The 54,998-nt window shown below is 46.1% G+C and carries 49 protein-coding genes, 1 rRNA gene, 1 pseudogene and 1 other annotated feature (1 of these 52 only partly in view); of the genes and pseudogenes, 10 read left to right on the top strand and 41 right to left on the bottom strand.

What is annotated here, in order from left to right; translation table 11 throughout:
* A 16S ribosomal RNA gene (locus BM101_RS07315) occupies positions 1–160 on the bottom strand; the annotation flags it as partial.
* 561 nt (positions 161–721) lie between these two features.
* Here BM101_RS07315 and BM101_RS07310 point away from each other — a divergent pair.
* Complete coding sequence (locus BM101_RS07310) at positions 722–1,462, top strand: prepilin peptidase (RefSeq protein ID WP_087034095.1); 741 nt, start codon at positions 722–724, stop codon at positions 1,460–1,462.
* Between the two features lie 115 nt (positions 1,463–1,577).
* On the opposite strand, the gene rpoC is transcribed toward BM101_RS07310, so the two are convergent.
* The 19 genes from rpoC to BM101_RS07215 all read right to left on the bottom strand — a co-directional run bounded on the left by rpoC (position 1,578) and on the right by BM101_RS07215 (position 21,870).
* Positions 1,578–5,222, bottom strand: a complete 3,645-nt coding sequence (rpoC, locus tag BM101_RS07305) for a DNA-directed RNA polymerase subunit beta' (protein ID WP_087034094.1) — start codon at positions 5,220–5,222, stop codon at positions 1,578–1,580.
* Between the two features lie 116 nt (positions 5,223–5,338).
* Positions 5,339–8,866, bottom strand: coding sequence for a DNA-directed RNA polymerase subunit beta (gene rpoB, locus BM101_RS07300; RefSeq protein WP_177194431.1), 3,528 nt, complete (start codon positions 8,864–8,866; stop codon positions 5,339–5,341).
* 330 nt (positions 8,867–9,196) lie between these two features.
* Positions 9,197–9,805, bottom strand: coding sequence for a class I SAM-dependent methyltransferase (locus tag BM101_RS07295; RefSeq protein WP_087034092.1), 609 nt, complete (start codon positions 9,803–9,805; stop codon positions 9,197–9,199).
* Between the two features lie 154 nt (positions 9,806–9,959).
* Positions 9,960–10,325, bottom strand: coding sequence for a 50S ribosomal protein L7/L12 (gene rplL / locus BM101_RS07290; protein ID WP_087034091.1), 366 nt, complete (start codon positions 10,323–10,325; stop codon positions 9,960–9,962).
* An 87-nt stretch (positions 10,326–10,412) separates the two neighbouring features.
* Entirely contained in the window at positions 10,413–10,913 is a 501-nt protein-coding gene (gene rplJ / locus BM101_RS07285) for a 50S ribosomal protein L10 (RefSeq protein WP_087034104.1), read from the bottom strand.
* A 40-nt stretch (positions 10,914–10,953) separates the two neighbouring features.
* Positions 10,954–11,081 (bottom strand) — a sequence feature (ribosomal protein L10 leader region).
* Between the two features lie 41 nt (positions 11,082–11,122).
* Positions 11,123–11,812: a 50S ribosomal protein L1 gene (gene rplA, locus BM101_RS07280; RefSeq protein ID WP_087034090.1), complete on the bottom strand. Its 690-nt coding sequence runs from the start codon at positions 11,810–11,812 to the stop codon at positions 11,123–11,125.
* Between the two features lie 164 nt (positions 11,813–11,976).
* A complete protein-coding gene (rplK, locus tag BM101_RS07275) occupies positions 11,977–12,402 on the bottom strand; it encodes a 50S ribosomal protein L11 (protein ID WP_143084440.1) in 426 nt (141 codons plus the stop codon).
* Between the two features lie 172 nt (positions 12,403–12,574).
* A complete protein-coding gene (gene nusG / locus BM101_RS07270; protein WP_087034088.1) occupies positions 12,575–13,123 on the bottom strand; it encodes a transcription termination/antitermination protein NusG in 549 nt (182 codons plus the stop codon).
* Between the two features lie 138 nt (positions 13,124–13,261).
* The gene (gene secE, locus BM101_RS07265; protein WP_087034087.1) at positions 13,262–13,432 is read right to left on the bottom strand and encodes a preprotein translocase subunit SecE; all 171 of its coding nucleotides are present in this window, start codon (positions 13,430–13,432) and stop codon (positions 13,262–13,264) included.
* Positions 13,433–13,464: 32 nt separating this feature from the next.
* Entirely contained in the window at positions 13,465–13,617 is a 153-nt protein-coding gene (gene rpmG, locus BM101_RS07260) for a 50S ribosomal protein L33 (RefSeq protein WP_087034086.1), read from the bottom strand.
* 177 nt (positions 13,618–13,794) lie between these two features.
* Positions 13,795–13,935, bottom strand: coding sequence for a hypothetical protein (locus BM101_RS14245; protein ID WP_218149899.1), 141 nt, complete (start codon positions 13,933–13,935; stop codon positions 13,795–13,797).
* A gap of 47 nt (positions 13,936–13,982) precedes the next feature.
* Positions 13,983–14,924 (bottom strand): 1,4-dihydroxy-2-naphthoate polyprenyltransferase, encoded by a 942-nt coding sequence (gene menA, locus BM101_RS07250; RefSeq protein WP_087034084.1) that lies wholly within the window; start codon positions 14,922–14,924, stop codon positions 13,983–13,985.
* Positions 14,925–14,929: 5 nt separating this feature from the next.
* Positions 14,930–16,018, bottom strand: coding sequence for an FAD:protein FMN transferase (locus tag BM101_RS07245; RefSeq protein WP_409373496.1), 1,089 nt, complete (start codon positions 16,016–16,018; stop codon positions 14,930–14,932).
* Positions 16,019–16,144: 126 nt separating this feature from the next.
* A complete protein-coding gene (locus tag BM101_RS07240; protein ID WP_245825827.1) occupies positions 16,145–16,693 on the bottom strand; it encodes an FMN-binding protein in 549 nt (182 codons plus the stop codon).
* A 205-nt stretch (positions 16,694–16,898) separates the two neighbouring features.
* Positions 16,899–17,879, bottom strand: a complete 981-nt coding sequence (locus BM101_RS07235; protein ID WP_087034082.1) for a polyprenyl synthetase family protein — start codon at positions 17,877–17,879, stop codon at positions 16,899–16,901.
* Between the two features lie 38 nt (positions 17,880–17,917).
* Complete coding sequence (locus BM101_RS07230; RefSeq protein WP_087034081.1) at positions 17,918–18,337, bottom strand: NusG domain II-containing protein; 420 nt, start codon at positions 18,335–18,337, stop codon at positions 17,918–17,920.
* A gap of 74 nt (positions 18,338–18,411) precedes the next feature.
* Positions 18,412–20,289, bottom strand: coding sequence for an NAD(P)/FAD-dependent oxidoreductase (locus BM101_RS07225; RefSeq protein WP_087034080.1), 1,878 nt, complete (start codon positions 20,287–20,289; stop codon positions 18,412–18,414).
* 251 nt (positions 20,290–20,540) lie between these two features.
* Positions 20,541–21,134, bottom strand: coding sequence for a Gx transporter family protein (locus BM101_RS07220; protein WP_087034079.1), 594 nt, complete (start codon positions 21,132–21,134; stop codon positions 20,541–20,543).
* A gap of 130 nt (positions 21,135–21,264) precedes the next feature.
* Positions 21,265–21,870: a sigma-70 family RNA polymerase sigma factor gene (locus BM101_RS07215; protein ID WP_087034078.1), complete on the bottom strand. Its 606-nt coding sequence runs from the start codon at positions 21,868–21,870 to the stop codon at positions 21,265–21,267.
* 757 nt (positions 21,871–22,627) lie between these two features.
* On the opposite strand from BM101_RS07215, the gene BM101_RS07210 reads away from it, so the two are divergent.
* Together BM101_RS07210 and BM101_RS07205 are read left to right on the top strand one after the other, a co-directional pair.
* Positions 22,628–24,013, top strand: a complete 1,386-nt coding sequence (locus BM101_RS07210; RefSeq protein ID WP_087034077.1) for a Y-family DNA polymerase — start codon at positions 22,628–22,630, stop codon at positions 24,011–24,013.
* Positions 23,982–24,521 carry a hypothetical protein gene (locus tag BM101_RS07205; RefSeq protein WP_087034076.1) on the top strand — a complete coding sequence of 180 codons (540 nt, stop codon included), beginning with the start codon at positions 23,982–23,984 and terminating at the stop codon, positions 24,519–24,521. Before BM101_RS07210 ends, BM101_RS07205 begins: the two co-directional genes overlap by 32 nt.
* 117 nt (positions 24,522–24,638) lie before the next feature.
* On the opposite strand, the gene BM101_RS07200 is transcribed toward BM101_RS07205, so the two are convergent.
* The 9 genes from BM101_RS07200 to BM101_RS07160 form a co-directional block, all read right to left on the bottom strand.
* Entirely contained in the window at positions 24,639–25,154 is a 516-nt protein-coding gene (locus BM101_RS07200) for an NYN domain-containing protein (protein ID WP_087034075.1), read from the bottom strand.
* A 55-nt stretch (positions 25,155–25,209) separates the two neighbouring features.
* Positions 25,210–26,067, bottom strand: coding sequence for a 23S rRNA (guanosine(2251)-2'-O)-methyltransferase RlmB (gene rlmB / locus BM101_RS07195; RefSeq protein WP_087034074.1), 858 nt, complete (start codon positions 26,065–26,067; stop codon positions 25,210–25,212).
* Positions 26,051–26,476: a Mini-ribonuclease 3 gene (locus tag BM101_RS07190; protein ID WP_087034073.1), complete on the bottom strand. Its 426-nt coding sequence runs from the start codon at positions 26,474–26,476 to the stop codon at positions 26,051–26,053. The genes rlmB and BM101_RS07190 overlap by 17 nt, the downstream gene beginning before the upstream one ends.
* Positions 26,461–27,873: a cysteine--tRNA ligase gene (cysS, locus tag BM101_RS07185; RefSeq protein ID WP_087034072.1), complete on the bottom strand. Its 1,413-nt coding sequence runs from the start codon at positions 27,871–27,873 to the stop codon at positions 26,461–26,463. The genes BM101_RS07190 and cysS overlap by 16 nt, the downstream gene beginning before the upstream one ends.
* Before the next feature lie 51 nt (positions 27,874–27,924).
* Positions 27,925–28,476: a serine O-acetyltransferase EpsC gene (epsC, locus tag BM101_RS07180; protein WP_218149898.1), complete on the bottom strand. Its 552-nt coding sequence runs from the start codon at positions 28,474–28,476 to the stop codon at positions 27,925–27,927.
* 79 nt (positions 28,477–28,555) lie between these two features.
* Positions 28,556–30,025, bottom strand: a complete 1,470-nt coding sequence (gltX, locus tag BM101_RS07175; protein WP_087034070.1) for a glutamate--tRNA ligase — start codon at positions 30,023–30,025, stop codon at positions 28,556–28,558.
* Positions 30,026–30,067: 42 nt separating this feature from the next.
* Positions 30,068–31,165 carry a PIN/TRAM domain-containing protein gene (locus BM101_RS07170; protein ID WP_087034069.1) on the bottom strand — a complete coding sequence of 366 codons (1,098 nt, stop codon included), beginning with the start codon at positions 31,163–31,165 and terminating at the stop codon, positions 30,068–30,070.
* Between the two features lie 26 nt (positions 31,166–31,191).
* Positions 31,192–32,574 carry a DNA repair protein RadA gene (radA, locus tag BM101_RS07165; RefSeq protein ID WP_087034068.1) on the bottom strand — a complete coding sequence of 461 codons (1,383 nt, stop codon included), beginning with the start codon at positions 32,572–32,574 and terminating at the stop codon, positions 31,192–31,194.
* Positions 32,575–32,690: 116 nt separating this feature from the next.
* Positions 32,691–33,236 (bottom strand): dCTP deaminase/dUTPase family protein, encoded by a 546-nt coding sequence (locus BM101_RS07160; protein ID WP_087034067.1) that lies wholly within the window; start codon positions 33,234–33,236, stop codon positions 32,691–32,693.
* A 359-nt stretch (positions 33,237–33,595) separates the two neighbouring features.
* Here BM101_RS07160 and BM101_RS07155 point away from each other — a divergent pair, with 359 nt between their 5' ends.
* Positions 33,596–34,705 carry an ABC transporter ATP-binding protein gene (locus tag BM101_RS07155; protein WP_087034066.1) on the top strand — a complete coding sequence of 370 codons (1,110 nt, stop codon included), beginning with the start codon at positions 33,596–33,598 and terminating at the stop codon, positions 34,703–34,705.
* A 227-nt stretch (positions 34,706–34,932) separates the two neighbouring features.
* On the opposite strand, the gene BM101_RS07150 is transcribed toward BM101_RS07155, so the two are convergent.
* Positions 34,933–36,441, bottom strand: coding sequence for an alpha-amylase (locus BM101_RS07150; protein WP_087034065.1), 1,509 nt, complete (start codon positions 36,439–36,441; stop codon positions 34,933–34,935).
* Between the two features lie 349 nt (positions 36,442–36,790).
* Here BM101_RS07150 and BM101_RS07145 point away from each other — a divergent pair, with 349 nt between their 5' ends.
* Both BM101_RS07145 and BM101_RS07140 read left to right on the top strand, forming a co-directional pair.
* The gene (locus BM101_RS07145; protein WP_218149901.1) at positions 36,791–37,783 is read left to right on the top strand and encodes a VOC family protein; all 993 of its coding nucleotides are present in this window, start codon (positions 36,791–36,793) and stop codon (positions 37,781–37,783) included.
* A 446-nt stretch (positions 37,784–38,229) separates the two neighbouring features.
* Positions 38,230–38,997, top strand: coding sequence for a DUF6612 family protein (locus BM101_RS07140; RefSeq protein WP_087034063.1), 768 nt, complete (start codon positions 38,230–38,232; stop codon positions 38,995–38,997).
* Between the two features lie 39 nt (positions 38,998–39,036).
* On the opposite strand, the gene BM101_RS07135 is transcribed toward BM101_RS07140, so the two are convergent.
* From BM101_RS07135 to BM101_RS14370, 4 genes and pseudogenes are all read right to left on the bottom strand, one after another.
* Positions 39,037–39,960, bottom strand: a complete 924-nt coding sequence (locus BM101_RS07135; RefSeq protein ID WP_087034062.1) for an aldo/keto reductase — start codon at positions 39,958–39,960, stop codon at positions 39,037–39,039.
* A gap of 307 nt (positions 39,961–40,267) precedes the next feature.
* A complete protein-coding gene (gene nrdG / locus BM101_RS07130) occupies positions 40,268–40,837 on the bottom strand; it encodes an anaerobic ribonucleoside-triphosphate reductase activating protein (protein ID WP_087034061.1) in 570 nt (189 codons plus the stop codon).
* 11 nt (positions 40,838–40,848) lie between these two features.
* Positions 40,849–43,065, bottom strand: coding sequence for an anaerobic ribonucleoside-triphosphate reductase (gene nrdD, locus BM101_RS07125; protein ID WP_087034060.1), 2,217 nt, complete (start codon positions 43,063–43,065; stop codon positions 40,849–40,851).
* A gap of 301 nt (positions 43,066–43,366) precedes the next feature.
* Positions 43,367–43,600 (bottom strand): annotated as a pseudogene (locus tag BM101_RS14370) (helix-turn-helix domain-containing protein); the annotation flags it as partial.
* A 338-nt stretch (positions 43,601–43,938) separates the two neighbouring features.
* Here BM101_RS14370 and BM101_RS07110 point away from each other — a divergent pair.
* The 4 genes from BM101_RS07110 to BM101_RS14095 all read left to right on the top strand — a co-directional run bounded on the left by BM101_RS07110 (position 43,939) and on the right by BM101_RS14095 (position 47,230).
* Positions 43,939–44,301, top strand: coding sequence for a hypothetical protein (locus BM101_RS07110; protein WP_143084439.1), 363 nt, complete (start codon positions 43,939–43,941; stop codon positions 44,299–44,301).
* 417 nt (positions 44,302–44,718) lie between these two features.
* Positions 44,719–46,395: an ammonium transporter gene (locus BM101_RS07105; protein ID WP_087034057.1), complete on the top strand. Its 1,677-nt coding sequence runs from the start codon at positions 44,719–44,721 to the stop codon at positions 46,393–46,395.
* A gap of 186 nt (positions 46,396–46,581) precedes the next feature.
* Entirely contained in the window at positions 46,582–47,022 is a 441-nt protein-coding gene (locus BM101_RS07100) for a GNAT family N-acetyltransferase (protein ID WP_087034056.1), read from the top strand.
* 31 nt (positions 47,023–47,053) lie between these two features.
* Entirely contained in the window at positions 47,054–47,230 is a 177-nt protein-coding gene (locus BM101_RS14095; protein WP_177194429.1) for a hypothetical protein, read from the top strand.
* A gap of 79 nt (positions 47,231–47,309) precedes the next feature.
* Here BM101_RS14095 and BM101_RS07095 read toward each other — a convergent pair whose 3' ends face one another.
* The 7 genes from BM101_RS07095 to BM101_RS07065 all read right to left on the bottom strand — a co-directional run.
* Complete coding sequence (locus BM101_RS07095; protein ID WP_177194428.1) at positions 47,310–48,131, bottom strand: ABC transporter permease subunit; 822 nt, start codon at positions 48,129–48,131, stop codon at positions 47,310–47,312.
* Entirely contained in the window at positions 48,124–49,014 is an 891-nt protein-coding gene (locus BM101_RS07090) for an ABC transporter ATP-binding protein (RefSeq protein WP_087034054.1), read from the bottom strand. The genes BM101_RS07095 and BM101_RS07090 overlap by 8 nt, the downstream gene beginning before the upstream one ends.
* 587 nt (positions 49,015–49,601) lie before the next feature.
* Positions 49,602–50,813, bottom strand: coding sequence for an LL-diaminopimelate aminotransferase (locus tag BM101_RS07085; RefSeq protein WP_087034053.1), 1,212 nt, complete (start codon positions 50,811–50,813; stop codon positions 49,602–49,604).
* Complete coding sequence (gene dapF / locus BM101_RS07080; protein WP_087034052.1) at positions 50,814–51,662, bottom strand: diaminopimelate epimerase; 849 nt, start codon at positions 51,660–51,662, stop codon at positions 50,814–50,816.
* A 261-nt stretch (positions 51,663–51,923) separates the two neighbouring features.
* Entirely contained in the window at positions 51,924–53,258 is a 1,335-nt protein-coding gene (gene glnA / locus BM101_RS07075) for a type I glutamate--ammonia ligase (protein ID WP_087034051.1), read from the bottom strand.
* A gap of 45 nt (positions 53,259–53,303) precedes the next feature.
* The gene (locus tag BM101_RS07070; RefSeq protein ID WP_087034050.1) at positions 53,304–53,687 is read right to left on the bottom strand and encodes a MerR family transcriptional regulator; all 384 of its coding nucleotides are present in this window, start codon (positions 53,685–53,687) and stop codon (positions 53,304–53,306) included.
* A gap of 412 nt (positions 53,688–54,099) precedes the next feature.
* Positions 54,100–54,998, bottom strand: partial view of a KUP/HAK/KT family potassium transporter gene (locus BM101_RS07065; protein WP_087034101.1) — the 3' portion only. The gene runs 1,060 nt beyond the window's last position; the window shows 899 of its 1,959 coding nt (coding positions 1,061–1,959); its start codon lies off the right edge, out of view; its stop codon occupies positions 54,100–54,102.

Raw genomic sequence — 54,998 nt, 5'->3', positions numbered from 1 at the left:
GTTATCCCCCTCTTATGGGCAGGTTACCCACGTGTTACTCACCCGTTCGCCACTATTCTCTCGATCGGAAGCAAGCTTCCAAAAGAAAGAACCGTTCGACTTGCATGTATTAGGCACGCCGCCAGCGTTCGTCCTGAGCCAGGATCAAACTCTCATGTAAATGTGGACTCTTGTACAGAAATCCTACATGTAAAATTTAAAAGCTCATTTGTTACGTTACTGACTTTATGTTTGCGATACTGTGTATCGCCTTCGTTTGCTTTGATAAAATCAAAGCTCCCTGCACATTTGGTTCGTTCATTCTTTGTTCAGTTTTCAAAGGTCAATCGGCTTATCACGTCTGACGTGATAGCTTATTTATAATACCACGGCTGCGCGCTTCTGTCAACAACTTCCGAAAAAAACTTTTTTCAAAAGTGTCGTCTACGAAAGGAACAGCAACCTTTATATAATATCATCCCGGCATTGCTTTGTCAATGTTTTTTTAATTCCATATCCGAAAGCACTTGTCGTGACAACTCCTATATATTACCACCGTCCGCACGCACTGTCAACACTAAAATTATCGCAAACGCCACGAGCCGCATAGGATAGCAAAAAATCATCGCCTATCCGGAATGAATCCGCAAACAGCAAGGAACAGCAGAAATTTAAACGCATTGTGGCTCCGCCCGCGCATACTATATACAGATTACTCGCGAACGGAGATGACGATTTTCTTATGCTATTCATCGGCAACTATTTTTTTATCTTTTATTTCGGCGCTATTTTTGGTTCTTTCTTTACTGCCTTGGGTACACGTATCCCCATAAAAGAGGGTTTCACCTTCTCGCGTTCACACTGTGTGCATTGCAACCACGCTCTCGGTCCGCATGACCTTTTCCCAATTTTTTCTTATCTATTCCGCTTCGGGAAATGCGCTTATTGCAACCGGAAAATAGATGGCATGTATGTTGTTGTCGAATCCTTATCCGGCCTCACGGCTTGTCTCCTTTATTATTTTTATTCAAACAAGCCCTTGTATCTTCTTGTTTATGCTGGCATCTTTTCCATATTGGCGATTATCTCCATTACAGATTATTTGTATCTGTTGGTCCCGGATAGGTTTCAGATCCTTTTAGTTTCTGCCGCCCTATTCCTGCACGGTAATCTCCCCTTCTCGGATTGGAAAGCATCCGCAATCAGCTTCGCCGCCATCTTCTCCCTTTTACTGTTCACACTTTTTGTGGTTCCCGACGGGCTGGGGGGTGGAGACATTAAATTACTTTCGATTTTGGCTTTCGCTTTCGGCTTGCGGCAATCCTTATCCATACTGTTGGTGTCCAGTTTGTCCGCCTGCCTATTTTTGGCAGCCGGATACTTTTTTAATAAAAAAAACATTGGCCAAAGATTGCCGTTCGTCCCTTTCATTGCTATCGCGGTTCTGCTTGTGCATTTCCTGCAGCTTTTCTATTTCGGTTAAGGCCGACTCCACTGGCTGCGCTCTCCATCTAACGCAAAAAGTCCGGCAGGAAGAAGTTTTGCTTCTCCCTGTCGGACTTTTATTTGTTTTCCTTTTTCATTCCAAAAGGATTTTATTATTCTGCGTAGCCTGGTAAATCGGAACTTCCTTCAGCAGTATCACTGATGCTATAGACATTTTCGCTTTCGACTTCTACAGCTTTCGGTTCCATTTTACGGTAACGGGCCATCCCTGTACCAGCAGGGATAATCTTACCGATGATAACATTTTCTTTCAGACCCAGCAACGGATCTTTTTTACCGCGGATAGCAGCATCTGTAAGGACACGCGTTGTTTCTTGGAATGATGCAGCTGATAAGAAGCTGTTTGTTTCCAATGAAGCTTTTGTGATCCCCAACAATACTGGACGAGCTGTAGCTGGGACTTCTCCAGCAGTGATGATAGCTCTGTTTTGATCTTCAAAATCAGCGATATCCATCAGAGTACCCGGCAAGATAGGTGTAGAGCCCGGATCCATAACGCGGACTTTGCGCAACATTTGACGTACCATTACTTCAATATGTTTGTCGCCGATTTCTACCCCTTGCATACGGTATACTTTTTGAACTTCGCGTAATAAGTATGTTTCAACGGAAAGAACATCACGCACACGCAATAATTCTTTCGGTTCGATGGAACCTTCCGTCAACGGATCACCACGGTGAACAAAATCGCCTTCAGCCACTTTCATACGAGAAGTATAAGGGACTGTATAGGTTCTTGTATCCGTTATGCCTTTGATCGTAACTTCCTTCGAGCGATCTGATGCACTTTCGTCGACAGAGACAACTTCCCCTGTAACTTCGGTGATGACCGCTACCCCTTTAGGGTTACGCGCTTCAAAGATTTCTTGGATACGCGGCAAACCTTGTGTGATATCGTCGCCGGCAACCCCGCCGGTATGGAATGTACGCATGGTCAACTGTGTACCTGGTTCACCGATTGATTGGGCAGCAATCGTTCCGACAGCTTCACCGACTTCAACTTTAGAACCTGTGGCTAAGTTGCGGCCATAACAGTGTTTGCAGACACCATGTCTTGTGTTACATGTGAATACGGAACGGATTGTTACTTCTTCGATATTGGCATCGATGATTTCTTTAGCCATATCTTCGGTAATCAACTGATTATGCACAGCCAATACAGTTCCGTTTTCCGGATGAACGATTGCTTTTTGAGCATAACGCCCAACCAAACGTTCTTCCAAAGCTTCGATGATTTCATTTCCTTCTCTGATGGAGCGGATCAATAAACCACGGTCCGTTCCGCAGTCATCTTCACGGATGATGACATCTTGAGCTACGTCAACCAGACGACGAGTCAGGTAACCTGAATCGGCAGTCTTCAAGGCTGTATCGGTCATCCCTTTACGAGCACCATGGGTAGAGATGAACATTTCCAAGACGCTTAGTCCTTCACGGAAGTTAGAAGTGATCGGCAATTCCATGATTTTCCCATTTGGAGCGGCCATCAAACCACGCATCCCGGCAAGTTGCGTAAAGTTGGAGATGTTACCACGGGCTCCGGAGTCACTCATCATGAAGATCGGGTTTTCTTGGCCCAATGTTTTCATCAGTTCCACTTGGATTTCGTCTTTCGCCAAGTTCCAAGTAGTGATGACACTGTTGTATCTTTCGTCGTCTGTAATCAAACCGCGACGGAATTGTTTGGAGATGTTTTCTACTTTTTTATGCGCTCTTTCCAATATCTCAGGTTTAGATTCCAACACCAAAATATCAGCGATCCCTACAGTGATACCTGCACGAGTCGAGAATTTGTAACCCAGGTCCTTCATTCTGTCCAACATTCTTGAAGTTTCCGTAACTTGGAATTTCTTGAATACGGCAGCGATGATATTTCCTAAGTTTTTCTTCTTGAACGGCCCGACAATCTCTTGCTGTTCGATGAATGCATCAACATCAGTACCTGCTTCAACAAAATATTTGTCCGGTGTCGCTACATCCAAGTTGAATTGGGTAGGTTCGTTTAAGTACGGGAATTCATCCGGCATGATTTCGTTGAAGAAAATTTTACCGACTGTCGTCACCAACAAACGTTCCTTTTGCCATTCTGTCCAAGGTTTCTTAGGCAATGATTTCGGACTGATCGCAACTCTTGTATGCAAGTGGACAAATCCACTTTCATAAGCAAGGCCTGCTTCTTCCGCGTTGGAGAAAATCATCCCTTCTCCGACTTTGCCTTTTTCTTCCATTGTTAAGTAGTAGTTACCCAGCACCATATCCTGTGATGGCGTAACGACTGGCTTACCGTCTTTTGGATTCAAAATGTTTTGTGCAGCCAACATCAATAGACGTGCTTCTGCTTGCGCTTCTTCGCCTAGTGGTACGTGGACAGCCATTTGGTCACCATCGAAATCGGCATTGTAGGCTTCACATACTAGCGGGTGAAGACGGATTGCTTTACCTTCGACCAGAACCGGTTCAAACGCTTGGATACCCAAACGGTGAAGCGTCGGTGCGCGGTTCAACAATACGGGATGTTCTCTGATGACATCTTCCAACACATCCCAGACATCGTCGTCCATGCGATCGATTTTACGTTTTGCATTTTTGATGTTGCTTGCGATATCGCGGCCTACTAATTCTTTCATCAAAAACGGCTTGAATAATTCAATGGCCATTTCTTTCGGCAATCCGCATTGGTACATTTTTAGGAATGGTCCAACAACGATTACGGAACGACCAGAATAGTCGACACGTTTACCCAGTAAGTTTTGACGGAAACGACCTTGTTTCCCTTTCAACATATGAGAAAGTGATTTCAATGGACGGTTACCTGGTCCTGTAACGGGACGTCCGCGGCGGCCATTATCGATCAATGCGTCAACAGCTTCTTGCAGCATGCGTTTTTCATTTTGGACAATGATGTTCGGTGCGTTCAGATCCAATAAGCGTTTCAAACGGTTGTTACGGTTGATGACGCGACGATACAGATCATTCAAGTCACTCGTAGCAAAACGTCCGCCTTCCAATTGTACCATCGGGCGTAAATCCGGAGGGATAACCGGAACAACATCCATGATCATCCAACTAGGTTTGTTGCCTGAGGTACGGAATGCATCCAAGATATCCAAGCGACGGATCGCGCGGGTTCTCTTTTGCCCAGTTGCCGATTTCAGATCTTCTTTTAATCCTTCGCACTCAGTTTCAATATCAACGCGGTCAAGCAATTGTTTTACAGCTTCTGCGCCCATTGCGGCGTGGAAACTGTTCCCATATTGTGCACGTTTGTCGCGGTATTCTTTTTCAGTCAATAATTGTTTTGCTTCCAATATCGTATCACCTGGTTCGATGACAACATATGAAGCAAAATAAATGATTTCTTCCAACGCACGCGGGCTCATGTCCAACACAAGACCCATACGGCTAGGAATCCCTTTGAAGTACCATACATGGGTTACGGGAGCAGCTAATTCGATGTGCCCCATTCTTTCACGACGGACTTTCGCACGGGTTACTTCTACGCCACAACGGTCACAAACGATCCCTTTATAACGGATACCGTTGTATTTTCCGCATGAACATTTCCAGTCTTTTTGCGGTCCAAAAATTCTTTCGCAGAATAAACCTTCTTTTTCAGGTTTCAGCGTTCTATAGTTGATTGTTTCCGGCTTTTTGACCTCTCCGTAAGACCAACTGCGGATCTTATCGGGGGAAGCTAAGGAAATTTGCATGCTTTCAAATTTATTTACGTCTATCAAGGGGCCTACCTCCCTTTATTCTTCGAGCTGCCCAAAATGCTCTATCTGGTTTCTGCTTTGTGCAATCTGCGGGTGACTAAATGCATACCCGGACGTTTTGCGTCCGGGAACACGGTTTAGTCTCTCTTTCTTGCTTCAGATTGTTTGTTTAATCTGTCCATATTTACAACATCGTCTTCTTCGTCCATGTCGCGTAATTCGATTTCTTCTTCTGCTTCATCAAGCACTTTCATATCCAATCCAAGTGCTTGCAATTCTTTCACTAATACGCGGAATGATTCAGGTACACCTGGACGAGGGATTGTTTCGCCTTTGACGATCGCTTCGTATGTTTTCACACGACCGACAACATCATCTGATTTGTATGTCAAGATTTCTTGCAAGGTATAGGCCGCACCATAAGCTTCCAGTGCCCAAACTTCCATTTCCCCGAAACGTTGTCCACCAAATTGCGCTTTACCACCTAGCGGTTGTTGCGTAACTAATGAGTAAGGTCCTGTTGAACGAGCATGCAATTTGTCATCGACCATATGCGATAGTTTCAAATAGTACATGATTCCGACAGATACGCGGTTATCGAATGGTTGACCAGTACGTCCATCATAAAGGACTGTCTTGGCATCTTTCGCCATACCAGCTTCGGCTACCGTTCCCCATACATCGTCTTCATCGGCACCATCGAATACTGGCGACGCAACGTAAATACCTAATTCACGGGCGGCCATTCCTAGGTGAAGTTCCAACACTTGTCCGATATTCATACGGGATGGCACCCCTAGCGGGTTCAGCATGATATCAACCGGTGTGCCGTCTGGCATGTATGGCATATCTTCTTCCGGCATGATGCGGGATACAACCCCTTTGTTACCATGACGTCCGGCCATTTTGTCACCTTCGTTGATTTTACGTTTTTGAACGATGTAGACACGTACCAATAAGTTAACGCCCGGAGATAATTCATCGCCGGCTTCACGAGTAAAGATCTTCACATCATGAACAATACCGCCACCGCCATGAGGGACACGTAATGATGTATCGCGCACTTCACGGGCTTTTTCACCGAAGATGGCATGCAAGAGACGTTCTTCAGCGGACAATTCCGTCATCCCTTTAGGCGTTACTTTCCCTACAAGGATATCGCCGTCTTTCACTTCTGCTCCGATGCGGATAATGCCGCGTTCATCAAGATCCTTTAATGCGTCTTCGCCGACGTTAGGCAATTCGCGGGTAATTTCTTCAGGCCCTAATTTTGTATCACGCGCTTCTGATTCATATTCTTCGATATGGATGGAAGTGTATACGTCATCTCTTACTAAACGCTCATTCATGATAACAGCATCTTCGTAGTTGTAACCTTCCCAAGTCATGAAGGCAACCAATACGTTTTGTCCTAATGCCATTTCACCTTTTTCCATCGATGGTCCATCAGCTAAGGTTTCGCCGACGTCTACGCGATCGCCAACCGATACAATCGGTCTTTGGTTGTAGCAAGTACCAGAGTTGGAGCGTTGGAATTTGATGATGTCGTATTTGTCCAATGCGCCATTGTCGCGACGTACGCGGACTTCTTTTGCATCGACATATTCAACGATACCTTCGTATCTGCAAAGCAATGCTGCACCTGAGTCATGCGCAGCTTTGTATTCCATACCGGTACCAACGAATGGTGCTTGTGGATTGATCAACGGAACGGCTTGACGCTGCATGTTCGCACCCATCAAGGCACGGTTGGAGTCATCGTTTTCCAAGAAAGGAATACATGCCGTTGCGACAGCGACTACTTGTTTAGGCGAAACGTCCATGTAATCGACTTTTTCGATGCTGATTTCCAAGTTGTCATGGATATAACGGGCCATGACGATATCGTTCGCAAAGCTGCCGTCTTCCAACAATACAGAGTTGGCTTGAGCCACTGTATAGTTATCTTCTTCATCGGCAGTCAAATAGTCGATGATGTTCGTTACTTTGTGCGTCTTCCAGTCGACACGACGGTAAGGCGTTTCAATGAAGCCATATTTGTTGATTTTTGCATAACTGGACAAGCTGTTGATCAGCCCGATATTCGGGCCTTCCGGTGTTTCGATCGGACACATACGGCCATAGTGGGAATAGTGAACGTCTCGGACTTCATATCCGGCACGGTCACGCGTCAAACCACCGGGTCCTAATGCGGATAGACGACGTTTATGCGTCAACTCACCAAGCGGATTGGTTTGGTCCATGAACTGGGACAGTTGTGAAGAACCAAAGAATTCTTTGATTGCCGCAACGACAGGACGGATGTTGATCAATTGTTGTGGGGTGATGGTAGAAACGTCCTGGATGGACATTCTTTCACGGACCACACGTTCCATACGGGATAAACCGATACGGAATTGATTTTGCAACAATTCGCCGACAGAACGGATACGTCTGTTTCCTAAGTGGTCGATGTCATCGGTTGTTCCTAATCCTTCAGACAAGTTGAAGAAGTAGTTCATCGATGCGAAAATGTCCGCTGTCGTCAAATGTTTGATTTCATCAGCGATTTCAGCATTTCCGATGACGTTGATGATTTTTTCAGGGTCTTTCTTGGAGTAGACTTTTACCACTTGCATCAAGACAGGAACTGTTACAACCCCGTCGTCGGATGGGTAAAGCGTCACTTGATTCAAACCGTTATCCAAGTATGGGCTTAGACGTTCCATTACGCCGCGGTCCAACTCGGTTCCTTTTTCGGCGATGATTTCCCCTGTTTCAGGGTCGACCAACGTTTCGGCCAGGATTTGGTTGAGCAAGCGTGTTTTGATGTTCAGTTTTTTGTTTACTTTATAGCGTCCAACCGGAGCCATATCATATCTTCTTGGGTCGAAGAAGCGAGCATTCAAAAGGTTACGTGAACTGTCGGCTGTTTTCGGCTCACCTGGACGAAGTCTCTCGTATACATCTTTTAAAGCTTCTTCCGTTCTTGAGTCGGATGCATTTTTATGGACATCTTTTTCCATTGTCAAACGCAAGCTTTCATTGTCGCCGAAAATCTCAAGGATTTGATCGTCCGATCCGAATCCTAAGGCACGGACCAACACAGTCAACGGAATCTTTCTCGTGCGGTCGATACGCACATAAGAAATGTCTTTGGCATCCGTTTCATATTCCAACCATGCACCACGGTTAGGAATCAGCGTATTGCCGAAGCTTTCTTTTCCGTTCTTATCCATCTTATTATGGAAATACACACCTGGGGAACGAACCAATTGTGATACGATAACACGTTCCGCCCCGTTGATGATGAATGTACCCATATCTGTCATTAAAGGAAAATCACCAAAGAAAACTTCTTGGTCTTTAATTTCACCGGTCTCTTGGTTGATTAAACGTAGTTTTACATAGATTGGCGCCGAATAATTGGCATCATGTGCACGTGCTTCTGAAACGGAGTATTTTGGCTCATGGAGTTCATAATCGTAAAACTCCAATGATAAGTTTCCTGTATGATCTTCAATCGGAGAAATGTCCTTGAACATTTCTTTGATCCCTGTTTCAAGGAACCATTTATAAGAATCCGTTTGAATCTCAATCAGGTTAGGAAGTTCTAATACTTCACTGATACGCGAATAACTTCTGCGGGTACGTTGTTTCCCGAATTTTTCATTATGCCCTAACAACTTCTTCACCCCTAATTAAATTTAGACATTAGACGATAATAATCTTACGTTACATTTTCGTTTCAAATGTTACGTTTTCGTTACATTTTTTGATTTTCACGTTTTTTTGGCAAAAAAAAACCAAAAGAGAGCTGCAATTTTTTTGAAAATCACTCTGTCTTTTGTTTTCTGCCTTGAAAACCGCGTCCGGACAATATTTCAGCCGCGCTTCTCGAATTATCTTATGCGTCTATATTACCTTACTATTCTACACACTTCGAATTAATCTGTCAACAGGCATTTCCCTGTATTTCCTTCAGGCCGCTTTTATCTTTCGGCCTTATGAAACAATCAGGCTTTTACAGATCGGATAATCCAATATCCTTTATCGCGTACGATCACTTCAACATTCCCGAATACTTCCAGCATCTTCTTTTCGGCACTAGGTGCGCCTTGTTTCTTTTGGATGACAACCGTAAGGGTCCCGCCCGGTACAAGGTGTGGATAGGCTTCCGAGAGAATGCGATGCACGATTTGTTTTCCGGCTCGGATTGGCGGGTTGCTGATGATTGCCGCAAATTGCTTACCAGTTTCCACGCGATCATAGGTGCTGGATTCATAAATTTTCACATTGTGAATGTTGTTCACTTCGGCATTTCTGCGCGCCAAAGACAAAGCCCTCTCGTTCACATCCACCATTTCAACTTGCCGTTCCGGATACGCATAAGCTGCAGCCAGCCCCATCGGCCCGTATCCGCAACCGACATCCAGGATATCCCCTTTTACGTCTTCAGCCAATTGAAAAGTTTCGATCAACAAGCGCGATCCAAAGTCGATTGTATTCTTTGAAAAAACACCGCTATCGGAGATGAAACGAAACTCTTTGTTTTTCAAACGATAGGTCCAGGAAGTTTCTTTGCTTGCAGCTTCCGGATTTTTTGTATAGTAATGGTTTGACATGATTTCCATCCCTTCCGACGAAAGTCTCATACTCCCGTTGCAATCGGCGAATCGTGAAACCTATAATAAAAGCCAGGATAATTGCTTATCCTGGCTCCATTATTTACACAATTCAGAACTGTGTTTCTGTAAAAATAATCTTTTCGAAAAAAGATTATTTGATTGTTACAGAAGCGCCAACTTCTTCTAATTGAGTTTTCAATGCTTCTGCATCTTCTTTAGATATAGCTTCTTTGATAACGCCAGGAGCGCCGTCAACTAATGCTTTAGCTTCTTTCAAGCCTAGGCCTGTAGCTTCACGTACAACTTTGATTACTTTGATTTTTGAATCTCCAGCTGAAGTTAATTCAACGTTGAATTCAGTTTGTTCTTCTTCTGCTGCTGCTACTGCACCTGCTGCTGCTACTGGAGCTGCAGCTGTTACGCCGAATTCTTCTTCGATAGCTTTTACTAAGTCGTTTAATTCTAAAACTGTTGCTACTTTGATGTCAGCAATGATTGCTTCGATGTTTAATGACATTTTGTGTTCCTCCGTTTTTGGTTTAAGTTTTTTTGGTGCTTTCCCGATGGGAAAAGCCCTTGTTTCATAGATCAGCCAGCTTGCAGATTATGCAGCTTCGCCGTTTTTATCAGATACAGCTTTGATAGCCAACGCAAAGTTGCGGACTGGAGCTTGTAATACTGAAAGTAACATAGAAAGCATACCTTCGCGGTTTGGTAGTGTTGCCAAAGCGTTGATTTCTTCTTTAGAAGCAACCTTGCCTTCGATGATACCACCTTTGATTTCTAGTTTTTCTGCAGTTTTAGCAAATTCAGCCATGATTTTAGCTGGTGCTACAACATCTTCAGAACTGAATGCTACAGCAGTAGGTCCTTTGAAGATATCTTCCATACCTTCTAAGCCTGCAGCTACAGCAGCGCGTACCATTAGAGAGTTTTTGATAACTTTCATTTCCACGCCAGCTTCACGCAATTGTTTTCTTAATTCAGTCACCTGTTCAACAGTTAGACCTAGGTAATCAACAACGACTACAGAAGCAGATTCTTTGATTTTTGCAGTAAGATCGTTAACTAAAAGTTGTTTTTGAGCAATAGCAGTTTCACTCATCTTATATTTCACCTCCTGGATTTTTTTATAGAATTTCTTGTTTAAAAAACAAAAAACTCTATGTCGCCTAGACATAGAGGATCCATAAAACATAAACTGGATTCTTCCTCGGCAGGCATGATTAAGACTTGCGTCACCTGCTGTCTACGGTAAGACATATATTAACCTAGACGATTATACCAACGACAACCGTCCAAGTCAAGGTTTTTTTATAAGCTGTGTGCGTCTACTTTAACGCCAGGGCCAAATGTAGTCGTTACGCTGATGTTTTTAACGTATTGACCTTTAGCTGTAGCTGGTTTTGCTTTTACGATTGTATCGTGGATTGTACGGAAGTTTTCCAATAATTTTTCGTCATCGAATGAAACTTTTCCGATAGGAACATGGATGATACCAGCTTTTTCAGCACGGTATGTAACTTTACCAGCTTTGATTTCTTCAATAGCTTTTGTTACGTCCATTGTAACTGTGCCTGTTTTAGGGTTTGGCATCAAGCCTTTAGGTCCCAATACGCGACCTAGACGACCAACTTCACCCATCATGTCAGGAGTTGCAACGATAACATCGAAGTCAAACCATCCGCCTTGGATTTTTTGAACTAAATCAGTATCGCCTGCGTAGTCTGCTCCAGCAGCCAAAGCTTCTTTAGCTTTTTCGCCTTTAGCGAACACCAATACTCTTTGTGTTTTACCAGTTCCGTTTGGCAATACTACAGCGCCACGGATTTGTTGGTCATTTTTACGAGTGTCGATACCTAAACGGTAAGCAACTTCAACAGTTGCATCGAATTTTGCAAAATCAATTTCTTTCACTAATGCAATTGCTTCTTCTACTGAATATGCTTTAGCAGATTCAACTTTTTTAGCAGCATCTTGGAATTTTTTACTTTTCTTAGCCATGAATTTTCCTCCTAGATTGTGGTTTTAACGGAATAACCTCCCACTTGCGAGCGAACCAACGTCTGCTCCCCGCAGCATGGATGCTGCGGGTCATCAGAATGACAATGCTATTTTAATGTAGCGACTGTCCGTTTGCGCGACCGCATGAGAAGCTGCATTTTGAGTTAGTCTTGGACTGTAATACCCATAGAACGTGCAGTACCTTCGACCATACGCATAGCAGCTTCTACGTCTGCTGCATTTAAGTCTGTCATTTTTGTTTCAGCGATTTCTTTAACTTGGTCACGCGTTACGCTACCAACTTTTTTCTTGTTCGGTTCGCCTGAACCTGATTCGATACCTGCAGCTTTTTTCAATAATACTGGAGCTGGAGGAGTTTTTGTAATGAAGGTGAATGAACGATCTTCATATACAGAGATAACAACGGGAATGATCATACCTGCTTGGTCAGCTGTACGCGCATTGAATTCTTTACAGAATCCCATGATGTTTACTTGTGCTTGACCTAAAGCTGGACCTACCGGTGGAGCAGGAGATGCTTTACCTGCAGGAATTTGTAACTTAACTAATTTGACAACTTTTTTAGCCACGAGACATACCTCCTTGATTGTTCGTGATGTGGTTTAATGGGGTTAAGATTTCCCCTCCCACTCAATACATACGCATAAACGTACCGATACAGTATAACAGAACGTCCATTCAGACGCAATGAATTTTTAAGCTTTTTTTCAAAATAACCAAAATCCCTTTTGTCGGGGGCTTTTAGCCTTTTTCCACTTGACCATAATCAAGTTCCGCAATCGTTTCGCGGCCGAACATTTCGATAAGCACTTTCAGCTTGCTTCTTTCGCTGTCAACCTCTTCGACAAATCCGGATAGGCCGTTGAACGCACCATCGATGATGGTTACAGGTTCGCCTTTTTCGAATTCAACGTCATGCGTGCGCGTGCTCATGCCCATGCGTTTCAAGATTACTTCAATCTCTTCCTGCAGCAACGGTACCGGTTTGCTCCCCGCACCATGCGACCCTACGAATCCTGTTACGCCCGGCGTATTACGGACTACATACCACGCTTCATCGGACATGATCATTTCGACCAATACATATCCCGGGAATGTTTTTTGCGTTGTCGCTTTCTCTTTCCCGTCCTTGATCTCCACTTGTTCTTCTTCCGGAATGACGACGCGGAAAATATGATCTTCCATATTCATGCTTTGCGCTCTGGACTCGATGTTCATCTTGACTTTGTTCTCGTAGCCGGAGTACGTGTGCAGGACATACCATTGTTTTTCATGTTCAATTGTTTCCATTTTTGCATCTTCTTTCCTAATTTAGATTTGATTTCGGTCTATTTTCTTGTAAATAAAAAAACCTTCCACTTGAAAGGTTTCTTCTATACGGCGTTAACATTATAGCATCACAAAGACTGCATTGCCACAATTCTTATTTTATTTTAAAAATAAATTCATGGTTCCGCTGATTCCGAAATCCACAACGGCAAAGAAGATACCGAATAAGACGGAAGTGACGATTACAGTATTTGTATATTTTGTTAACTCTTTACCAGTTGGCCAAGTAACTTGCTTCATTTCATCAACTACGCTTTTCAGAAATTTCATGTTTACCCTCCTACTATATGTTGCCAGTTTCGTTATTTCGTTTCTTTATGCAAGGTATGCTTACCGCAGTACCGGCAAAATTTCTTAACTTCTAAACGCTCTGTGCGACCTTTTTCAGAAGGTGTGATGGTATAGTTTCTCGATCCACATACAGTGCAGGCCAATGCAGTTTTCCTTTGTGCCATTTTGTCGCTCACCTTACTTTTCTCATTTTGTGTACACTACGCAGTTAATATTAGAGTGCGAATCTCTTTCTGTCAAACATTTTCTTTGCTTAGGCTCCTGGCGGTCATTTCGCGTTGATCCATTCTGAATATATCAAAAGGCCCCGGAATTTTTATTCCCGGAGCCCTTCAAACGCGCTATTTATCCACTGCAATTATTTCTTCCACGCCTTCATACGCTTCCATGGTTGCAAGCAGACCATAATAGTCTTCTTTGGAAGGCAATTTAGCGGGCTCTTCCAATATCTTTCTAGGCAAATAAATCGCCTGACAGGTCATCTCCTTCAGAAAAACCTCATCCTCAGGAACACCACAGCGAATGGACATCATTTCAAGATGAGCGAAAGAACCAGCAAGACAATCTCCATCCCATGATAGAGAACCAGATTCTTGATCGCTAAATTGAAAGTGGTCGCCTTATCTTGCTTCGCTTTGAATCGGGCGATATTCTGATTAATGGTGGGGAAAACCAACCAAATAAGCAGCAGCCACAACGGATAGACCCCTAATAGAACGGATGCTGTCGTAGCGGCGAAGGCGCCATAGTACAACCAAGCGTACAAGCGAATGGCGATCGGTTTACCGATGTAGAAGGTCAAGGTATAACGGTGATTGGACAGATCCGTTTCATAGTCGCACAAATTATTCGCAAGCATGATGTTGGCGATGGTAAAAACCAAAGGCAGCGATTGCAGCCCCACAATCAAGAGATTGACAATATTGCCGTTGATCGTAAAGAGCGGCAGCCGAATCAGCAGACTCGCGAGCGTATCGGCAGGAACATTCACAAAAACAGCGATGAAAAAGATGCCGAATCCCATCGTCAACCCGGATGCCACTTCCCCCAATGGCATCCTCGAAATCGGAAAAGGTCCAAACGTATACAAAATACCGATCAGAAAACAAGCCGCTCCGATGAACAACAGCAACAGATTGGTACGATACGCCAGAAAAACGCCCACCAAAGCAGCCAAAGAAATCATGGCCACGATAATCGTTGCTGCCTTTTTGACGGATATATTCGCCTTTCCGAGAATGTTTTCTTCCTCCCTGTACATCACATTCTTAGCCTTAATATAATCCATCGTATTGTTGATGGCTGTTGTGGCCATGTCGAATACGACCATGGCCACAAAAAAAAGTGCTGTATTCAATCCATCAAAGCTTCCGAAATGATAAATCGTAAAAAGCGTTCCTAGCACAAAGGGGAAAAGGCTAGCCAACTTGGTTTTGATTTCCACAAATTCTAAAAATACAGGTATACTCATCCGCATCACCCCTCCTCATTTTCCCAAACATAATCTTCATTCGTCAGTTCAAAATTATTTTTCAGCCCATCTGATACATAGACCTTCTTATCTTTCGTAACGAAAACCGCTTCGATGTCCTCACGGCTGTTGACGTAGTCCAAACCGGCCTCAACACCCAACCCGAAAACAAGCGTGGACAAGGCGTCGCCATCAATCGATTTGTCCGAGATGATTGAGACGCCCGCAATCTCATTGTCAAATGGATAGCCTGTTGTCGGGTTCATCAGATGATGATAGGTTACGCCGTCCACTTCGATGTAGCGCTCGTAAATCCCCGAAGTCACGATGGAACGGTTCTTTTGCTTGGTCTTCCCGATGGTCTCCCCGCGCGCAGCCAACGGATCTTGGATGCCTACATTCCAGGACTCCCCGTCCCGCAAAGGCGAACCGCCCATCACATAGACATTCCCACCCAGATCGATGATGGCAGTCGTCACGCCTTCCGCATCCAGCAATTCCTTCACTTCATCCGTGATGTAGCCTTTCGCGATGGCGCCCAGATCCAACCTCATGCCCTCTTCCGTAAGGAAAACGGTCCGGTTTACATCATCCAGGACAACCTTCTCATAGTCGACCAAAGGCAACACAGCATCGATTTCACTCTGTTCCGGCTTCCTGGCATCGTCAAACCCAATATGCCACAATTCGGTGATCGGACCGATCGCAAAATCAAACTCCCCCTTGGACAGTTTGCTGTATTCAGAAGCGCTTTTCACTAACGTGTAGACATCCTCCGAAAGGGGGATTGCCTCGATCCCCGCAGCCTGATTCACTGCGTCAATTTCTGATCCTGGTTCGTTCACCGTCACTTTATCCGCCAATTCTTCGACGCGGTTGAACGCCTTTTCCAAAGCCGCCTCTTTCCCTTCATCATAGATGCGCACGGTGACATATGTGCCCATCAAGAAAGCTGTTTTCTCATAGGGTTCCTTCCTTATTGCTGCTGTCCCGCTTGCCGTCCCCCCCTGATTGCCGCATCCGCTCAACAGCATGAAAACAAGCAGGCACATGATGGAACTGATAAATCCGTAATATTTTTTTGATCCCCTCATCCAAAAACCACCCCATATTTTTTTGAAAAAAACAGGCAGGAACAAGAACGCTGTCCCTACCTGTCTATTATCATTATTTTCTATATAAAATTCATCAAACCGCTTAACGATTGCAGAACCGCAAAGCTATTCCTCTACTACATTATCGATTTCGACTGTTCCGGTTTTACCGGTTTTTGCCGCATCGACCAATTGTTGAGCATATTGTTTAAATGTATTCGAAGAATTCGTAGCGCCCGTCACGACTTCCACCGCTGCCGGATCCTGCTTTTCAACCAATTGGCTGTTCAAAGCTGCAAAGTACTCCATAGGGCCTGTACCGGTTTTCGCTTTCATGTTTGCCTCATAGTCTGCATCCTCGGATTTCTTTGCGCCCGCTTCGTTGACGTTCTCGTATGTCGATGCAGTGATTTTCCCGCCAACGACGGTGATCGAAAATTCTGTCTTCCACCCGCGTGTATCAAAGTTCTTTTCGACTATCCCATAGGTACCGTCTTTCAGACCGCCTTCAGCTACTGAAGATGCCACTGATGCTACGTCGCTTGCCACTGAAGATGCTGTTGATGCTGCGTCGCTTGCCGCTGTATTCGTATTCGAACCGCCGCAAGCAGCCAATACAAAAGTTGATGCAAGCACCATTGTCGCTGTAGATAACACTTTTCTTAATTCCATCATCTATCCCACCTTGTCCTCTGTCGATTTATGGCAGCAAGATATGTGACTCCAATCACAAAGTTTCAATATCCAACTACATTATATATCATAACATTTGCAACATATTTATCCAAACGATATCCCTCCATTTGCGGAAAACCCTTCCAAACCATGCTGTTCAGAGGTTTATTCCCCTGATAAACAAAATACAACCTGATTCTTTCAGCTACATTTCCCGCAGCAACAATTGCTCAGTTAATCGCTTTAACGTTTCCTTAACGGGGTGTTCGGGCAGTTGCCTGATGAGCTTAAGGGCTTTCAGGGTGTATTTCTCCGCCAACCCTTGGGCCAGCTCAATGCCTCCGTATTGCGAAACCAACCCATGCACTTCTGTCAGTTCCCGTTCCAAGATGGCGTCTTCCCTGGCAATATAAGGTTCGAATACCTTGCGGTTCGCCTGCATGGCATATAACAAGGGCGCTGTATAGATGCCGTTCCTGAAATCGCTCATGCTTGGCTTGCCCAATACGGATGGGTCTTGGGTGTAATCCAATATATCGTCCCTGACCTGAAAAGCCATTCCGATATTATGCCCGATCCTGTAGGCCAGATGCGCCAGCTTATTGTCCGAATCCGCTTTATAGGCACCTGCATAACAGCTGAGCGCAAATAGTTGCGCCGTCTTCCCTTGGATCTGTTTCAGATAATGGCGCATTTTCATATTCGGGTCATAGCGCATATCCATCTGGTTCAATTCGCCGATCAGGATATCCTCCATGCCCGTCGTATCGATTTTCAGGACCGCAGCATCCTTAGCATAAAGGGATAATAAGCGAAAGCAGACGGTGAATAGATAATCCCCCGTATAGACGGCAACTTGATTGCTGAAGGCAGCATTCATGGTCGTTTGCCCCCTGCGCACGGCCGCTTGATCGATCACATCATCGTGCATCAACGTCGCCGTATGCAGCACCTCGATGGCCGCCGCAATCGCCCGAGCCCTCTCTGCATCCCGCTCATCAGCATAATAAGAAAACAACAGGCTGTAAGCCGGGCGCAACATCTTCCCCCCCGACAACAGCCGTTTGAGTATCTCTTCCCTGACAGCTGGGTTCTTAATGGTTATATTCTTTTCGATCAGATGATTGGTTGCAATCAATTCGGATTGTATCGTTGGGTGATCATCCCACATCGGATGGATTTTCATATAGCGATCCCCCCATTCTATTCTTTTTGTGCCGTTTTTTAGGATATGATATCAAGGGCATTTTCATCTGTCTGCGTATCCGGACTTGCTTTTACTTCAATCAAAACACGATTCGGCAGGCATAGTATCGTTTCCCCTGCCTTCGATTTCGCGCCCATGCGCACGCACAATTGGTCTTTGCAATCCGCCGAATCCATGTAGATGACGGAGCCTTCTCTCACAATCGTATTCTCGTGTCCGTGGCCATCAACACAAACATAGGTCTCAGTCTTGCCATCATCGCGTAAGGCAAACTCCTTTACGGCTTTCCCGTCTACGCTGACAACGGCGATCCTCTCCCTATTTTCCGCATTGGCCTGCTGATAGGTAAAGATGCCCAGCGGAAAGAACGAGCCCACCATCAAAAATAAGATGATGATCAGATCCCCTTTCCGAAGCATCCTAAGATATTTTTTCATGTTGCAGTCGCATCCCTTCCCTAAAAGAAAAGGGATAAGGCAGGCCTCCCCACCTTAACCCTGTTACCATCCTATTATTTTCCGATTCCCGGCTCGTAAATCGATTTCGTCTTTCCGTACCACCACGCATCCAGCTTCTTCTGGATCCACGGCATCACGTAATAATCCAACCCAAAGGCTCTCCCGGAACCATTCATTAGGGCGATAGCCACCGGGATGAACCACATATTCACCCAATAGAACATACCGGATAACGAGAAGGAGATGACCAAAGCAATGGTCGCGGCGTTCGCCAGGAAGGTAAACAATCCGGCGATGATCGCCAAGCCAATCAACAATTCAACGACGGTCATGAATTTCTGGAAGAATAAAGCGACTTCCGGGTTCGGGATCATCACCTTCATGATGCTGTTGAACCATTCCGGCGCCTGTTTGAAGATCATCATCGGTTCTTCACCGTAGGCATAGCTGAGGCCGAAGACCGGATGGGCAGCCGTTGCTGCAGTCGGCACTACCGCTTGCGATGCGCCCGTTGTGGCCTCCTTCAGCCAGGAAAACGGCAGGACAATCTCATTCCCGAACCAGGAAGTGGTTCCGTACAAGCCAAAGATCTTCTTGAGCGCTTCCCACGTCCACATGCTTCCATAGAAGACGCGCAACGGCAAGACCCATAAAACATTCCCCAATCTGGAAAGATGCCCGCGGAAGATATTCCGTTTGTCCTTGATATGGAAGAATTCATGGTAGATGTATTTCACAAAATAATAGCCGGAGCCGATGGTCAGGAAATAGAAGAGGTTCACCATATGTTTGACCAGCATCGCCAAGAAACCGCTCAGGTGAATCTTGTCCATCAAATAGGCCACGCCATAACGGGAGCCGATGGAAATCATGAATCCTTGGTAGATCCCCTTGTGTTCGGTCTTTTCCGTCCCCTCGATGGCTGCGATGATGTTCGCGGCTGCGGTATGCCCTGTCTGCTCAGCGGACTGCACGATCTGCGGAACCGGCGCATTGTCTTTGTCCGGTTCTTCATAGTAGACCAAATCCCCGGCCAGGTAGACGCCTTCGGAATCCTTTGCTTCCATATATTTATTGGCGACCAAACGGCCGGCCTTCGCTCGCTCGATACCATATGCCGCTGTGTCCGAATTGGCCTTGACGCCAGCTGTCCAGATCAATGTCTGCGTCGGGATGACCGTTCCGTCCGCCAATTGAACGAAGTCCTTCTCCACTTTCGCGACCCCGTTGCCTTTGATGATCTGGATGCCTTGCTTGAGCATGTATTTTTCAGCTTTCTTTTGTTCCCTCTCGGTCACGACGCCTAAAATGATCGGGGCGGCTTCCACCAAATACAGGCTGAATTCAGACGGATCCAACTTGTTGTCTTTGGCCAGCCGTTCTTTCCATTCCATCAGTTCGCCGACCAATTCCACACCCGTGAAGCCGGCCCCGCTGACGACCGCTGTCAGCATCCCCTTGCGTTTTTCCTTATCATGCTCGTTCGAAGCGGCCTCGACCGTATCCTGGATATGACGGCGGATTTTGTTCGCATCCTCCCAGGACCACATCGTGAAGGCATGTTCGTCGACACCCGGTACATTGAACGTATTCGGTTCCCCGCCCATGGCCAGAATCAGATAGTCATAAGGGAAGCTGCCGCCAATCGTTGTGATGATTTTCGCCTTACGGTCTACATTCCTGACTTCATCGGTTACGATATCCACATTTTTATTATTGCAAAACAGCCGCTGCAAATCATACTGAATGGCATCCGGAGCAACGCGGCCGGCCGCCACTTCATGCAATTCCGTCATGTAGGTTTGATAAGAATGCCGGTCTATCAACGTAATCAGGACATTTTTATCGTTCCTGAAATGCTTAGCTAATTTTTTCGTTGCCGCCACGCCGGCGAAACCCGCCCCGACCACTACGATATGCTTTTTATCCATCTGTACTTCCCCTTTTATGTCCAACGCATGATCGCCGACAAAACCTTCAGCTATTGGTCTCTATACGTTTGTTGACTTATTTTAAATAAACGGTTCTTACTAAGTGTAATATATTTGTGAATAATTGTCTAAGGAAACGATTCCGTTCTCCGCAAAGGAAATCCGCACGGTTTATTGTGCAAATAAACGCTTGTTTTTTTTATCACATGGACAAAAAAGAAGGCTTGCGCCTTCGTAAAATCCATGAAACCTTACAGCCCGCTGTTCTCGTTCTCATAGACCAGCGAAGCCTGGTACCACTCAGCCGCGAGCTTGTTTTTTCCGGCTTCTTCGCTCTGGAATTTTTTGATCGTCGTGACGTGTTCCAACAGGTAGTTCGCTGCCACTCCGACCGCTACCCCTGAAAAGATACCCGTCAATGCCAAAATAGGCAGATACAGCATGACGCTGAAGGAGCCGGCGATCAGGCTGGCCACCAGCAACTGACCGACGTTATGCAAAATGCCCCCCGCCGCGCTGATGCCGATCATGCTGACCCTCTTCGGACCCAGCAAGCGGACCAGCAGCATGCCCCCATAGCTTAGGAAGGCCCCGGCAAAACTGTACATAAATGTCGACAAGGTCCCGCCCAATAAGGTCGCAATCAACAGCCGCATCCAGACCACCTTGAAGCTGTCCTTGTACGGCAAGGTAAAAATGGCCAACAGCGTAATCATATTCGCCAACCCCAATTTCGCACCCGGCGCAAAAGCGAAGGGGAAAGGGATGGACCGTTCCAATAAGGTGATGACCACCCCTTGGGCAGCCAACAATGCTATATAAATCAACCGTTTATTCTTATTCATATCCGCTTCCCTGCTTCTTTGTATTCGTATCCAAAGTGTAGCATATTTCGGCACAGAATAAAAAAATGAGCCGGCCGGACAAAGAAAAAACCGTCCGCCACAAAATAGTGACAGAGGTCCTTCGGAAAAATCAATTTAGTAAGCGCTTCATTTTTTGTTTACAACGATCGAACGCATTTTTGATCTGCGTCATTTCGCAATCCAACTCTTCCGCAATCATCGGGAATTCCTTACCCAAAAGATAGAGGCGGAAAACATCCTGCTCGAAACGGGATAGGCCATCAAAATAACCGGTCGCACTTTCCCTGACTTGCACAACGTCTTCCGGCGACACCTGATGCATAGTGCTGCCGTTGATCGCTCGGTTCGCATGACTTCCCGCTTCATTTTCCATCAACTGATCCAACGATACCGCACCCTTGTCGATCTTTCTTTTCAAAGCAGTTTCCTTGCGGATCAAACTATACACATGATGCTCAAGCATCAGTTTGAAGAATCCGGAGAACTGCAACCCTTTTTCCGGATCATAGGCAACGACTGCTTTGTGCAGGACAATTCTCGCTTCTTGCCAAAAGTCGTCTTGCTCCATGAAGCGCAAATAATACTTGGCATTCATTTTTTTGACCAGCGGCAAAAATCTTGTAAACAATTCCTCGAAGTATACGGTTTCACCTTCTTTGATCAAACCGACCAATTCCTCCGGAGCGCGCAACAATATTGTCTCATTTTCTTCCATTATATCTCCCCCAAAAGCTATATTTTTATGTAACAATCCGCTACATATTTTATATTATAAATGAAAAATATCTTACGTCAACTATATTATTACTTTTTTTGTCTCGATATTAATAAAGTCGAAAAAACGCAAATGCGGAGCTTCCGCTTTTCAACTGTCCTTATTCTGAGACATCCCTCGGGGTATCCTCCAATATAGACATCTGCCCCTCACTCCAAGTGCCGCGTTCGCGTTGGTTCCGGTAGCTTTTGCTCTCGGAATCCAGCGTTTTTTGGAATGTTTAATATCCTGATACAAATCATTGGCGGATAGCCGTTCCCCTTGCGAAGACGACCTGCTGTTTTAACTTATTATGATCAATAAAATTTTTGTAGCCATTTTGTATAAAATGTCTTAATCAATAAATATTACTAGGGTGCGAAATAAAGTTAAAAACAAAATATTTTAAGCCAATTTTAAATTTTTTTAGTGGGTAGACCCCCTTCACAATTGGGCTTAATGTTAAGGCATCTCTTACTCTTCTTCCGTTTGCTGCTCATTATTTCTCAGCCATTCTTCCAAAGCGAAATGCTTCCGCTGACGTGACTATCACACTACCTTTCTACCTAATAAATACGCAAATGATCCTCATAAACTTATCGATGGGGCAAAAATCCGTTCGAAATTTCTCCTTTATTTATTAAAACTTATAGTGTTCGCTTTACAAAAACAAACATACGTTCGTATAATGGATACATAGAGATTGGAGACGATTTTTATGTATGAAACAAAATTAATCTTTGATTATTCGAAAGAAGCCAGCAGGGATATTCTTTGTATCGACTGTAAGTCCTTTTATGCGAGCGTGGAATGTGTGAAAAGAGGGCTACATCCGCTTGAAACGAAATTAGTTGTCATGAGTTACCCTTCCGATGATCCCAAGGAACGTGGCAGCGGTCTGATTTTGGCTTCTTCGCCAGCAGCTAAAAAAGCCTATGGTATCTCTAACATTAGCAGGGCGAGGGATTTACCGTTCCCCTACCCTGCCGATTTAGTGATTGCTGCGCCGCAAATGAAGCTGTACATGCTAAAAAATACTGAAATCAACAATATCTATAAGAGCTATGCAGATGAATCGAATCATCATGTTTATTCGGTTGACGAGAGCTTTGTTGATGTAACGGGCTCGCTGAAGCTTTTCGGGCATAAAACCGCCTATGAAATAGCCAAACTCATTCAAGCTGACGTATTAAAAGAAACAGGCATTTACACGACTATCGGCATTGGGGACAACCCTTTGATGGCGAAATTAGCGCTTGATAATGCAGCCAAGCATCAACCGGATATGATAGCCGAATGGCGTTACCAGGATGTCCTCGAAACGATTTGGAAAATCCCCGAAATGACGGACTTTTGGGGCATTGGAAAAAAAACAAAGCAAAGGCTGAACCGTTTAGGGATATTCTCCATTCATGACTTGGCGCATGCCGATTACTATTACTTAAAGAGTAAGCTCGGTGTTATGGGCGCTCAGCTTTATGCCCATTCCTGGGGCATTGATCGCAGCTTCCTCGGAGAAAAGGTCAAGGTAAGTTCCAAATCAATCGGCAATTCGCAAGTGCTTAATAAAGATTATGTTTTAAGGTCAGAAATCGAGATTGTCCTGATGGAAATGGCCGATCAAGTTGCGACCCGCCTGCGAAGAGCAGGCGCTAAGGCGCAAGTCATCAGTTTGAGTATCGGCTACAGCATCGGCTTTATTGATCGCTATGGTCGTACAGGGTTCCATCAGCAAATGAAAATCCCCCCTACTCATTCATCGAGTGAAGTGACAGCCTATGTACTCCTGCTTTTCAATAATCAATTTGACGGACAAACGATCCGAAACATCGGCGTTGGTGCCGGCAACCTGGTGTATACAGATTCCCTTCAGCTCGATCTGTTCCAAGACCCCGACGAGCAAGTGAAAGACCAAAAAAAGGATCACATGGTTGATGTCATCCGTAAAAAATATGGCTTCACGTCAATTGTCAGGGCTGCCAGCCTTTTAGAAGGCGGCCGCGCGATAGCAAGAAGCTCGCTTGTGGGCGGGCATGCTGGGGGGATGGCCGGTTTGGAGGAAGGTGAGGATAATGCTAAAAGAAGCAAGAAACAGGACGGATAAAGTTTTTAAGGATTATAACGACTATCATGACCGAGGCATGATCAAATGGGTCACAGCGTATGCGATGGACGAATTAACGAAGTCCATTGCTGCCGGAAATGAGGAAGCACTGAAGGCTGTCCCTGTTCTTCCTCAAATGAGTTCCTTGGCAATTGATAAGGTGCTGTCCGAAGCCTTACGAAGTAATCGTCCTGTATCGATTCAATTGAACCAAAAGGATCGATTTGGACGTCAAACAGAGTCTGTAGTAGGTCATTTTAAGGGTTATCGTGCGGAGAATGATATTCTTATTGGCGAAGGATGGGTGACCCTAGAGACTATTCGAAACGTACAGATTCTGTATGAGGATAAATGGTTTAAGGTAGATGTCTTCAGACAAGCTCAAAAGAAAGAAGATACACCGAAAATAGTACCCCACCTTTTTTTTGATTCGGAAGAGCAAGGCTTTTCCGAGATGGAAGTCAGTTGGCTTGATGACTTCTACCAGGGTGACGAATGGATTGAATAATCGGGAAATACTTCTATATGTATCTACAAGTATTTGTGGTTTATTTATCGCTCGTTTTCATCATCGCTACACCAAAAAAAGCCCCGCAGATGCGGAGCTTCCTTTAAAGTTCTATGTTTATTCCAGCATATCCTTATAAATATCCTTCAGGATGGCCATCTGTTCCTCGCTCCAGGTACCGCGTTGGCGTTGGTTCCGGTAGGCTTTGCTTTCGGAATCCAGCGCCTTTTTGGAACGTTTGATATCCTGATACAGATCATTGGCGGATAGCCGCGCCGCGCCCCTTGCGAAGACGACCTGCTGTTCGGCCAGATCGCTGGTGGCGACGGCGACATCGGTGATGACGTTGTGCAGCTTCTTCACGACGCCTTCGATGTAGGTGTCGGCGGTCTCGCCTTGCGCAGTGAAGATGACCTTCACCCGGTATTTCGAATATTCCTTCGTGATGCCGGGTACGAATTGCGCATCGAATACGCACCAGACCTCTTTCCCCTCATAACTTTGAAAGTCGGACAGTGTCTGCAGCAGCTGGTCGCGCGCTTCTTCGATCAGATCCTGGTTCTTCAGCTTAACCAATTCCGGCCAAGCCCCTATCATGTTGTAGCCGTCTACGATTAGAATTTCTTTCTTAATGATGACTCATCACCTCGATTATTCTGCATCGCCTCATCGAAAAAGTCAGAAAAGATTATTTGTGTCTGCCGCGGAATACTTCATACATCATCAATCCGGCGGCGACCCCAGCGTTCAGGCTCTGCACGTGGCCGACCATCGGGATGGTCAACAGGCCGTCCGCGGATTCCTTCAGCAGGCGGGAAATGCCTTTGCCTTCATTGCCGATGATGATGGCAAGCGGCAAGGTCGTATCCCATTTGCGGTAATCCTGTCCGGCCATATCCGTCGCGTAGATCCAGACGCCTCGTTCCTTTAACTCTTCGATTGTGCGATTTAAATTTGTAACACGGACAACAGGCACATGTTCAATCGCTCCTGTTGAAGCTTTCGCAACGGTGGACGTCAAGCCGACAGCACGGCGTTTCGGGATGATGACCCCGTGCGCCCCGCTGGCGTCAGCCGTACGTAAAACGGATCCCAGATTGTGCGGATCTTCCAGGCTGTCCAAAATGATGAAGAAAGGATCTTCATTTTTGGCGGCCGCCGCAGCGAACAGGTCATCCAAGGTCGCATATTGGAAGGCGGCCGTTGCGGCCATCACACCTTGGTGGACGGCATTGTCGGACAACGTATCCAACTTTGATTTGGGTACGGATTGGATCTGGATTTTGCGTTCCTTCGCCAAATGGATGATGTCCCCGATTTTTTCTCCGCCCAAGCCTTCCTGGATGAAGATTTTATTGATGTCGCGTTCTGACTTCAATATCTCCAAGACCGGATGGCGTCCGATGACGAAGTCTTCGTTTTCCGGCGTTTCGCTTTCTACAGGCTCCCGCTTGTCGCGTTCCGGTCTGCTTTTTTTCGGTGCCCGGCGCGTATCTTTTGGACGTGCGTCTTTGGGATTATACTTTGGTTTATCTCTCATGGTCATTTTCCTCGACTTCTTGGATACACCAGTGAATCAACTCTTCCATTCGTTCGATCTGTCCGGAAAGATGGAGATAGCCCAACAGCGCTTCGAATCCCGTCGAGATGCGGTAAGTCGTGACGTCCGCATTCTTGGCGATTGTATGGCTCTTGCTGTTGCGGCCGCGTTTGTACATGCCCAGCTCTTCCTCGGACAAAAAGCCCTCTTTTGCCATCATGGCGTACATCAGCACCGCCTGCGCTTTTGCCGAAACAAAATGCGTCGCTCTGCGGTGGAGTTGGTTTGGTTTGGTGTATCCTTTTTCTAGTAAATAGGTTCTAATATATACTTCATAGGCGGCATCCCCGACGTAAGCCAAGGCAAGGCCGTTCAGTAAGTTCCAATCTTTTTCTGTCACTATGCTCTTCTCCATCTTGTACCCTGTGATGTGTCATCCAAAATGATGCCTTGATCCTTCAAGTAATCACGGATTTCATCACTGCGAGCGAAATTTTTATCTTTCCTTGCTTGCATTCTCTCATCGATCAACGCTTGGATGTCATCGTCCAGCAAGGCTTCTTCCCCCAGCACGATGCCGAATATGCCGACCAGTGCTTTGAATGTGGCGAGCGCCTCCTTCAGGACTGCTGCGGAAACCGTTTCTTCTTCTGCGTAGATGTTCAATTCTTTCGCATATTGGTAGACGATGGTCATGGCATTGTCCGCTTGGAAATCATCATCCATCTCGGCGATGAATTCTTGTTTCAGATCGTTGAACATGGCCAATTTTTCGGCATCTTCCGGCAAGGAAACTGCCGCATCCTGCTCCCGGTATTGGGCATTCTGATAGGCGATTTTGATTTTATCCAAATTGATTTTGGCTTCATTGACCGCTTTTTCGCTGAACTTAACGGGTCTGCGGTAATGGGCCGTCGCCAGGAAGAAACGCAATACTTGCGGATCGACCTGCTTGATGATGTCATGCACCAACACGAAGTTACCGAGCGATTTGCTCATCTTTTCGGCATCTTCGCCAATGGTCACGAAGCCGTTGTGCATCCAGTAGTGCGCAAATGTTTGGCCTGTTTTCGCTTCGCTCTGCGCGATTTCATTTTCATGATGCGGGAAGGCCAGATCATGTCCGCCGCCGTGGATGTCGATGGTATTGCCTAGATATTTGGTGGCCATCACGGAACATTCGATATGCCAGCCCGGACGACCCGGTCCCCATGGCGATTCCCAGGAGATTTCATCCGGCTTCGCTTCTTTCCAGAGGGCGAAGTCCAACGGGTTTTCCTTTTTCAGGTTCTCTTCCGTGTCCATCCGTTCGCTCGCGCCGACGATCAAATCTTTGATCGATTGATCGCTCAATTTACCATAGTCTTTGAACTTGTCCGTGCGGTAATAGACATCGCCGTCGGCCGCATAGGCGTAGCCTTTTTCGATCAGCACACGGATGAAGTCGATGATATCCGGGATATTTTCCATGACACGCGGGTTCAGTGTCGCTTTTTCGACTTGAAGCGCAGCGGTGTCTTCATAGAAGGCGGCAATGAACTTCTCCGCAACCTCTTTTGCCGATATGCCCATTTCTTTTGCGGTGCGGATGATTTTGTCGTCCACATCGGTAAAATTGGATACGAAGTTTACGTCATATCCGCGGTATTCGAAATAGCGGCGAACCGTATCGAAAGCCACCGTGCTGCGGGCGTTGCCGATATGGATGTAATTGTAGACGGTCGGCCCACAGACGTACATGCTTACCTGCTTTTCTTTTATCGGTTGGAATGTTTCCTTTTCGCGCGTCAAGGTGTTGTATATTTTTATCATCGTTCTCTCCTTTCAAGCACTCATAAAGGACTGGCCGTCCTTTTTCACTGGCTACTTTTTCTTTTCATGTGTCTCTTTTTCATCCGTCAATTTGTGGTAACGTACAATTTTCGCCGGGATTCCCACCGCGGTCACATCCGGCGGTATGTCGGAAACGACAACTGCCGATGCCCCGATTTTGGCATGGTCGCCGATCGTGATTGGCCCCAGTACCTGGACATGTGCGGAAAGCAATACGCCATTCCCGATCGTCGGGTGGCGTTTCCCCTTGTCTTTGCCGGTGCCGCCCAAAGTGACGCCGTGATAAATCATGACGTCATCGCCAACTTCGGCCGTTTCACCGATGACGATCCCCATTCCATGGTCAATGAACAGCCTGCGTCCGATTGTTGCTCCCGGATGGATTTCAACGCCCGTCAAAAATCGGCCGATATGGGAAATGACCCGGCTGAAAGTGAACCACTTCTTCTTGTAAAAAAAATGAGCGATATCATATATGATAATAGCATGCAGTCCAGGGTACGTCAGAACAACTTCTAACGTACTCCTCGCAGCAGGATCATTTTCTTTGATGGTTTGAATCGTTTCACGCAATCTATTCAAGTCATTCCTGCTCCTTTTCGAATCATGCATCTATTATATATATAATAGGCTCATTTTTGGTAAAATCTTTTTCGATGGCTTACAAGTTTTCTAAAACGCTGTTCAAATGGGCCAAACTTTTTTCTCTGCCCAAAACTTCAATCGTTTTGCCGATTTCAGGACCGTGCATTTGACCGCTGACCGCGATGCGGATTGCCATGTACAGGTTTTTGCCTTTGATTTTCGTCTCTTTTTGGACTTCTTTGATGGCAGCCAAAATGCCGGCTTCCTCAAACGGTTCGATGGCAACCAATTTTTCTTTGAAGGCTGCCAATACGATCGGTGCCGTTTCCGCAGCGATCACTTCTTTTGCTTCGTCATCCAATGTGATTTCAGCGGCGAAGAACATTTCGGATAGCGGAACGATTTCAGCGGCGTAGCTCATTTGTTCATGGTACAGGCTGATCAGCTTCTTGGCATATTCGCGGTCTGGCTCGGTAGGATTTTCAGGCAACTTGCCGGCAGCCACCAAGTGAGGCGCAGCTAAGGAAACGATGGTATCCAAATCAGCGGCTTTCATATAATGGTTGTTGATCCATTCCAATTTCTTTTGGTCGAAAGCGGCCGGGGATTTGCTCAGGCGTTCCGGATCGAACATCTTGATCAGTTCATCTTGGCTGAATATTTCATCTTCGCCGACCGGAGACCAGCCCAATAGCGTGATGAAATTGAACATCGCTTCAGGCAAGTATCCCAAGTCTTTATATTGTTCGATGAATTGCAGGATCGATTCATCGCGTTTGCTCAATTTTTTGCCGGTTTCGCTGTTGATGATCAGCGTCATATGTCCGAATTTTGGAATCTTCCAGCCGAACGCTTCATAGATCATCATTTGTTTCGGTGTGTTCGCAATATGGTCGTCCCCGCGCAATACGTGTGTGATTTTCATCATATGGTCATCCACCGCAACCGCAAAGTTGTAGGTCGGGAAGCCGTCACGTTTACGGATGATGTAGTCTCCGCCCACGCTGCTCGCTTCAAAAGTGATGATCCCTTTTACGATATCATCAAATGAGTAGGTGTTTTCGATCGGCACACGGAAACGGATAACCGGCGTCAAGCCTTCCGCTTCTTTCGCAGCTTGTTGGGAAGGCGTCAAGTTAGAGCATTTGCCGCCGTAGTGAGGCATTTCGTTACGTGCTCTTTGCTGTTCGCGTTCCGTTTCCAACTCTTCTTCGGTGCAGTAGCACTTGTAGGCGCGGTTGGAAAGAAGTAGTTGGTCGACCAACGGATCATAAATGTCTTTTCTTTCGGATTGACGGTAAGGGCCTACTGTGCCGGGTTTATCCGGACCTTCATCCCAGTCCATCCCTAACCACGCCAAGTTTTGCAGTTGGCTTTCTTCGCCGTGCTCGAGATTCCGTTTTTGGTCCGTGTCCTCGATGCGGATAATGAATTCACCGCCATTGTGGCGGGCAAATAAATAATTGAATAATGCTGTACGGGCATTGCCGATGTGCAGGTGTCCCGTTGGACTTGGTGCATAACGTACGCGGATCTTTTCTGTCATAATAAAGTTTCCTCTTTTCTGAAACGATTTTTATAGCTGTTCTTATTCTTTGATTCCTTTTTGCGAGTGGACCGGTTTGGCGAAAATCATTCTGCCTGCTGCAGTCTGCAACGCACTGGTCACGACCACTTCGATTGTTTCGTTCATGTAATGTTGTCCGTCTTCGACAACGATCATGGTGCCGTCATCCAAATAGGCTACCCCTTGATTGCGTTCCGTCCCGACCTTGATGACGGTAACGACCATGTATTCACCCGGAATGACGACAGGTTTCACTGCATTCGCCAAAGCATTGATGTTCAATACGGGAACGTTTTGGAATTCGCAGACCTTGTTCAAGTTATAATCGTTCGTGATGACGATGCCATCGATCAATTTTGCCAAGCGAATCAATTTGCTGTCGACCTCTGGAATCTCCTCGAACTCGCCTTCATAGCTCTCCACAATGATATCTTCTTCTTTTTGAAGCTTATTCAAGATATCCAAGCCGCGTCTGCCTCTCACCCTTTTCAGGCTGTCGGAAGAATCGGCAATGTACTGCAATTCGCGCAGCACAAAATTCGGAATCACAATGACACCTTCAAGGAAACCGGTTTTGGCGATATCATAGATACGGCCATCGATGATGACGCTTGTATCCAGGATTTTATATTTTCGGAACGTATCGTCGGCTTTCCGGTCCAGCATCTGCCCATCTTCCTGTTTCTTTGGTTTCGCAGCAAACAACTTGCGGAATTCTTCGATTCTCGTTGTCCCGACCCGGAACCCCAAATAGGCTAGGATCAAAGAAAGGATGGATGGCAGGATATCATTGATGACAGGAATCCGCAACGCCGTCAACGGCAGGCCGATCAGCCAGGCTAAGACCAAACCGACGATTGTGCCGATCGATCCAAAAAGCATGTAGCTGACCGACAACGTGCTGAAGTAATTCTCGATTTTTTGCATAACGTCCAAAATAAATTTCATCAATAAAAATGATAATAAATAAAATATAAGTGCACCTAACCCAAAATTAACGAAAACATTGTTGAAAGCGTTGGTCTGTATTCCCACCAGTTCCCAAAAGTATGGCATCGCTGTGACGCCAACGCTTCCGCCTACCAGCAGAAAAACAGCCGTGATTATTTTCCTTTTCAAAAGCTTCCCTCTCCCTCTATCTGTTTTTAGTTTTTATTCGGAAAGACTTTGTGTAAAGTCTCTTGAATCGTTGTGACAGGGATGATTTGAATATCCTCGGGATGTTTCCAGCCAGCCATATTATTTTTAGGCAGGTAGACTTTGGTGAATCCCAATTTTTTGGCTTCATTGACGCGTTGTTCGACGCGATTGACTCTGCGGATTTCACCGGTCAGTCCGATTTCGCCGATGAAACATTCCGATGCAGACGTTTCGACATCCCAATAACTGGACGCGATGCTGACGGCGATCGCCAAATCAATGGCGGGTTCGTCCAATTTCACGCCACCGGTCGACTTGAAATAGGCATCTTGGTTTTGCAGCAGCAAGCCCGCACGTTTCTCCAGTACCGCCATGATCAGCGCGACGCGATTGTAGTCCAATCCGCTGGCTGTCCTGCGCGCATTGCCGAAAGCTGTCGGGGTTATCAAACATTGGATTTCCGCCAATATCGGACGTGTCCCTTCCAGCGAAGCCACCACTGCCGAGCCGGAAGCACCCGCCAAGCGTTCCTCAAGAAACATTTCCGATGGATTCTTCACTTCGCGCAGACCGCCTTCGATCATCTCGAAAACGCCGATTTCGTCGGTCGAACCAAAACGGTTTTTGACGGCACGCAAAATCCGAAAGGAATGGTGTCTGTCGCCCTCGAAATACAGAACCGTATCCACCATGTGTTCCAGCATCCGCGGACCGGCGATGGCCCCCTCCTTCGTCACATGGCCGACGATGAAGATTGCGATATCATTCGTCTTCGCGATGCGCATGAATTCGGCTGTGCATTCGCGGACTTGCGAAACACTGCCGGCCGTACTGTTATTCTCGGGCTGAATCATCGTTTGGATCGAATCCACGATGACGAAATCCGGCTTGATTTTTTCGATGGTTTCCCGGATAGCATCGATATCGGTTTCTGGGTAGATGTAAAAATCGGTGCCTTTCACGCCCAGACGTTCGGCCCGCATTTTGATCTGGCCGGCGCTTTCTTCTCCGGAAATGTAGAGGACCCGATGTCCGGCATTGTTGATTTGTGCGGAAATCTGCAGAAGCAGCGTGGACTTCCCGATGCCGGGATCCCCGCCGATCAGTATCAAGGAACCCGGCACGATGCCGCCACCCAATACGTGATTGACCTCTTCCATCTCCGTTTTGACGCGCGGAATATTTTCCGTTTTGATATCTTCGATCACGACCGCTTGCGGTACGTGCCCCGTGAAGTTTGAACGTTGTTGTTGCTTCACCGCTTTTGTCGCTTCTCGTTCTTCCTCCATTTGGTTCCAGGCCCCGCAATTCGGGCAACGGCCCAGCCACTTCGGAGACTCATAGCCGCAAGCCTGACAAACGAATTTCACTGCACTTTTCTTTGCCAACTAAACCTCTCCTTCCGGCAAGAACGAATCTACCTTATTTTATCACATAAAAGCGCAATCTACGTATAACAATCCGGAAATAGTTGCCGAAAATGCTTTTCTTTTTAAGCTTCTTTTTACGCTTGCCCGGATGAACCGAATCCGCCTACGCGTTCGCTCTCGCTTGTCTCATCCTGGTCCGCCTTCAAGAAGCGTAGGAAGATGCCTTGCCCGATGCGGTCGCCTTTATGGATCACCTTATCGCGCAAACCGAAGTTCAAAAATTGAAAATAGATGTGGCCTTCATTGCCTTCATTATTGTAATAATCCGCATCCACGATGCCTACTCCGTTCGGCAATACGATGAAATTTTTCAAGGGATTACTGGAACGGTTCGTCAATTGCAGATATTCGTCTTCCTGCATGTAGGCTTTGATGCCGGTCGGCACTAATACGGGCTTCATCTTTTTTTCCTGTTTTTCGTTCATTTGCTCTTGGTCATCGCCGAAGAAATCCCATAAATGGGCGCTGACGCTTTGGATGGCCGTCTTCCAGATGGCCGGCAGGCTTACTTCCTCCGCCGCTTCAAAATCATATCCCGCGGCATGTTTCGTTGCTCTCATCGGTAAATTTATGCCTTTTCCGGCATAACTGCTTATTACTTCAAATCCTCGTTTATTCATACTATTCCCCTTTATCGCCTCTGATTGACTGCATCATCTAAAAATATTTACTAAAAAATCCATTCTATCAAATTTCCCGTCACTTTTCATCGTTTTCCGTTGCTGCACCCGAAAAGGCATCCGGAAACGCAAATCATTTCGCGGCACTACCGATTCTACCATTCAGATATGCCCTTTCTTTGAATATGCCTGTTTTTTTTGATGATTCTTTCTGAAAGCGCGGAATGTAAACGCATTCGTCAACCTGCACAAAGAAACGCCTACTTTTTTAGGCACTATTCCCTAGCCGGGTAATCCGCTTTCATTTATGATACAAGCATAACCGAAATACAAACCAAATAAAAGGCAGGTACACAATAATGGTAGAAATCCAATTGAACCATATCCATAAAAAATACGATAATGCGGACAGCTATTCCGTCACTGATTTTAATTTGCATATCCACGATCGCGAATTCATCGTCTTCGTCGGCCCTTCCGGTTGCGGCAAGTCCACGACTTTGCGCATGATCGCAGGCTTGGAAGACATCTCAGAAGGCGAATTGATCATCGGCGATACGCTGATGAACGATGTAGCGCCAAAAGACCGCGATATCGCAATGGTTTTCCAAAACTATGCCTTATATCCGCACATGACCGTATTCGACAACATGGCATTCGGATTGAAATTGAGAAAATATAAAAAAGAAGACATCAAACAACGCGTTGAAAATGCCGCCGAGATATTGGGATTGACGGATTATCTGGAACGCAAACCCGCCGCTTTATCCGGCGGCCAAAGACAACGGGTTGCGCTTGGCCGTGCCATCGTACGTGATGCAAAAGTGTTCCTGATGGATGAACCATTGTCCAACTTGGATGCAAAATTGCGGGTTGCCATGCGTGCGGAAATCGCCAAGTTGCACCGCCGTTTGAATACGACGACCATCTACGTGACGCATGACCAAACGGAAGCCATGACCATGGCCGATCGCATCGTCATCATGAAGGATGGTTTCGTTCAGCAAATCGGTTCCCCGAAAGAAGTCTATGATACACCGGTGAACATGTTTGTAGCCGGCTTTATCGGCTCTCCCGCCATGAACTTCTTCAACGTTACGCTGCAGGACGGCGTCATCACAAACGGCGAAGGCTTGAAACTGGCTTTACCGGAAGGAAAACGCAAAGTATTGGAAGAAAAGGGCTACAACGGCAAAGAATTGATTTTCGGCATCCGTCCGGAAAACATCCAAAGCGAACAGATCGTCATCGATTCAAATCCAAATTGTACCTTGAATGTGGAAGTGGTCGTGTCCGAATTGCTGGGCGCAGAAACCATGCTTTACAGCAGAGTGTCCGGCACCGAGTTCATTTCCCGCGTGGATGCCCGCGACTTCCATGAACCGGGTGATCATATCGATTTGGCCTTCAACATGACCAAATCCCATTTCTTCGACAAACAAAGTCAAAATGTCATTGCCATCCCTTAATGGACCGGATCCCAAAGATATGCACCATAACGCTGATTCTGGTGCATACCTTAGCTGTATTTGACGAAACAGAAAAACCGCAGCAGATCAACGAAAGATTCACTATCGTCGGCGAATGCGAATAACAAAAAGATAATCAAAAAGGCGAGGGATTCCATTCGGATTCCTCGCCTTTTTGATTATGAAAAGAGTGTGATGGATCGGAAAGGACACTCTTTTCTCCAGTTTTATTGTTCTTGGCCTTCGGTTGCTTCCGCTTCGAAAGCTTCTTCCGGCGTGATGCCGTCCTGCACCCAAACCGACAGCGAACCGGCGTTGACTGGGAAATGGCCATTGCCGTTTTCAGCGATCACCACTTTATCTCCGCGGTTTCCGGTATAGTCCGCAAACGTCTTGCCGGCATATTGCTCGCCGACGAACATCTCTTTGAAGCCCTCCTCGCTGTTGCTCAATACAGCGGCCAATCCGAAGGGATGCTCTTCATTCCCGGAACGGGTCCATCCTACGCAATTGCCATGGTCAAAATAGTCGTGTTGTTCCCCATAGGCATGGTTTGCCCGCAAGTACAGGAGCTTGTCGATGATGCCTTTCTGCCCCTCGACGGGATGCGGTCCTTTAATGCCGTAGTAATCCCCGTAGAATAAGCAAGGGAAGCCCTCTTGCCTCAACAGAATGACGCCATAAGCCAGTGGTGTGAACCAAGGCTCCACATAGGACTGTAGCGACTGTTCCGGCTGGGAATCATGATTGTCCACGAAGGTTACGGCATGCGTCGGGTTTTTGGCGATCAGCGTGTTATCGAACAACTTGCGCATATCGAAGTCCTTCCCCTGCTGGGATGCCAAATGGAAATTTTGGTGCAATGCCACATCGAACAGATCAAAGGTGAATTCGGTCGCTTCCAGATATCCTTCCAGTTCGCCATAATTGTAGTTCCAATATTCCCCCACTACATAGAAATCTTCCCCATGTTTTTCGCGGATCGTTTTGACCAGCGCTTCCACAAAGTGACTATTGATATGCTTGATGGCATCCAGACGGAAGCCGTCCACCCCGGTCTCATTGACGTACCAATCCGCCCATTTATTGATTTCTTCGACGACGGCGGGATGGCTGTAATCGATATCCGAGTTCATCAAATAATCGAAGTTGCCGTGCTCTCCATCGACGCTCTCATCATCGGCCCAGCCTTTTTCGAAGCCTTTGATCATGTAGATGGCTTTCTTGCCGTTTTCGTTATTGAAATCCGTGCCGGTGAAATGTTCCCATGACCATTTGAAAGCGGAATAGGCATCCCCCCGGCCAGGGAAGGTGAACTTCGTCCAGCCTTCTATCTCATATGGTTTTGTCGTTTTATCTTGGCGATTATCCGGGTTCACTTCGTAAGCCAAGAAGCGTTCCGTTTCGTCCGCCCCTGCCTTATGGTTCAATACGACATCCGCATAGACGGCGATCCCTTCTGCGTGCAACGCTTGGATCGCGGCCAAGTATTCTGTTTTCGTGCCGTATTTGGTGCGGATGGAACCTTTTTGATCGAACTCACCCAAATCGTACAGGTCATAGACACCATAACCGACATCGTTTGTACCCGTTGCTTTATACGCCGGCGGGGTCCAGACGGCAGTGACACCCAAAGCCTTCAGATGTCCCGCGTCCTCTTTTAGACGGTTCCACAATTGTCCGTCATCGTCCAAATACCATTCAAAATACTGCATAATCAATCCGTTTCTTGCCATCCAATCACTGCCTTTCTTTTCGTTCTATTGTATCTCTACCTTTTTCAAGGGATTGTTTGGTTGTCCCATCACAAAATTCAGTGAAGCGGCTTCACTGGCTACATTATACACCGTTTCGTGCGGATTGCCTTTTCCGAGCTATCGGGACTCGGCTTTTTCAAATGCGTTCTTTTTCAGATTTCATTTTTGGGGGTAGTAGAAAAAATGCGGATCCAAATGCTTGCATCTTTATACGATCCGTTATATACTTATTTTAAGTTAGCTAATGGCTGATTTTTCTTTTGAAGCAATGCTTCGAATTGGGAATATCCGAAACGGAATACATAAAATTATTGAAATGAGGAATCGAATAATGAACGAATTAAGAGGCATTCACCATGTAACAGCAATCACCAGCAGCGCAGAAAAAAACTATGAATTTTTCACTTATGTATTGGGCATGCGCCTCGTCAAAAAGACCGTCAATCAAGATGACATCCAAACCTATCATCTGTTCTTTGCGGATGACCGTGGAAGTGCCGGAACCGATATGACCTTCTTTGACTTCCCGGGCATTCCGAAAGCCATCAGAGGAACAAATGAAATATTCAAAACCGGCTTCCGCGTGCCGAGCGATGAAGCTTTAGCCTACTGGATCAAACGTTTTGACAAATACGGCGTCAAACACTCCGGCATCCATGAGCAATTCGGCAGAAAAGTCATCGATTTCCAGGATTACGACGAGCAATTGTACCAATTGGTATCCGACGAAAACGACAATGGGGTAGCACCCGGCACACCTTGGCAAAAAGGGCCGGTGCCGAACGAATACGGCATCCGCGGTTTGGGTCCGATTTTTGTCCGGATCGCAAATTTCGACTACTACAAACAAGTTTTGGAAATCGTGTTGGGTTTCCGTCAGACTGATTCCGATGGGGATGTCCACCTGTTTGAAGTGGGACTAGGCGGCAACGGCGGACGCATGATTGTGGAGCATAACGTGGTACTTCCGCAAGCTCGTCAAGGCTTCGGGAGCGTTCACCACATGGCCTTCCGCGTGAAAGACCGTCACGCTTTGGAGGAATGGATTGAACAGATGAGTTCATACAATTTCCCTATCTCAGGATACGTGGACCGTTTCTACTTCGAATCGCTATACGCCAACATCGCGGAAGGCATCCTGTTCGAATTTGCGACGGAGGGACCCGGCTTCATCGATGACGAAGAGCCTTACGAAACATTGGGTGAACAACTGGCCTTGCCGCCAAAATTCAGGAATAAACGTTCTGAAATCGAAGGGTTGGTACGCCAATTCGACACCATCCGCAGCACCAAGACGATCGAAAAAGAATATTTGGATTGACTTTATCCTAAACGCTGCAACATCTGCAGATAAAAAACCGCTCCCTTCCCGGCCTTTACGGCCGGGAAGGGAGCGGTTTTTTCTGTTTTAAACGCAGCTCACCCTATTTTTTTTAATTAAGGTTTGGATATTGTTCCTTCGTTCGCACAAGACATGCGCCATCATCTTCGGTATACGGGATGCATCCGTTATGTGCCTGTTTTCGACGGTGTCAGAACCATACCCCTTGTTCAGGATTGGTTTGTTGGATGTTTCTCTTTCCCTTCCCGCAAAGTAACCTCCGCACCGTTAGCCACTCATGATTAAAGTCGCGAGGAGTTCAGATTACGCCTTTTAAAAAGGCGTGTTCTCTTGTACAATGAGAAAAGCCTCACGACACAAAGCAATTTATTATTTAAACGATAACTTTTCCCATAGGCTAAAATATGATTTTGGAGGACGCAATCTTGAAAAGAATCATCCTATCGGCTCTCATCCTCCCCCTATTCTTTCTTGCCGCTTGCGGCAAGGAGCTTTCGAATGAGGAGGTTTTGCAGAACCTTACCACCCGTTCCGCCAGCCTGCAAAGCTATCATCAATTGGTCAGCCTGAAAACGACAACGGACAAGGAAGCCCTGACGAACACCTCGGAATCGACGGAGCAATACAGCGTTTCCGATGCGTCCATTTTTCCGGAGAAAAAAACGAGCTACGGAAAAAGGATCAATAAAAAAACGGATCAACCCACAGAAAAACTGGAGATATACATTACCGAAGACGTCGGCTACATCCAGACCGACGACGGGACCTTGACCCAGTTGGCGACGCCCGATATACCCTTGCGCAGCCTGGAGATATATCCCCTGGAGACATTCATACAATTGGCTAAAATCGTTGCCGAAAACGGTGACATGGTCCGGAAAGGCGACGCGTACGTCCTTACCTTCAAGGGAAAAGGCGAAACCATCAACAAAGAAATCAACGCTCTGTTCGAGTCATTCCCATCCGAGCAGACGACCTATGACATCCGCATCATCCTGGATGCCAAATCCTTTTATTTGGAATCGATGACGTACACATCCGTTGTCTCCCTTCCTGATCAAAAAACGACCGTCACCCAGCAGTTGAACGGCGAATTCGATCTGTATGATAGCGTACGCTTGGACAAGGATGTGCCCGTTCTGCCTGCATTCGATGTGCCTTCCGAATTAAGCGATTCTTCTTTGATGAAGTAAAAAAAGAGCCTCGATTGGCTCTTTTTTTTTACTCCATTTTTAAGGCAAAATCTTCCCTGCCGCTTTGTATAAGGCATACCATTCGGTACGGCTCAGCGATACAGCGGAAGCCTGGCAAATGGCCGCGATGCGGTCCGGATTCATGCTGCCCACAATCGGCTGCATTTTTGCAGGATGGCGCAGCAGCCAAGCGATGGCGATTGCTTCCCGGGAAACGTCTTTTTCATCGGCCATTATTTCGATTAACTCATTCAGCTCTACATAATCCAGATTGTCTAAAAAGATGCCTTTTTTGCCGTTGCCGGACTGGAACGGAGACCATGGCTGGATTGTCATATCGGTAATCCGGCTGTATTCCAAAACGGACCCGTCATGGACAATGGAAGCTCCGTTTACCATATTCACATTGAAGCCGGCATCGATCATCGGTGCATGGGTGATGCTCAATTGCAGCTGGTTGATCAACAACGGTTGCGTCACCGTTTTTTTCAGCAATTCGATCTGCATCGGATTTTGATTGCTGACGCCGAAATGACGGACCTTGCCTGTTTTTTCCAGCTCGTCGAAAGCGGCCGCAACCTCTTCCGGTTCCACAAGCGTATCCGGACGGTGCAACAACAGCGTATCCACGTAATCGGTCTGCAGCCGTTTCAGGCTTCCTTCGACGGATGCGATGATGTGCTCCTTCGAAAAATCGAACATCTCGCCGGGGATGATGCCGCACTTAGTCTGTAGCAGCACCTTATCCCGTGAAAGGCCGACTTCTTTGAAAGCTTTCCCGAAGATTGCCTCGGAATCCCCTTTGCCGTATATATCCGCATGGTCGAAATAGTCGATTTCATTATCCAATGCCGTTTGAATCACTTTTACAGCTTCCTCGTGCGTCAAAACATTCATCCGCATGATGCCCAGTGAAATTTCAGACGCCATCAACCCCGAATTGCCAATATTAACCTTTTTCAAATGTCATACCCGCTCTCTTGATAAGTTCTATTTTTTGAAAACGTTTCACTAAAAAATATTATACCATTCAGAATCGGCAAAACAAAAAATAAAGGATGCAGATGCTGTCGATTTCAATCTCCAAAGAACTCAGCTGACCGTCGGCGAATACGCAAGTGCCATCAATCCCTATCCTGTCCTTGCCGCAATAAATATCATCGGAGCCGTGGACAATCCATAACTGCACAAAAAAATAGGCGAATATGAAGGGACATGCCCAAAATATTCGCCTATTTTTCTTTATCTTAAAACCCCGTCAAGGGCTTAGTCATGCACGTTCATCATAGCCATTCGTCCACAGCACCATTTCGTTGGCTGCCAGCGATTTTTTCACATCGATGATGTTCTGGTTGGAACTGCCGCGGAACTTCAATGTCAAATCGCGCTTGGACAGGTCGAAGCGGCCATCGACCAGCACATCCATCAAGCTCAGCAATGCCAGTTTATCCTCGGATTCCTCAGCCAATTCGTCCCAATAATAACCGGTCCAGCTCCAGATGTCCTTCGTGTCGCCGAATTCTGCCCGGATGCGTCCAGCAAGCCGCAGCGCGACTTGCGTATTGAGGAAAGGTTCACCACCCAGAAGCGTCAAGCCCTGCACATAAGGCTGGCGCAGGTCGGCCATGATCTGTTCCTCCAACTCATCCGTATACATAACGCCATAGTCAAAATTTTGAGCAATTTTGTTGTAGCAGCCTTCGCAGGCAAACAGACAGCCGCTCAGATAGAGGCTGCACCGTACGCCCTCGCCGTCGACAAAATTGAACGGTTTGTAATCCGCCACTTTATAGTTGCTGTATTTTTCTGCCAGCCATTCTTTCGGTTGGGGATTTTTCACTCATGATCACCTTATTGTTCAGATTTGTTATGCAGATGTTTTACACGCGCGGATATTTCCTTATGTCTGCCGCGGACCATCGGACGGATCTGCGGATTGCCGAGATAGCCGCATGTCCGTTTCACGACGTCGCATGTTTTCGGATCGGTATTGCCGCATTCCGGACATTGGAAGCCGCGTTCAGTCGGATTGAAATCCCCTTCGAAGCCGCATGCCAAGCAATGGTCAATCGGCGTATTGGTACCTAAATAGCCCACTTTGTCGTAGGCGAAATCCCAAACGATTTCCAGCGCTTTCGGATTTTGTTGCAGGTTCGGGTATTCGCAATAATGGATGAAGCCGCCGCTCGTATATTTCGGATAGTCCATCTCAAAAGTGATTTTTTCGAACGGATTCGGGTTCTTGCGGACATCGTAGTGGAAGCTGTTCGTATAGTACTCTTTGTCCGTGATATCCGCAATCACGCCGAATTTTTCCGTATCCATCGTGCAGAAGCGATCCGTCAAGCTTTCGCTCGGGGTCGAGTAGACACTGAAATGATAGCCGAATTCATTTCCCCAAGCATCCGTCTTCTCTTTCATGTTCTTTAAGATCGCCAAAGTAAATTCTTTTGCTTCGTTGTTCGTTTCCCATTCCGATCCGTAGAAGACGGTCGCCGCTTCATAAAGACCGATGTAGCCCAAGGAAACGGTCGCGCGTTTGTTTTTGAATACTTCATCCACCGAGTCCGTCTCAGCCAAGCGTTTCCCGAAGGCGCCATGTTGGTATAAGATCGGGGCATTCGTCGGTGTCGCTTCTTTTGTGCGTTCCAGACGATAAACGAGGGCATCCTTGCAAATGGCCAAACGTTCTTCCAACAGGCTCCAGAAGGCATCGATATTCCCCTCGGACTCCAAGGCGATTCTTGGGATGTTCAATGTCACAACACCCAGGTTCATGCGGCCGGAATTGACTTCTTCGCCGTTTTCATCTTTCCAGCCCTGCAGGAAGGAGCGGCATCCCATCGGCGTCTTAAAACTGCCGGTCAGTTCGACGATTTTGTCGTACATCAGGACATCCGGGTACATCCGCTTGGTCGCACAAGTGATGGCCAATTGTTTGATGTCATAATTGGGATCCTGTGTTTCCAGGTTGGTTCCTTTTCTCAATGCAAAAATCAATTTAGGGAAGATGGCTGTCCGCTTTTCTTTGCCTAAACCTTTGATGCGCACTTGCAGAATGGCTTTTTGGATTTCCCGAGCAAACCAATCCGTTCCCAATCCGAACCCAAGCGTGGTGAAAGGGGTTTGGCCATTGGAAGTGTACAGCGTATTGATTTCATATTCCAAGCTTTGCATCGCATCGTAAATATCTTTTCTTGTTTTGTCTTTTGCGAAAGCGATTTGTTTCTTTTCGCCATCGACCCATTCTTTTGCGGTCTCCAGATGTTTTTCGTAATTCAAACGGGCATAAGGAGCCAACAGTTCATCGACACGGTCCGCACTGCAGCCGCCATATTGGCTGGAAGCGACATTCGCAAAAATCTGCGCCATCTGTGCCGTGGCCGTATTGACGGAGCGGGGGCTATCCACTTCCGCATTACCGATTTTGAATCCTTGCTTCAACATATTTTGAAAGTCGATCAGGACGCAGTTCGTCATCGGCGAGTATGGTTGGTAGTCCAAATCGTGGTAATGGATGTCCCCTTTTAGATGGGCATTGGATACGTGCTTCGGCAACAGTCTCAAGCCGATCGCTTTCGCCGCAACCCCAGCCGTCAAATCACGGATGGTATTGAAAACGCGGCTATCTTTGTTGGCATTTTCGTTTACGACGCTCTGATCTGCGTTCATCAGGCTTTGGATGCGCAATTCGATATCCTGCTGTTGCAATTTTTTGACTTTTTTCGTCAATTTATAAGTGTTATAGGCTTCAGCTAGCGCCGTATTGCCCATTTCGGCAAGCGTTTCTTCCACAGTTTCATGGATGTCGTCCGTTGAGACACTTTCAGCATCGGAAGCGACAAGTTTATCCACTACCCGTTTGACGACTGCATTCGCATCATAGAAAACCGCTTCTTCATTTTGTTCGGATAAAAAGCGTTCCGCTTTTTGAATCGCCTTATAGATTTTTTTCGCACGAAAATCGGCAACGCGACCGTCCGCCTTCAGCACCTTGATGTTAACTTCTTCGTCGTTGATTTGTAGATTGGACATTCCATTTAAGAAATCTGTTTGTAATGAAGCCATTTCTTCCACTCCTTGGGTAAAATAGTAACCAGAAACTTTGATATCACAAACCAAAAGTAATATGTAGTTACTAAATAAACAATTTGAATTAATAATGTGCGACCTTTTATCTTTCGCTAAGAAAACGCACTTAAAAATACTACATATAATCATACCATTTTAATTTCATACTATATATAGTGTTTTTTCTATTTCTAAAAGATGTCAATAAAGTACTGCTTCGATGCGTACACACCCGCAGAAATGCTTCCTTACAAGTCAATTTGACAAGAGAAACCGTTTTCGTGCATTGTCTGATCCTCAGATTAAGTTGGACATTAGCCAACGCAAGGCTTTCGACTTCTTTCAAAAAAGGGGATTGCACCGATGCTAAATCTTTCGTTTTCTCGCCAGAATTTTTGTATTCCTGATACGCTTACTTGCAGTCGGACAGCATCAAGTTGTAGACTTTCTACACACAACTGAAGGATTTGGCAAAGAAAAGGACTTGCCCGTCGGTAGGATAAATGCGGAATTTATGAGCTTTGAATCGTTCCGTTCCATGGGTTACCCCCCCTTTTTTATACTACCCTTATCGTGCTTTCCGGGGGAACGTGGATTCTTATCAATTGCTAAAAAGAGGCGATTCATCTCCCAACTTGCAGAGATGGAGGACTTCTCGACCTAAAATGGTAAAGAAAATATTAAAAAACATAAAAAACACATTAATTCAAGAAAATATACTGTACTTTCTAAAAAAAAGCGGTTATACTAAAGCCTGTCAGAAATGTAAGCGATTTATATTGTTTTTTGTATGTTTTCCAGGTGCTTTTAAAAGAGCCATGATAAGTGAAATAGCAAAACAATGAATAAAAAAGAGGGGTGAAATTAATAGTGTGGAAGAATAAAATGTTTCCGGAAATATCAAAAGTCGCAAAATTCAGAATCCAAATCAACCAAGACCTATTTTTAAGACAATGTGCTTCTGGACAAAATCTTTTCCATCTGCCTTCATCTTATCGCTATCCGACCGGAAATATCTCGGGCTACATTACACGATTGAATTGGAACGAAGAATTTATCATCCTTGAAAAAGAACTTAAAGAATCCTTTGAATACTTTATTGTTGATAGAAGCGTTGAATCTGTAACAGGTCCCTTTACGGAAGATAGTTTTAAGATGGAATTATCGGCTTGTGGCATCGCTGATATGCCTTTGATCGAATTATCAGAGATGGACTGGATCATTAATTTTTAAAAAGAAGAGAAGCCCTACACCCGTCGAATCGGGTGGGGGCTTCTCTTTTTGTCTGATCGCATTTTCCGAGTATCGTCCAGAGGGTACATTCGATCACGTTCTCAAGAATGGGTGTATCATTCCCCCGCTATGTGACCTATCTCCCATAACAAATACTGACATCCAAAAAAAACAACGCGTTTCCATGTGAGGTTTTCTTTTTATATATTGCCTGAAATATATGTTCTCAATCCAATATAGTTCTATCCTTGTCAGAAAAATCCGTAAAAAAAAACATGGAAACCACCTAAAAAGTGGCAGAAACATAATCGATTAAACCTTTTGAGGATATGTGACATCCTTTGTCAGAATGATATAGCGGTAAAAAAATTATTCCTATACACTATGAGTAAGCTATTTCAAAAGGGGGAATCTATCATGTTCTCATCAGTAGACACATTATGGACCTTACTTGGGACAGTCCTAATTTTTTTCATGCAAGCCGGTTTCGCCATGGTGGAGACTGGATTCACCCGGGCTAAAAATGCGGCCAACATCATCATGAAAAACCTCATGGACTTCGTCCTCAGCTCTCTGGCATTCTTTTTAATCGGCTACAGCATCATGTTCGGTCCAGATATCGGCGGCTTCACCGGTACACCTGCGTTCTTTATGGCTGGAGTGGATTCCACCATTCCCGGAACTGTCCATTTCATGTTTCAAAATGTGCTTGCGGCATCTTCCGCTGCAATCGTATCCGGCGCTGTTGCAGAACGTACGAAATTCAGCTCCTACCTTGTCTATTCCTTTATCATTTCCTTGATTATCTATCCCGTCTCCGGCCATTGGATCTGGGGCGGCGGCTGGTTGCAGCAAATGGGATTCATTGACTTTGCGGGCTCAACCGCTGTCCATCTGGTCGGTGGGATTTCAGCTCTTGTAGGCGCAAAAATGGTCGGACCGCGTATCGGCAAATACCAAGACGGGAGAGCACAGGTCATCCCTGGTCATAATTTGACCATCGGAGCTTTGGGGGTGTTCATCCTGTGGTTTGCTTGGTTCGGCTTTAACGGGGCATCCACCTTATCGGCAACCAGCGACGAAACCTTGTCCCTGATTGGAAAAATCTTTTTGAACACCAACCTATCCGCTGTTACCGCAACCGTTGTGACGCTCCTCTTCACCTGGAAAAAATACGGAAAATCGGATGTATCCATGACATTGAATGGCTCCCTTGCAGGTTTAGTGGCCATTACGGCCGGTTGTTCGGTTGTGTCTCCCTTCGGTGCCATTGCGATTGGTTTTATCGCCGCGATAGCGACTGTGTTGGCTATTGAATTTGTCGATCAAAAACTGAAGATCGACGATCCGGTTGGGGCGTTCAGCGTCAATGCTGTGAATGGCGCCTTGGGGACCATCTTGGTAGGCGTCTTCGCTACCGATCGGGGTATTTTGTATGGCGGAGGATCCAGGCTGTTGGGAACCCAATTGTTGGGTGTGGCTTCCGTCGCTGTCTATACCGGAATCGCAATCTTCATCGTCTTCAAAGTCATCGAGAAGACGATGGGTCTGCGCGTTACCGCTGAAGAAGAAATCGCGGGCATGGATATCGCTGAACACGGCTTGTCCTCCAGTTACCACGATTTTGTCGCAACCAGCGCTTTTGATGATTTCGTAACAAATCACAATCCTTCAGAAATGTCGGCCAATCAGGCGATTGACTTAAGCAAAGCCGGGGCGTTCACGCTTGTGGATTCAGGCTTTGAAATGAACAAAGTGGACATCCTCGCCAACCCGGATAAATTGGAACGTCTGAAGGCGGAATTGAACGCCATCGGAGTAACGGGCATGACCGTCACTTACGTCCACGGCTACGGCCTCCAAAAAGGCCAACAAACCTACTATCGTGGGACAAAAACACAAGGTGACCTCTTGCCGAAAGTACGTGTTGAAACAATCGTCTGCGAAGTACCCGTCGCTGAAGTCGTTCGCGCAGCCCGCAGAGCCCTATATACAGGGCATGTCGGTGACGGTAAAGTCTTCATTTCTCCTGTCACCGATGCCGTCCGTATCAGCAACAGCGACACCGGACCCGATGCTTTGAAATATTATTAGACACTTCAAAAAAAACAGCACCGGAGCAAGATATCATCTTGTTCCGGGTGCTGTTTTTTGCCTGACCATCACGTTCCTTTCAGTCAGAGTATGCCTTAAAAAATTTGTTGGTTTTTTGTTTGGCTTGGCTTTGCTATAATAAGGCTATTACGGATGGCATCAGCTGTTCTGGGAGGACAACGAAGCATGTGGACAATCAAACCTTTTGGGGAACTCACTTTACAGGAACTCCATCGTATCTATAAAGAACGTACGGCTGTTTTTGTCGTGGAGCAGGACTGCGCCTATCAAGAGGTCGATGACGCGGATTTCGCGAGCATCCATTTCTGCAAACAGGTCGATGACACGTTCCTGGCTTATGCGCGCCTTATATTGGAACCGGAAAGCGTCCGGATAGGCCGGGTAATGGTACCAAAAGAGCAACGAGCCAACGGATTCGGAGACGAGCTGTTGACGGTTGTTTTGGCTTATGCAAACAAACACTATCCTGGCTTCCCCATCCACGCGCAGGCGCAAGCCTATCTGCAATCGTTCTACACTTCATTCGGTTTCCGGCCCATTTCAGAAATCTATTTGGAAGACGATATTCCTCATATCGATATGGTCATGGATCCACCTAAAAATTAAGCAAACACCCCTTAGAAGGAGACTGATAGGAATGAATAAATATCTGATCGCTACCCTGCTGGGAATCGTCAGCATCGGCATCAATGTTTGGATTATGTACCAAACCCGTTACGATAAAGGCCTGAACCCCATCGTGAAAAAAAACTTGGAAAAACTGTCTTATGCGCTCATCGTTGCTGCTATCCTGTTTTTAACTTTTGCCGATTGATAGGTTACTATAATGAAAAAGAGGTCCAATGGCATTGCGCCATGGACCTCTTTTTCATTATAGCCTTAAAATGGGCGCCTCACACTTGAATGCGCAAATCTTTGCGCCGATAGATCGAGTGGCTTAGCCCCAAGGAAAGCAAACTTCCCGCTATGCAGATCAAAATATATTCCCAGCGGATGCCTTCCTCCAGGACAGTCGCCGGCAATGCGTAATCCACCGGTGAAAAGAAGCGGAGAAATTCATAGTCCGTCACCAATTTCGCAAGCAAGCCGATTGCGTAAGTGCCGAAAACCAAAACCAGCCCGACACCGCTGGCGGAACGGCTGCTGGCGATGACTGTCGAGAACAGGAATCCCACCGAATAATAGAACCACAAAATAATGAACTCCGTCCCGAAAATCAGCGAAACATCAGGCAAAACCGAAATAAAATCGACACCGTTCTCTTTGAACAGATAGATGAATGTCAGCGCGGCACCGTATACAACCGCCCAGAAAATGAGCAGCAACACCAGGTTTGCGATGTATTTACTCGTGACGATCGCCGCTCTGCTGATCGGCTGGGCATACAGATACTCGATGGTCCCATTCGTTTCTTCCTTGATCAATGCCTGCGCGCCTTTCATGACCGCAAAGATGCAGGACGCCAGGAAAACATATTGAAAGATATAAGCAAAGTAACCCGTAACCGTGAGCAGACTGGCGCCGTTCGTCAACGCAAAGGCTTCCAGCAGTTCCGGCGGCATGGCTTCCAGCTTCGAGTTCACGATGTCAGTCATACCTTGATTCTGCATCAGCGGGAAAAACGCCATGAACAGGCCAAGAATCACGACTACAAAGAACAGCCAGACCAGCAGCCCGCCGCGTTCCTGCTTCCATTCCAATTTAATGCTATTCATGAAGCTCACCTCCGTCGTACAGTGATAAGAATTTCTCCTCCAGATTTTGGTTGCGGATTTCGACATCATCGATCTCCAGGAAAGAAAGGTCCGTCAACAACTGCTTCACGCTGTCCTGGTACAACAAAGAAACGTCGGTATCCGTCCTTGACAGAACACGGTACCCTTTCGCCTGCAACGCCTCCACCTGAAGCGCCGCCCCGGTCAGCTTCACCACTTTCGCAGGCGTATGCCCGGTCTCCATCTCTTCCACAGAAAGGATCTTGCCGCTGCGGATGAAGGCGGTACGGGTGCAGAATGACTCCACTTCATGCAGGTTATGCGTTGAAAGGAAAATGGTGGTACCCTCATCGTGATGATAGCTCAGCTCTTCGAATAAACGATGCTGCATCAACGGGTCTAAGCCACTGGTCGGCTCATCCAAAATCAGCACTTCCGGATCAAAAATCAGGCTGTTTACGATGGCCACTTTTTTGCGGTTCCCCAGCGACAGCTCCTTCATTTTCTTTTTCGGCTCCAATTCGAAGCGTTCCACATAATAGGCCATCATCTCTTTCAGATTATGGATGCCATGGAACTTCCCGGTCATTTTCAAAATCTCTTCGACGGTCACATTGTTGTAATAGTGCACATCGCTTGGCACATAGCCGATGATGCGCTTCAAACTTTCGGAATCCTTCTGGGCATCCAAACCATAAATTTCGGCGATTCCCTTCGTCGGTTTGATGAAATCAAGCAGACATTTAATCGTTGTTGATTTACCCGCACCATTCGGTCCGATGAAACCAAATATTTCACCTTGTCCGACAGTAAGATTGATATTATCCAAGGCAACATTCTTTTTGTATTTTTTCGTCAAGCCCTCTATTACGATTGCTTCCATTGTAATCCCTCCTTAAAAAAAGATAGATTCTTCACTCCCCATTATACGTTTTCTTTTGGAAAGAACCTAGGGATAGCTGAAAAGATTTGGCGTTTGCCGGACGATGGAACAAGAAAAGCGGGACAAGCCCGCTATGCCTCGACAGAAATAATAAGGAAGCAACGCTCCTTGCACTGGTAGTCTAAGGAATGAATTCCTAAGACTACTGTGCATTTGAGCATCGCAGAGCGCAATTGCTGAGAGATTTCTAAATTCAATCACCGTGACCGTGCCGGCCAGGTACTCAAACGTCACAGTGCGACGTCTGAGGTGCTTCTTTGAAGCTTCTTTAGATAGCGAAGATGGCAAGAACTCATGCCTTGTCGAACAGTATGTCTTGGCTCATAGAGCCCAGAGGTTCCTTCATCTTTCATTTCCGAGAGGCAGGCTTGGACCGCTGGACATCATTTGATGGCGTGAAACAGATTAGGAACCTGTGAAACACTTGCAATGATACGCTTCTTATATATATTTTATAGTTTCCTAGTCGTCAAAAAAAGACTTGAAGATTGCCCGGCAAGCGCCGAGCTGCTTCAAGTCCTGTTCTGCTATTTTGTGATGCGTTGCATTGCTTCCTGTACGGATTCATAGTTTCCGAATGCCGAGAAGCGGACATAGCCTTCGCCGCTTGGCCCAAAACCGGAACCAGGTGTCACGACGATGTTCTTTTCTTCCAAAAGGAAATCGAAGAATGCCCATGACGTCATCCCTTTCGGCGTTTTAGCCCATACATAAGGAGCGTTTACCCCGCCGAACACTTCGTACCCAGCCTCCGTCAAGTATTCCCGGATGGTTTTTGCATTGCGCAAGTAGTAAGCGATTTGCTCTTTCACTTGTTTTTTGCCTTCTTCCGAGTAAACGGCTTCCCCGGCACGGGAAACGATGTAAGGGGCGCCGTTGAATTTTGTGCCGTGGCGTCTTGCCCATAGATCCCGCAAGGCAACCCCTTCACGTACCAATTCTTTCGGAACAACCATGTAACCCAGACGCAGACCGGTGAACCCGGCGGTCTTCGAAAAGCTTCTGACTTCGATGGCGCATGTTCTGGCCCCTTCGATCTCATAAATGGAATGCGGGATCTCTTCTTCCGTGATGAAGGCTTCATAGGCCGAATCATAGATGATGACTGCATCCTCTTTGTTCGCGTAGTCAACCCATTCCTGCAGGGCTTCCTTCGTCAAAGTAGTCCCGGTTGGGTTGTTCGGATAGCACAAGTAGATCAAATCGACATGTGTTGTCGGTAAAGAAGGGATAAAATCATTTTCGCTCGTCGCCGACAGATAGGTAAGGTCGCTCCACGTTTCCGTTTCGGCATTGTAGGTGCCGGTACGTCCGCTCATGACGTTGCTGTCCACGTAGACAGGGTAGACAGGATCGCCGACGGCAACTTTGTTGTCCCGTCCGAAGATTTCTTGGATATTCGCCACATCGCCTTTTGCTCCATCCGAAATGAAAACTTCATCCAATTCGACATGTGCGCCTCTCGCTTCGTAATCATGCGCAACGATTTTTTCGCGTAAAAAGGTATAACCCAAATCAGGTGCGTACCCATGGAACGTTTCCATGCTGGATTGTTCATCCACCGCTTTATGCAATGCCTCTATGACAGCCGGTACCAAGGGTTGCGTCACATCGCCGATCCCCATCCGGATAATCTTCGCTTCTGGATGCTCCGTTTGATAAGCTGCCACCTTTTTTGCGATGGTAGAAAACAGATAACTCCCTTGTAAGTCTAAATAATCATGATTTACTGTAACCATTTATACAATCACTCCTTCAATATGTATCGTTCCTTCAAACACTGTCGTGGCGGGTCCGGATAGATAAACCATTCCCGTTTCTTCATCCCATTCCACCAATAAATCCCCACCCAGCAGCTTCACGGTCACTTTTCTGCCGGCATGGCCATTCAGATGGGCGGCGACTGCAGCCGCACAAGCACCCGTTCCGCAAGCCAACGTTTCGCCGGAACCTCTTTCCCACACGCGCATCTCAATGGTTTCTTCATCGATGATGCGGATAAATTCCGTATTTACCCGTTGCGGAAAGACTTCGTGATGTTCGAAGAACGGTCCGATTTTTTCGATCGCGATTCCTTTGGTGTCATCGACAAAAGTGACGATATGCGGGTTCCCCATCGAAACAGCCGTCACTTGGTAGATTTGCCCATTCACTTCCAACGGTTGGTTGATGCATTCTTCCGTGGGCCAGATCATCGGGATTTCTTTCGTTTTTAAGATGGGCATCCCCATATCAACACGGGCACCTATGATTTCGTTGCCCTCTTTTTTCAATTCAATGGTCTTGATGCCGCTTTTTGTCTCGACTGTCAGCGTCAGCTTATCCGTCAGCCCTTTGTCGTAAACGAATTTTGAGAAACAACGGATGCCGTTTCCGCACATCGCGCCTTCCGAACCATCCGCATTGTACATCCGCATCATAAAGTCTGCTTTATCGGAGGGACGGATCAAAATCAAGCCGTCAGACCCAATGCCAAAATGGCGATCACTTACAAATTTAGCTACGGCCGCTGGATCGCTGATTTTTTCATCCAAATCATTCACATAAACATAGTCGTTGCCTATTCCATGCATCTTTGTAAAATCCATTTTGACCCCTCTTTTTATTCATCAAATTTTAATACTAATCCATTATAAATGAATTCCTTGCGTTAAGCGAAGGTTTTAACCTAAAAAAGATGAACAAAACGTCGGTCTGTCTTTCTGAAAGTTCCAGGGAACAGAAAAAAGGACTGAGACTCCCGTCTCAGCCCCTCTGTTTTCTGCGAACGTTACTGCTTAAACGTGTTCTAAAAGGCAGCGCCACTGTACAGGCAATAGGCAGCTAACCGACTTTTATCGCACTCTTTCTTAATACATGTTCAAGTATTGTTCTCTTTCCCATTCCGTTACTTGTTGGTTGTAAGACATCACTTCGATTTCTTTCGATTCGATGAAGTTGTTGCTGATGTGGTCGCCCAATGCGTCAAACATCATTTGGTCTTTAGCAAAGTCCTCAAGTGCTTCATGTAACGATGTAGGCAAGTCTAAAATGCCGTTTTCGTGACGATCTTCAGCTGTCATTTGGTAGATGTTGCGGTTGATTGGAGCTGGAGCTTCCAATTTGTTTTTCACGCCGTCAAGACCTGCAGCCAATAAAGCAGCCAAAGCTAAATATGGGTTTGCAGCTGGGTCAACACTACGTAATTCAACACGAGTGGACATGCCGCGTGATTCCGGGATACGGATTAATGGTGAACGGTTTTTTCCGCTCCATGCGATGTATACAGGCGCTTCGTAGCCGGGCACCAAACGTTTGTATGAGTTAACGATCGGGTTGCAGACCGCTGTATATCCGCGCGCATGTTTGATCAGACCCGCGATGAATTGGTAAGCTGTCGCGCTTAATTGACGTTCATCTTCTTTGTCGTAGAAAGCATTGCCGTTTTCGTTGAACAATGACATATTGAAATGCATACCGGAACCGTTGATGCCGAATACTGGTTTAGGCATGAACGTTGCATGCAAGCCATGTTTACGGGCAACCGTTTTAACGATCAATTTGAACGTTTGGATGTTGTCGCAAGCTTCTACAGCGTTTGCGTATTTCCAGTCGATTTCGTGTTGTCCTGGTGCAACTTCATGGTGGCTTGCTTCGATTTCAAAGCCTAAAGCTTCCAATTCCAATACGATATCACGACGGCAGTTTTCGCCTAAGTCAGTCGGTGCTAAGTCGAAGTATCCGCCTTGGTCGTTCAAGTCAACTGTTGGTTGGCCTTTTTCATCCAATTTGAACAGGAAGAATTCTGGTTCTGGTCCTAAGTTGAACTTTGTGAAGCCTAATTTTTCCATTTCCACAAGCGCGCGTTTTAGGTTGTTGCGAGGGTCGCCAGCAAATGGTGTGCCATCTGGCATATAAATGTCGCAGATTAAACGAGCGACTTTTCCTTGCTCCGTGCCCCAAGGGAAAACTAACCATGTATCAAAATCGGGATATAAATACATGTCGCTTTCTTCAATACGTACAAATCCTTCGATGGAAGAACCGTCGAACATCATTTTATTTTCCAAAACTTTATCTAATTGGCTGATAGGAACTTCCACGTTTTTGATGGTTCCTAAAATATCAGTGAACATTAGTCGTAAGTAACGAACATTTTGTTGTTTTGCTGATGCGATGATTTCTTCTTTAGTAAATTTTGCCATATGGAATCCCTCTTTCTAACCTATGTTTTTATATTTTTTTGTTTTTTATATTCTTCCCCAAGGTTTGTTGGAATCCCCAGAGTTAAATCCGCTTGCGTTCAGTATTTCTTTGTACAAGATTCGTCGCACATCTTCGTCCGTCAGATTTTTCTGACTTTTTTCGAGTGCCTTCTCTTGTTCTTTTCTTTCTGTGCTGTACATCCGTTTGATTGCTGTAATATTCAATCCTTCTGCCAGATAATCTTTCACTTCCAGCAAACGATCGACATCATTCAATGAAAACATTCTGCGATTGGTGTCTGTACGTTTAGGATGGACGAGTTCTTGCTCTTCATAATACCGAATTTGTCTTGCAGTCAGATCTGTCAACTGCATGACTGTTCCAATGGTAAAAACCGCCATCGAACGCCGTAATTCCTTTTCTTTCATACCAACCCCTCCATCGAATTTTATGAGATGATAAACATACAAATGTATATTTCATTTCCAAGGATTTGGGTCTCTTGAAAAAAGGGTATCTCTTCTTAATCATTAGTTGAATCAGTAGTATTTAATTGATTTAATACAACAAGAATAAACCTCTTTTTCCTCTTAGTCAACGCAATAATTACATCGAATGTAAGTTTTTCTGACATCCCTTTAAAAGCTTGTGAGAATAACATTTCCAAGGCACATTATCTCCCCTTAAGATACCTGATTTCCTCACATATCAAAAATAATAGCCTAATTTCATTTTATTTTTTTTTGGTTTTTTTGAGTCTTCGGTACGCCCTCGCCGGCCGCACAAAAAAAGGAGAGCCCTGGCAAATGCCCTGACTCTCCTCTTATTCGGATAAACTGTTTAATCCACTCTGGTAAGATGGTTTGCTTTTCTTACCTTCAGGAACAACGGAACCTGTTCAATGATTAAGTTTGTATTTTCCAGCCCAAACCATTTAGCCGGTGATCCCGTCAATGTTTTAATATTATATTTTGTGCTCATGATGAGGCGCTCAAAGATAGTGAGGTTGCTCTCTGGTGAAATGGCCTTGCGGATCAATACAAAACAGAAATCGCCGATCTCTTTTTCTTGATAGATCGTATACGCTTGTCTTTGCGGTTTGATTCTTCCCTCTTCCATCATTTCTTGAATGATTTGGCGCAAGTAGATATTGATGCGTTGCTCTATTTTAAAGCCTAACCGCAGTTGAACCTTAAAGCAGAAATCCGTGCCGTAATCGACCACCTTATATTCCTGCGTATAAGGCTGATCCGTGACGGCTACGTTAATGAACCAATACACGTCCGCCCTCTTTGGCCGTTTATCCAAAATGGAGTAGAGAATATCACGGTCAACAGAACCGGGATTTTGATTGCTCGTCAGGAAGACCAGATTGTTTGCAAAAACAGGCAGCGAATCATCTTCTTTTAATTTTCTGAATTGGTTAATAAAATCCGACATCGGATATTCGAACCGCTGCCAATTTTCGATCTTATTCCCTTTATACCAAACGAACATGACGATGAAAAGAAGGAAGGCCAGCAGCGCGGCGACATAACCCCCGTGGGAGAATTTCGTTGCGCTTGAGACAAAGAAGGTTGTTTCCAATGTTCCGAAGAACACAAACATGAACAACGAAAGGGCGAAACGAACGTTCTTCATCCGTAAAAACTCAAACAACAAAATCGTGGTCATCAGCATGGTGACCGTGATGGCCAACCCATAGGCTGCTTCCATCCGGCTCGATGTTCTGAAATAGA

The sequence above is a fragment of the Trichococcus palustris genome, from assembly GCF_900114465.1.
GTDB classification, from domain to species: Bacteria; Bacillota; Bacilli; order Lactobacillales; family Aerococcaceae; genus Trichococcus; species Trichococcus palustris.
Note: the sequence above shows the minus strand (reverse complement) of the source record. Positions and strands in the feature narration are given on the sequence as shown.

Excerpts from the sequence above, each read along its gene's own strand:
- BM101_RS07220 (WP_087034079.1), bottom strand. The coding sequence starts at position 21,134 with ATGAATAAGAATAAACGGTTGATTTATATAGCATTGTTGGCTGCCCAA.
- BM101_RS07295 (WP_087034092.1), bottom strand. The coding sequence starts at position 9,805 with ATGTCAAACCATTACTATACAAAAAATCCGGAAGCTGCAAGCAAAGAA.
- BM101_RS07160 (WP_087034067.1), bottom strand. The coding sequence starts at position 33,236 with ATGAATAAACGAGGATTTGAAGTAATAAGCAGTTATGCCGGAAAAGGC.
- BM101_RS07095 (WP_177194428.1), bottom strand. The coding sequence starts at position 48,131 with ATGAATAGCATTAAATTGGAATGGAAGCAGGAACGCGGCGGGCTGCTG.
- nusG (WP_087034088.1), bottom strand. The coding sequence starts at position 13,123 with ATGGAAACAATTGAACATGAAAAACAATGGTATGTCCTGCACACGTAC.
- BM101_RS07310 (WP_087034095.1), top strand. The coding sequence starts at position 722 with ATGCTATTCATCGGCAACTATTTTTTTATCTTTTATTTCGGCGCTATT.
- BM101_RS07085 (WP_087034053.1), bottom strand. The coding sequence starts at position 50,813 with ATGGTTACAGTAAATCATGATTATTTAGACTTACAAGGGAGTTATCTG.
- BM101_RS14095 (WP_177194429.1), top strand. The coding sequence starts at position 47,054 with ATGAATAAATATCTGATCGCTACCCTGCTGGGAATCGTCAGCATCGGC.
- BM101_RS07150 (WP_087034065.1), bottom strand. The coding sequence starts at position 36,441 with ATGGCAAGAAACGGATTGATTATGCAGTATTTTGAATGGTATTTGGAC.
- BM101_RS14245 (WP_218149899.1), bottom strand. The coding sequence starts at position 13,935 with ATGACCTGTCAGGCGATTTATTTGCCTAGAAAGATATTGGAAGAGCCC.
- BM101_RS07245 (WP_409373496.1), bottom strand. The coding sequence starts at position 16,018 with ATGAGGGGATCAAAAAAATATTACGGATTTATCAGTTCCATCATGTGC.
- BM101_RS07235 (WP_087034082.1), bottom strand. The coding sequence starts at position 17,879 with ATGAAAATCCATCCGATGTGGGATGATCACCCAACGATACAATCCGAA.
- gltX (WP_087034070.1), bottom strand. The coding sequence starts at position 30,025 with ATGACAGAAAAGATCCGCGTACGTTATGCACCAAGTCCAACGGGACAC.
- BM101_RS07070 (WP_087034050.1), bottom strand. The coding sequence starts at position 53,687 with ATGAAAGAAAAGGAATTACGGCGTTCGATGGCGGTTTTTACCATTGGA.
- secE (WP_087034087.1), bottom strand. The coding sequence starts at position 13,432 with ATGAAATTTCTGAAAAGCGTAGTTGATGAAATGAAGCAAGTTACTTGG.
- nrdD (WP_087034060.1), bottom strand. The coding sequence starts at position 43,065 with ATGGCTTCATTACAAACAGATTTCTTAAATGGAATGTCCAATCTACAA.
- BM101_RS07190 (WP_087034073.1), bottom strand. The coding sequence starts at position 26,476 with ATGGAGAAGAGCATAGTGACAGAAAAAGATTGGAACTTACTGAACGGC.
- BM101_RS07100 (WP_087034056.1), top strand. The coding sequence starts at position 46,582 with ATGTGGACAATCAAACCTTTTGGGGAACTCACTTTACAGGAACTCCAT.
- glnA (WP_087034051.1), bottom strand. The coding sequence starts at position 53,258 with ATGGCAAAATTTACTAAAGAAGAAATCATCGCATCAGCAAAACAACAA.
- rplL (WP_087034091.1), bottom strand. The coding sequence starts at position 10,325 with ATGTCATTAAACATCGAAGCAATCATTGCTGACATCAAAGTAGCAACA.
- dapF (WP_087034052.1), bottom strand. The coding sequence starts at position 51,662 with ATGGATTTTACAAAGATGCATGGAATAGGCAACGACTATGTTTATGTG.
- rplA (WP_087034090.1), bottom strand. The coding sequence starts at position 11,812 with ATGGCTAAGAAAAGTAAAAAATTCCAAGATGCTGCTAAAAAAGTTGAA.
- menA (WP_087034084.1), bottom strand. The coding sequence starts at position 14,924 with ATGAGTATACCTGTATTTTTAGAATTTGTGGAAATCAAAACCAAGTTG.
- BM101_RS07090 (WP_087034054.1), bottom strand. The coding sequence starts at position 49,014 with ATGGAAGCAATCGTAATAGAGGGCTTGACGAAAAAATACAAAAAGAAT.
- BM101_RS07205 (WP_087034076.1), top strand. The coding sequence starts at position 23,982 with ATGCTAAAAGAAGCAAGAAACAGGACGGATAAAGTTTTTAAGGATTAT.
- BM101_RS07240 (WP_245825827.1), bottom strand. The coding sequence starts at position 16,693 with ATGATGGAATTAAGAAAAGTGTTATCTACAGCGACAATGGTGCTTGCA.
- BM101_RS07210 (WP_087034077.1), top strand. The coding sequence starts at position 22,628 with ATGTATGAAACAAAATTAATCTTTGATTATTCGAAAGAAGCCAGCAGG.
- BM101_RS07215 (WP_087034078.1), bottom strand. The coding sequence starts at position 21,870 with ATGGAAGAAAATGAGACAATATTGTTGCGCGCTCCGGAGGAATTGGTC.
- rplJ (WP_087034104.1), bottom strand. The coding sequence starts at position 10,913 with ATGAGTGAAACTGCTATTGCTCAAAAACAACTTTTAGTTAACGATCTT.
- rlmB (WP_087034074.1), bottom strand. The coding sequence starts at position 26,067 with ATGACCATGAGAGATAAACCAAAGTATAATCCCAAAGACGCACGTCCA.
- rpmG (WP_087034086.1), bottom strand. The coding sequence starts at position 13,617 with ATGGCACAAAGGAAAACTGCATTGGCCTGCACTGTATGTGGATCGAGA.
- cysS (WP_087034072.1), bottom strand. The coding sequence starts at position 27,873 with ATGATAAAAATATACAACACCTTGACGCGCGAAAAGGAAACATTCCAA.
- BM101_RS07230 (WP_087034081.1), bottom strand. The coding sequence starts at position 18,337 with ATGAAAAAATATCTTAGGATGCTTCGGAAAGGGGATCTGATCATCATC.
- BM101_RS07105 (WP_087034057.1), top strand. The coding sequence starts at position 44,719 with ATGTTCTCATCAGTAGACACATTATGGACCTTACTTGGGACAGTCCTA.
- BM101_RS07155 (WP_087034066.1), top strand. The coding sequence starts at position 33,596 with ATGGTAGAAATCCAATTGAACCATATCCATAAAAAATACGATAATGCG.
- BM101_RS07225 (WP_087034080.1), bottom strand. The coding sequence starts at position 20,289 with ATGGATAAAAAGCATATCGTAGTGGTCGGGGCGGGTTTCGCCGGCGTG.